Raw genomic sequence first — 57671 nt, forward strand, 5'->3', positions numbered from 1 at the left:
GCACCACTAACAGTTGGCTGGTTAGGTCAAAAAGTCAACTTCCATTTAGGCTTCTCTTTAGCAGCGATCGGGATGTTCTTTGGATTAGTTCAATACTGGATCGATGGCCGCAAATATCTTTCTAAAGAAAGCTTATATCCAACTGATCCGCTTGAACCAGAAGAAATGAAGAGTTTAGGCAAGAAAACTGCGATCTGGAGCATTTTGATCATTTTGATCTTGATCTTGATGAGTCTGTTCAATATGTTTACGATCATGAATGTGATCAACTTATTGACGATCTTGGCGGTCTGTATTCCGGTCTATTACTTCATCAAGATCTTATCAAGTGATAAACTTGATAAGATCGAACGTTCACGTGTTTGGGCTTATATCCCATTATTCATCGCTTCTGTCTTATTTTGGTCGATCGAAGAGCAAGGTTCAGTTGTCTTAGCTTTATTTGCTAACGAACAAACACGTTTAACGCTCTTTGGCTTTAATTTCCCATCTAGTTGGTTCCAAAGTATGAATCCATTGTTCATCATGCTATATGTTCCATTCTTTGCTAGATTGTGGACGAAGTTAGGTAAGAAACAACCTTCTTCACCAATGAAATTCTCCTTTGGGCTCTTCTTTGCAGGTGCCTCCTTCTTATGGATGATGTTACCAGGTCTCTTATTTGGGACAGGTGCCAAAGTTAGCCCATTATGGTTGATCATGAGTTGGGCGTTAGTTATCATCGGTGAAATGTTGATCTCGCCGATCGGACTTTCAGTCACGACTAAATTAGCGCCACGTGCCTTCCAAGCTCAAATGATGAGTATTTGGTTCTTAGGCGATGCTGTAGCGCAAGCCTTTAATGCTCAGATCGTACGCTTATATAGTGCAGATACTGAAGTTATGTACTTTGGTCTGATTGGGGTCGTAACAGTTGTCTTTGGTGTATTACTTTTAGTTTTAACACCACGGATCAAAAAACTAATGGAAAATGTTAATTAAAGTAAAAGCAATGACTAGTTCAATGAGTTAGTCATTGCTTTTTTTCTTAAGCCTAAAAGCTTGTTCAAAAAAATATTTAAAAAACTTTTGAAAAAGTGTTGCATTTTGATACTAAACAGGGTATTATAATTAAGTCGGATGCGTTAAGACGTCTGATAAGAGTTTAAAAAATGGAAGGGTAGCGAAGTCTGGCTAAACGCGGCGGACTGTAAATCCGCTCCTTCGGGTTCGGTGGTTCGAATCCACTCCCTTCCACCATATTGGGCTATAGCCAAGCGGTAAGGCAACGGTTTTTGGTACCGTCATGCGCTGGTTCGAATCCAGCTAGCCCAATGACTGATAAGTCACGACTTTTAGTCGTGGCTTTTTTTTATAAAAATATTCGCCTGTCTATAAGTAAAGCGCGTAGATCTATTCTTTGCTATAATCAAATAGAAGTAGTTCAATCAAAAAAAGTAGGTGAAGTTTATGGAGATCGGCTTTATCGGTGTTGGTAATATGGCAAAAGCGATCATCAATGGTTGGCAAAAAAATGGAGTACAAGCAAAGATCAATGTTCATAGTGCGCATAAAGAGAATTATGTCCCTTATGCGACTGAACATGGCTTATATGCTTGTTCTGATAATGTGAGTGTCGTGCAAAATTCTGACATCGTCTTTTTAGCAGTCAAGCCTTTAGTTTTAGGAAAAGTTTTAGCTGAGATCAAAGCAAGTGTCAAGCAAAAAAAACCACTTATCGTGTCGATGGTCACAGGGGTTTCTTTAGATGAATTAACAAAAGCTTTGGATCCTCAAGTTAAGCTCATTCGGATCATGCCAAACGTCAATGTTGAGATCGGTGAAGGTATGACAGCATTAGTCGCAAATAAAAATGTAGCTTCTGAGGAGTTAAAGAACGTGACTGAACTTTTTGAGTTGGTCGGCAAGACTCAACTCTTACCCGAAAAAGATTTCAGCACTTTTGTTGCTTTAGCTGGGAGTTCGCCGGCTTATGTTTATTTCTTTATCGATGCAATGGCTAGAACTGGAGTCAAATATGGACTTTCTAAAGCACAAGCAACTCAGATCGCTGCGCAAGCAGTTTTAGGAAGTGCCAAAAAAGTGCTTCATGAAACAAAGTCGCCGATGGATCTGATCGATGATGTTTGTTCACCAGGGGGCACGACGATCGCTGGTTTGTTGGCATTAGAAGAAGCTGGATTTATGACAGCAGTTGTTAAAGGTTTAGATGCCACGATCAAAAAAGATCAAGGACAATAAGTATTCTAACTTGTAATTTTGGTCTATACCTATTACTATTAAGGGGTAATCAATCTAAGAAAGCGGGTCCAAAAATTATGAGTAAAGTGCTCAAACATGCTGTTATCTATACTGGTGAAGAAACTTTAAAAGATGCTTATTTACGTTTCGATGAAACGATCATCGATCTCGGAAAGATGAGCGATTATCAAGCTTTACCAACCGATACTGAAGTGATCGATGTAGCAGGTAAGACGATCATCCCAGGTTTTATCGATGTTCATAGTCATGGTGGTTATGACTTTGATGCAATGGATGGTGATGCTGAAGCGTTAGATAAAATGGTCAACGAGATGATCTATGAAGGGGTCACGACGTATTTTCCGACAACGATGACGCAATCGCATGAAAATATTGCTAAAGCGATGCAGGCGATCAGAGAAGCGGCAGCTAAAAATCCAGTTATCCAAGGGATCCATTTAGAAGGTCCTTTTGTATCTCCGGTCTTTAAAGGCGCTCAACCAGAAGAGTATATCGAAGCACCAGATCTTGAAGTTTTTGATCAATGGAACAAGCTTTCTGGCAATTTGATCAAGTTAGTGACTTATGCACCAGAGCATAGTACCTCGCCAGCTTTTGAAAAATATCTCTTAGAACATGGGATCGTGCCTTCAGTCGGACATAGTAATGCTACGCGTGAACAGATGAAACATTCTAAAGCCAGCCATGTGACTCATTTATATAATGCACAGCGGGAATTTAAACACCGTGAGCCAGGTGTTACAGGTCATGCGCTTTTAGAAGACAATATTTATTGCGAGTTGATCGCCGATGGCTTCCATGTTTGCCCAGATATGATAAAATTAGCATACGAACTAAAAGGACCAGATAAGATCGAATTAGTGACTGATTCGATGCGGGCTAAAGGGATGCCAGAAGGAGTCTCAGAATTGGGTGGTCAAAAAGTTATCGTCAAAGATAAGCAAGCGCGCCTAGAGACGGGAAACTTAGCCGGCAGTGTCTTGCGCTATGAAGATGCTTTTAAAAATATCATACGTTTTACAGGTTGTTCGATCGCAGATGCAGTCAAGATGACTTCTGGTAATCAAGCCAAAGAATTTGGGCTCGTCAAGAAAGGTAAATTGGCCCCAGGAATGGACGCTGATCTGAATATTTTAGACCAAGACTTGAAGCTTGTTTCGACGTATAGTTTAGGGCGTAAATTTAAAAAATAATATTACTAGGGGGTTTTGGCGGTGAGTTCACCAGTTTATATCCAGATCCACAATAAGATAAAAAAAGAGATCGAAGCTAATCGTTGGGCGATCGGTGAGAGGATTCCAGCTGAACGCGCTTTAGCAGTCCAATTTGGGGTTAGTCGGATGACTTTGCGACAAGCGATCCAGACTTTAGTCGAAGAAGGGATCTTAGAGCGTAAAGTTGGCTCTGGAACGTATGTTGCACGTAAAAAAGTCCAAGAAAAGATGTCTGGTGTAACGAGCTTTACCGCTTTGACTAAGGCTCAAGGGAAAAAGCCCTCTAGTAAAACTGTTTCTTACCTTGTAACGACGCCTTCTTTGAGTGAAAGTGAACATTTAGAGTTGGCAGAGGGACAAAAAGTTTTACGGATGGAACGGATCCGTTATGCTGATGAAGTGCCGATCTGTTTTGAAGTTGCGACTGTTCCTTATGATCTGATCAAAGATTACGAGCGTAAGCAAGTGACGCGTTCGCTCTACCAAACGTTAGAACAAAACGGGCTTGCGATCGGGCATGCAGAGCAAACAGTCAGTGCGATGTTGGCCTCAGAACGGATCGCAGATTATCTACATTTAAAGCGCGGAGCTGCCATCTTAAGGTTACATCAGTTAACAAAATTAGGTGATGGCCGTCCCTTTGAATATGTGCGTACACAGTATGCCGGTGAACGCTTTGAATTTTATCTTGAAAAATAAAGAGATCACTTGTTTAGACAAACGTTCTAAACAAGTGATCTCTTATTTTTTAGCTAAAAGCTTTTCACGGTAAACGAGTAAGAGATATTTAGGCAAAGCTAACATTCGTTTGGCACGTGTCGGCTCTTTCAAAAGACGGTACGCCCATTCAAGGTGATGCTCGATCCACCATTTGGGCGCGCGCTTAGTCAGACCTGACAAGACATCAAAGCTTCCCCCAACGCCCATCCACAAGGCATCTGCACATGTCCGATTATTGACGATAAAAAATTCTTGTTTGGGAAAGCCTAAAGCGACAAAAACGAGTTCCGGTCGTGCTTTTTTGAGGGCTTGTGCGACTTTAGTCTCATCTTTGAAATAGCCGTCACAACTCCCAGCGATCACAAGATCGGGGTAGTCTTTTTTGACTTTTGCCAAGACTTTTGTGAGTGCCTCTGGTTTAGCGCCTAAAAAAAAGACGCGTTTTTTTGTTTCATTGGCAAATTCGAGTAAACTAAGCATCGTGTCGTAACCAGTGACTCGTTCTGGTAATGGATCACCTAAGATCTTAGCACCTTTGATGATCCCGATCCCGTCTGCTGTGATATGATCGGCAGTCTTTAAAGCCTTTTTATAAGCGGGATCGTTTTTAGCTGCTAAAACGATCTCAGGATTAGCCGTCACGATAAAGCGATCTTGGTGGGCTAAGCTGGCTTGTTTTAATTCAGTTAAGAGTTCATCAGCTGTGACTTTGCTAAAGTCGATCCCTAAAACATTGACAGTCGCAAATTTTTTCTCCATTTTATCCACCTTTCGAAAACTGATACTTTTATTATAACAGTAAGTATGTCGATCGATTGGTGTTTTTGACTAAACGTGATAAAATTAAACGCATATGATCAATTTCGCCCAACTACGGCGGAAAAACATTTGATTATCAAAGAGGAATTAAAAATGGTCAAAACTTATCCCGATGACAGTTATACGCTCCATACTGATGCGTATCAGATCAATATGATGCAAACATATTGGCGTGAAGGTCTAGCCGATCGAAAAGCGATCTTTGAAGTCTATTTTCGGAAACTGCCATTCAAAAATGGATATGCGATTTTTGCGGGGCTTGAACGGATCGTCAATTACATCCAAAACCTACATTTTACAGAATCAGATCTCACTTATTTAAGTGAAGTAGCCGATTATCCGGCTGACTTTATCGATTATCTCAGAAATTTTGAATTTAAAGCTACGATCCGCTCAGCCGTTGAAGGTGAAGTCGTGTTCAACAATGAACCGATTTTGCAAGTCGAAGGACCGTTAGTCGATTGTCAATTGATCGAAACAGCGCTTTTGAATATCGTCAATTATCAAACGTTGATCGCCACTAAAGCTGCACGAGTCCGTTCCGCTTGTGGTTCAGATAGTTTATTAGAATTTGGGACGCGGCGTGCGCAAGAATTTGATGCAGCTTTGTGGGGGACACGGGCAGCTTATATCGGTGGCTTTGATGCGACAAGTAACGTTCGCGCCGCTAAGATCTTTGGGATCCCAGCTAGTGGAACGCATGCCCATGCCCTTGTGCAAGCTTATCGCAATGACTATGATGCATTTATGGCATATGCTAAAACACATAAAGATTGTGTCTTTTTAGTCGATACGTACGATACTTTGCGCTCAGGGGTCCCCAATGCGATCAAAGTCGCAAAAGAATTAGGAGATCAGATCAACTTCTTAGGCGTTCGGATCGATTCAGGGGATATGGCATATATCTCAAAACGGGTGCGTGAACAGCTCGATGAAGCTGGCTTTCCTGATGCTAAGATCTATGCTTCAAATGATCTTGATGAAAAGACCATCACTAACTTAAAGATGCAAGGCGCGAAGATCGATGTTTGGGGTGTGGGTACGAAATTGATCACGGCCTATGATCAACCAGCCTTAGGTGCAGTTTACAAGATGGTCGCGATCGAAGATGATCAAGGTGTTTTAGAGGATACGATCAAGATCTCAAGTAATGCTGAAAAAGTCTCGACTCCAGGAAGAAAACAAGTTTGGCGGATCACCAAAAAGGCTGATGGAAAGTCAGAAGGTGATTACATCACTGTGTGGGATGAAGATCCAAGAAAAGAAAAAGCGCTCTATATGTTCCATCCGCAATATACGTATATCAATAAGAATGTGACTGATTTTGAGGCACGTCCATTGTTAGTCGATATTTTTGTTGAAGGAAAATTAGTGTACGATCTACCGAGTTTAGCGCAGATCAAGGCTTACGCTAAGACGCATTTAGATAGTTTATGGGAAGAATACAAACGTGATCTAAATCCACAAGACTATCCAGTCGATCTTTCACAAAAATGCTATGACAATAAGATGAAGATCATCAAAGAAGTACGTGAAAGTATCAGTCAAAAATATGAAAAGTAAGAAGGTAGTAGCATGCGAACATTGCAAGCCCAGATCATTGAAGAATTGAAAGTCAGACCAACGATCGATCCAAAAGAAGAAATCAGATGTTCGCTCGACTTTTTAAAAGCCTATTTAGTGAAGCATCCATTTTTAAAAACGCTAGTCCTAGGGATCTCTGGCGGGCAGGATTCGACGCTTTGTGGGAAACTTTGCCAAATGGCGATCGAAGAATTGCGCGCTGAGACTGGCGATCAAAGTTATCGGTTTATCGCAGTCCGTTTACCTTATGGCACACAAGCTGATGAACAAGATGCGTTAGCTGCGATCGATTTTATGCAAGCCGACCAAACGATGCGCGTCAATATCAAAGAAGCAAGTGATGCGATGGTCCAAGCAGTTGAAGCAAATGGGATCACGATCAGCGATTTCAATAAAGGCAACATCAAAGCGCGGCAACGCATGATTGCTCAATATGCGATCGCTGGAGCAACATCAGGCGCTGTTGTCGGAACTGATCATGCGGCTGAAGCGATCACCGGCTTTTACACGAAATACGGTGATGGTGGGGCTGATATTATGCCACTTTGGCGTTTAGATAAGCGCCAAGGTCGGGCCATGTTAGAAGCATTAGGGGCCCCTGCTCATCTTTACCAAAAGACTCCGACCGCAGATCTTGAAGAAGATCGACCAGCGTTACCAGATGAAGTTGCATTAGGTGTGACCTATACTGATATCGATGACTATTTAGAAGGCAAAGAAGTTGCAGCAGAAACTGCGCAAAAGATCGAAAATTGGTTTGAAAAGACTAAACATAAACGGCATTTGCCGATCACTGTCTACGATGATTTCTGGAAGTAAACAAAAAGAAGCTCACTAATGGGCTTCTTTTTTAGTAGTTTGATAGTTTGTCAAGGCATCTAAAAAGATCTTGCCGTATTTTTCAAGTTTACTGTGTCCGACGCCTTTGAGTTCGAGAAAAGCACGTTCATCAGTCGGAAGCTTTTCACACATCTCATGTAAAGTTTGATCAGAAAAGATGACAAAGGGGGGCACGTGTTGAGCTTCAGCTAGTTCACGGCGTAAATGGCGCAGTTTTTCAAAGAGTTCATTATCGATCATGACGACTTTTTTGGCGACAACTTCTTGGCGCATAAAGACTTGTTCTGCGCCACGTAAAACCTCTCCTCCGCGTTTTGCGACCCTTAGAGTTGGGTATTGACCGTTGGTTGTTTCCAAGTAACCACTTGCAGTTAAAAAGTCGATCAAACTTTCGATCTCGGTCGCTTTTTTGTGCATGATCCCATAAGTTGAGAGTTGATCAAAACCAAGTTCTAAGATCCGTTTAGCTTTTGAACCGGCTAAAACTTGGGCGACGATCTTTTTGCCAAAATGCGCTCGCATCCGAATGATACATGACATGATCATTTGTGCTTCTTTTGTAATATCTTGTTTAGCCCGAGTATCTGTACAATTTGTACATTTTTGACAGGGGGGACAGTCTTGACCAAAATATTGGACTAAAAAGCGTTGGAGACACTCTTCTGTATTCGCATAACGGCTCAAAGATTGCAGTTTCAAATAGTCGCGTTCACGATGAGCCTCATCTGCTTCTGAATTATCAATAAAAAAGCGTTGAACACGAAGATCAGCTTCTTTATAAAATAAGATGGCTTCACTTGCGACTCCATCACGCCCAGCCCGACCAGCTTCTTGATAATAAGCTTCTAAGCTTCCTGGAACTTGGGCGTGGATCACAAAACGGACATTGCTTTTATCGATCCCCATCCCAAAAGCATTAGTCGCGACCATGATCGGGGTACGATCGTAAAGAAAGTCTTCTTGATTTTGTTTGCGTACAGTTTCAGAGAGACCAGCATGATAGATCCCAGCATTTAAGCCACATTTTTGTAAAAGGTTCCCGAGCTGTTCGACTTTTTTGCGTGTCGCAGCGTAAATGATCCCTGATTCATGCGGATTTTCTTTGAGATAAGCAAGTAAATATTTTTCAAAATTCGTTCCTTTAATGAGCTTAAACGTCAGATTAGGGCGTGCAAAGCTCGTTTTAACTTCATTTGTGGTGGGGATCTGTAAGAGCGTTTTGATATCGTGCGCGACTTGCGGAGTCGCAGTCGCAGTCAGAGCGATCACAGTCGGGGCCTGTTTGAGTTGTGCTAATAAAAGCGGTAATTTTAAGTAACTGGGACGAAAATCATGTCCCCATTGAGAGATACAATGAGCTTCATCGACTGCGACTAAGGAGACTGGCAGATCTTCTAGAAGTTCTAAGAAAAATTGATTTTCGAGCCTTTCTGGTGCGATATAGAGCAATTTTAATTCGTGGCGGCGTGCCTTTTGCAAAACTGCTTTTGTTTCAGCAAAACTTTGCGAGCTATTGAGCAACCCGGCACTGATCCCATTTTGCAAAAGGCTATCGACTTGGTCTTTCATCAAAGAGATCAAAGGTGAGATCACTAATGTTAGATCAGGACTCAAGAGAGCGGGGATCTGGTAACAAAGAGATTTACCACCACCAGTCGGCAATAATGCCAGGGTGTTTTGGTGCGCTAAGACGAGTTCGATAACTTGTTTTTGGCCATCTTTAAAGTCATCATAACCGAAATAATGTTTGAGAGCAGTCGTGGGCGTCACGATTTAGGCCACCTTTCTAGCAAGAATGTCATCTTTGATTTTAGTCGTTTAAGTCTGATCATGCAAACTTGTTTTACGTAGCTAAAATCTCTAAAATAAAACTAACTAGATCACAAGCGAGGAAAATAACATGGAACAAGCTTATGTAAAATTGGTCACTGAAAAACTCACATATCGCCCAGAGCAGATCGAAGCGGCGTTGAAATTATTAGATGAAGGAAATACGATCCCCTTTATCGCGCGTTATCGTAAAGAAGCAACTAAAAGTTTAGATGAAGTCGAACTGCGTGAGATCAAAACGGTCTATGAGCAAACAGAAAAGCTCGAGAAAAAGCGGACCGATATTGTGGCAAAGATCACAGAACAAGAGAAGTTGACCCCTAAATTAAAAAAAGCACTGTTAGAAGCTAAAACGCTCCAACAGTTAGAAGATCTATATTTGCCTTTTAAACAAAAACGGCGGACTAAGGCTCAGATCGCTAAAGAACAAGGTTTAGCTGGCTTAGCTAAAGAACTTTTAAAATTTGATACTGAAGACGTGTTCAGTAAAGCCCAAAAATATGTTGCGAAAGCTAAAGGCGTCGCTGACGAAGAAAAAGCGTTAGCAGGAGCGCATGAGATCTTAGCAGAAGCGTTTGGTGAAAGTGCCCCTTTACGTGCTTTTGTGCGCCGGCATGCTCAGAAAAAAGGGTATCTCGAAAGTAAATTAAAAGATCAAGTAAAAGATGAAACTCGTGTTTATCAAGACTATTACGCTTTTGAAGAAGCTATCAGTTCGATCTTAGATCACCGGATCTTAGCGCTTGATCGTGGTGAAAAGGCAGGTGTTTTAAAAGTTAGCTTAGTGGTTGATGATGGCTATGTTTTACGGTATTTCCATTCACAGCTGATCGGTCAAAAACAAGGACCAAGTGTTGCTTATGTTGAAAAAGCTTATACGGATGCCTATAAACGCTTTATTTTCCCTGCGATCGAACGTGAGCTTCGGCGTGATCTGACTGCTAAAGCAGTCAAACAAGCGATCGCAGTTTTTGGGGATAACTTATACCATCTTTTGATGCAAGCTCCTCTTAAAGGAAAAACGATCTTAGGTCTAGATCCGGCTTTTCGCACTGGGTGCAAATTAGCAGTCGTTGATCCGACTGGTAAATTTTTAGCTAAAGCAGTCATTTATCCCCATGAAAAAGCTAAGGGCCAAAAGCCAGATCCAAAAAAGCAAGCCCAAGCTAAGCAAACTTTAAAAGCCTTGATCGAAAAATATGGGGTTGAGATGGTCGCGATCGGAAATGGGACTGCCAGCCGTGAATCAGAGCGCTTCGTTGCCCAAGTTTTAGAAGAAATTCCAGCAAAAGTCTACTATGTGATCGTTAATGAAGCCGGGGCGTCTGTCTATTCTGCGAGTGAAGCAGCCCGGACAGAGTTTCCAGATTTTAACGTGGAAGAGCGCTCAGCTGTGAGCATTGCGCGTCGTTTGCAAGATCCTTTAGCAGAACTGATCAAGATCGATCCTAAAGCAATCGGGGTAGGGCAGTATCAACACGATCTTCCAGAAAAACAATTAGATGAAAAATTGGCAACTGTGATCGAAACAGGAGTCAATCAAGCTGGTGTCAATTTAAATACAGCTAGTGCAGCCTTGCTTCAGCATATCTCAGGCTTAAATAAAACGACTGCGCAAAATATCGTAGCTTATCGGGATGAAAATGGTCGTTTTGAAGCTCGGACTGAGCTAAAGAAAGTCCCCCGTCTAGGTAAGAAAGCTTATGAACAGGCCGCTGGTTTTTTACGGATCAGTGAAGGAAAAAATATTTTTGATAACACTGACATCCATCCAGAAAGTTATCCTTTAGCCCAAAAACTTTTAGTGGCAGCAAAGCTCTCTATCGACCAGTTAGGGACGACTACCGCTAAAGAACAACTTGAAGCGTTAGATCTCAAAGCTTTTGCTCAAAAACAAGCGGCTGGGGTAGAGACTGTAACGGATATCGTTCAAAGTTTAAGTAAACCTGGGCGAACATTTCGCGATACGATGCCAGCCCCACTTTTACGATCAGATATTTTGCATTTAGAAGATCTCAAACCTAAAATGCAACTACAAGGAACGGTCAGAAATGTCGTTGACTTTGGAGTTTTTGTCGATATCGGCGTCAAACAAGATGGTTTAGTCCATATCTCGAAGTTGAGTAAAAACTTTGTCAAACATCCAAGTCAAGTTGTAGCAGTTGGAGATATCGTAACTGTTTATGTTGAAGAAGTCGATCTAAAGCGTAACCGGATCCAATTGAGTATGTTAGGACCAGAAAATGACTGAAGCAGAACTGCAAGCACTTGTTGAGATGCTTTCACTTAAATATTTCAAACGTCCATTCAAGCATCGAGCCCGTTTCAATCCCCGGTTACAAACGACAGGTGGGCGTTATCTTTTGAGCAGTCATGATCTAGAGTTGAATCAAAAGATGTTGACTGAACATAGTCGAGAAGTTTTGATCGGGACGATCAAACATGAGCTATGTCATTATCACTTACATTTAGAAAAAAGAGGGTATCGTCACCGTGATCAAGACTTTAAACAGCTCTTAAAAAAAGTCGGTGGTCTTCGGTTTGCACCAGCTACTGTCAAAAAAGCACGCTATCATTATCAATGCTGCGAGTGTCAGCAAGATTATTTACGGCAGCGAAGAGTTGATGTGCAAAAATATCGGTGTGGTAAGTGTCGAGGCCAGCTCAAATTGCTCAAAAAAAATTTTTAAAAAAGGTTGCAGCGTCTGAAAATGTCTGCTATAATTAATTCTGTTGTCGCGGGTATGGCGGAATTGGCAGACGCGTCAGACTAAGGATCTGGTGAGCAATTGAGCTCGTGATGGTTCGAATCCATTTACCCGCATCATTGAAAGAAGAGCTGTGAATTATTCGCAGCTCTTTTTTAATTTCACGCAAGAAATGAGGCTAAAGAAGATGAATGCTGTAAAAATCAGTGCAAGTGCTGGCTATTTGCCTGAAAGAGTCGTGACAAATGATGAATTGAGTCAGATCATGGCGACCTCAGATGAGTGGATCGTAGCACATACTGGGATCAAAGAAAGGCGTTATGCACTGGGAGAAAATACCTCTGATCTAGCAACAAAAGTCGCCCAAAAGTTGTTGAAAGAAGCTCGCTTGGCGCCAGAAGAACTTGATCTGATCATCGTTTCAACGATCACCCCAGATGCTTTGACACCGTCAACGGCTGCTTTAGTCCAACGTAATATTCAAGCTAAAAATGCTTTTGCTTATGATCTTTCGGCAGCGTGTGCAGGTTTTATCTTCGCGTTATCCACAGGTGAAAAGTTTATTCGCTCAGGAGCATATCAAAAAGTAATGATCATTAGCGCAGAAACAAATTCGAAAATGATGGACTTTACTGACCGGACCTCGGCTGTCTTCTTTGGGGATGGGGCAGCAGGCGTGATCATTGAAGCTAGTCAAGCTCAAGATGAGATCTTAGCTGAAAAATTGTGTACTGCAGGCAATAGTGAAGTTATCCACAGTGGACGGGTGGCGCCACTGACTCAAGTTGCGGCATCGAATTATCCACAGGTGGATGCTTTTTACCAAGATGGGCGGGCTGTGTTTGAATTTGTGACGACGACTGTTTTAGCTCATATCGATGAATTTTTACAAGCCCAAGGTCTGAGACCACAAGATCTTGACCTAGTCGTGACGCATCAAGCTAATTTACGTTTGATCGAGAAGATCGCGAATCATTTAGAATTACCTCTAGATAGATTTGCGATCAATGTTGATCAAGTTGGCAATACTTCTTCGGTTGGGATCCCGTTAGCGTTAGCTCAAGCACTTAAAGCAGGACAAAGACCAAAGACAGCTTTACTGACAGGCTTTGGGGCTGGTTTAGCCTATGGTAGTTTGTTGCTTGATCTGAGTCATTACCAAGAAAATTAAATTTTTTTACTCGCTCAAACGTGGTTAATTGCGTTTGAGCGTTTTTTATTTATACAATAAATAAAAATAACACTAAATTAATTTATTTCTAAAATAAATATTGACACTTATGTTGTATGAGAATATACTTAGCCTAACTTAAATAAAGCGAGGTGATATATATGTCGTCAAGGCTACCTGCACCAAAACATAGTAGTCTACCACCGGTTGGCTTCCGCGTTGGTAGCAGATAATTTATAGAGGGTCTTTGATCATTTTGATTAAAGACCTTTATTAAGATTGTGTTACAAGGGGAGAGGATTTATGAAAATGAAAAGGACTTTGCAACCATATGTTGCGGAAGATAAAATTGTCTTTGGATATGGTAATGAATCTTTAGTTAGATCATTACCATACACTAAAAAGAATGAAGAGCTAGTAAAAAAACTAGATAGGTACGATACTAATGATATTGATAAGTATACTTTGGATGAGTTAAATACTGTTAAAAAGTGGGCTAAGAAGGGTTTACTCACAAATAATCAGTATAACGATGATAAGTATTCTAGAAATATTAATTTCTTTGAGTGGATCGATATTTCTGAGAATACTGACCCAGTTAAGTATCAACAGCAATTATCTCAAAAAGAAGTATTGATTGTAGGTATGGGGGGAATCGGTGGAAATATTGCAGAAATATTGACTAGGTTAGGAGTCAAAAGATTTATATTATTGGATTTCGATAAGGTAGATGCATCCAATTTAACCCGACAGAGTGTTTTTCAAGAAAAAGATATAGGATATTCAAAAGTCCTAACAGTTAAGCGTTATTTAAAGGAAATTGATAGCAGTGTAAGTGTAATTACTATAGAAAAAAAGATCACGACCAAGCAAGATTTGGATGAAGTCTATAAACAATATGACTTTGATTTAGCACTTTGTTGTGCAGATAAACCAGAAATTGTAATAGATTATTGGTTTGACGATCTTTCGGAAAAATATGGTAAGCCTTTTATAGCTGGTTCGTATGCTTCGACCGTAATAAATTATACATGTATTAGGCCAGGAAAAACTGAATCATTACGAAAATTCTATAGTGAGAACATGATAACTGATGAAAATCTTTTGGGAAATAAAGCTCCTACGAGTATAATAGCGCCTATTTCATATATGGCTGCGGGCTTGATTGCTTATCGCGCATTTTATGAACTTGTAGATTTGCGTAATGAAATACCAGATGCTATCCAAATTGATCTACTAAATTGGCAGGTGATGTGCTATGACCTTAATGAGTAAATATCCTAAAGATTTTCGCAAGTTGATCTATAGCGGAAGTATGGATAATATTGCAGACAGTCTTTATGGAGTGGCTTTTTTACTTGGATTAGTCAAGATCTATCATATCAAAGCCGATTCGTTATCACTATTTGTTTTAGTCGGGATGATTCCATCACTGTTAGCCTTCTTGTATAGTCCTTTTTTGGCGAAGATCAAACGCACAAAAGAATGGCTCTTATTTTTTCGAGGACTTTACTTTGCAGTAGCCTTTTTAGTAATGCTTAGCTTTTATTGGCATGTATCAGTGGGCTATTTATATTTGTATAATCTACTCTTCAGTCTGCTTGCGAGTTTACAAGCCGCATTGCAAACTCGACTCGTACCTGAGATCTTACAAAATAAAAATGAGTTGATCGAACGTTCCGTTGATATTCAATATTTTACAGGAAATACACTCGATATTTTAAGTAATTTTGTCGCTTCACTTTTACTGGGGATCATGTCTTATCTAGCCGTTATCCAACTTAGTTTTCCGTTTTTCGTTTTGGCTTTTCTTTTTATTCTTAAATTAAAAGGCGTAGGTCAAAAGCAAAACGACCAATTTGAAAAGCTTCCGCCACTAAAAAGCCTTTTAGTGAGTAGTAAGCTCTTTTTTCAACGAAAGAGTGCGAGCCAGATCATTATGATCGAAGCTTTTTTAAGTGGCGCATTGGATCTACTTTCAACTTTAGCGCCATTGTATTTAGTGAGTTTAAAAGTTGATCTTAAGTGGTTAGGGGTGATCTTAGCACTACAACGTGCAGCTGATTTTACTGGAGCACTTTTAGCTCCGTATGTTTCGATCGAGCATAAGCGTTTCTTTTGCATTGATTATATTTTTTCAGGAACGGCTTTCTTACTGATCTTTATCATTCCACAATTTTACATAAAATTGATCTTACTATATTTGGGGTTTGTTTTAGTCGGAATTTCAGGGAATATTTTTGAGAAGATGATCTATCAAGAATATACACAGTTAGATTTTTCGGTCGTTTCAACATTGGTCACAAGTCTATATTCGTTTTTTGGAGTCCTTTTTTTACTTGTTCCACAATTTTACAGCAACATCGTCGGCTTAGGTCTGGTCTTGAATAGTTTGACGATCCTTTTTGGGATAATTATCTCTTTTCAAGGTAAAAAAAGCTTGAAATAAAAAATGCTAGGAAGCACCCTTTTAAAGGGAATGTTTCCTAGCATTTTTTAGTGTCATAAATTTATCAATAAGTTGAATTGCCATAGTTATTACTGTAGTCAGGGCCACTATGATCATAATCGTTTTGATCATAGTCACTCGAACCATAGTCACTACCATAGCTGTCTGCTTGATCGCTAAAATCTTTGTCAGTCTTTTCTAGCCCAAGTTGTTCACGGATCTCATTTGAGATCTTTTTCTTTTCTTCGGCCGTTGCGACTTGATAAGATAAGCCATCAAGCATCGTGTCTTGCCCTTGAAGAACTTTTGAGTTGATATTTTCACTTGCAGCTGTATATTTAGTTGCGATCGTGACCATGTCGCCATAAGTCAAATCAGTTTGCATATTTGAACCGATCGATTTTAAGATCTTATCGTAATTAGAGATCGCAGAAACGGACATTGCTTTGCTGACGATCGCTTGGATAACTTGTTTTTGGCGTTTTTGCCGACCATAGTCACCTTCGGGATCGTCATAACGCATCCGAGAATAAGCTAAAGCCTGTTTTCCGTTCATTTTGACAGTCTTGCCTTTTGTAACATCAGCCTCTTCGTATTTAAAAGTCAAAAGCGGTTTGATCGTGATCCCGCCCACAGCATCAACTAATTGTGTTAGTCCTCGCATGTTGACTAAAATATAGTAATCGATCGGAATATCAAGCGTATCTTGAACTGTTTTGACGGCCGTTGAAGTACCTCCGATCGTGTACGCTGCGTTGATCTTGTCATAAGAGTTTTCTGAATCGGGCACACTGACTTTAGTATCACGGGGAATACTTGTCAAAGTTGTTGTTTTAGTTGAGGGGTTGACAGTCGCAACGATGATCGTATCGGTCCGCCCTTTATCCGTTCGTCCGAGATCGCCTGTGTCAGTTCCCAAAAGTAAGATCGAGATCGGTCTTTTATCTTTTAAAACAGAGGAAACATCACGACTTTTTTTCAAATTTGTTTTTGAATAAGTTTGATCGATCGTATTTTTAGCTGAATTTAAGATATTGTATGCATATGCGCCAATAGCGTAGAAAATAGCTAAGGTTGCGAGCAAAAGTCCAAGATAGATCCGCTTACGTAACTTTGTATCCATCTTTTTAGCATGACTGTGACTATTACGTCGGGGCTGTTTGTTTTCGTTGTCCATATCAATATGTAATGCTATATGAGAGATATAGCCTGTCCTTTCTTTAGTGTTTCGACTAGCCTTCATTTTAGCATAGTTCAATAAGTAAAAACTACCTCATTTAGTATACACGCTCATTTCAAAAGTTTAAGCTTTAGGCATAAAACTTAAATGAATTTAAAAGATTACGTTTTTTTTAAGCTTTAAAAGCCTGTGTTATAATAAAAAGTTGTTTATACATACCAAGCATAACAAATTTTACATAAGAGGTCGGGTGAAGAATGGAAGAAAAAAGAAAAAAGAAGATAAAACGTGCGCCTCTCTCGAAACATCACCATATGTCGATCAGATGGGATGAATTTGTCGGTGAATCTGGGGATGTTTTAGCGATCGATGCAAGTTTAAAAGAAAAAACCGCGATCGTTGGTCGGATCGGGATCTTGATGTTGGCATGTGGGACAGGGGCTTGGCGCGTGCGTGATTCGATGAATAGTATCGCGCGAGTCTTAGGACTGACATGTACGGCTGATGTGGGACTGGTCTCGATCGAATATACATGTTTTGAACTTGATCAAAGTTACACACAAACGCTAGCTTTAGCAACCTCGGGTGTCAATACGAGCAAGCTGACAGAATTAGAAAATTTTGTTCGTGAATTTGAAGTGCACGGGCGACAAATGTCTTTGGCAGATATTCATTATTTATTAGACGATATCAAACAACGTGCTGGGCTTTATCGCCCCCCGATCTTAGGCTTGGCAGCTGGTCTAGCTTGCAGTGCCTTTGTCTTTTTGCTTGGCGGTGGGATCGTTGAGATGTTTTGTGCTTTTATTGGTGCAGGTGTTGGCAATTATCTTCGAGCTGAGATGAATCGGCGTCATATCACACTTTTTGCAGGGATCTTTGTCAGTGTTTTAGTGGCTTGTTTGATGTATATGTGCTCATTTCGCCTTTTATCGCTACTTTTGCCCCTCTCTTCCCGGCACGAAGCAGGATATATCGGAGCGATGCTCTTTGTGATCCCAGGTTTTCCTTTCATCACAAGTGGGCTCGATATTGCTAAATTAGATATGCGCTCGGGCTTAGAACGGATGGCGCATGCTTTAACGATCATCGTAGTCGCGACTTTAGTCGGGTGGTTAACAGCGATGAGTATTGATTTTCGACCGGAAAATTTTATTCCCTTAACGCTAGCGCCATGGCAATTATTTTTATTGCGGTTACCAGCAAGTTTTTGTGGAGTCTTTGGCTTTTCGTTGATGTTCAATAGTTCACCTAAGTTAGCGGCGACAGCTGGAGCTTTAGGGATGATCGCTAATACACTACGCTTAGAATTAGTCGAATTCACCCACGTTCCGCCGGCAGCGGGAGCTTTTATCGGCGCGCTCGTTGCAGGTCTATTAGCTTCAAGTATTGGTAAAAAAGCAGGTTATCCCCGGATCTCACTGACTGTCCCTGCGATCGTGATCATGGTCCCAGGACTTTATATGTATCGTGCTGTTTATAATATTGGTCTAACTTCGATCAGTGTCGGTGCTTATTGGTTGACTCAAGCGACTTTGATCGTGATCGCTTTACCGTTAGGCTTGATCGCTGCGCGGATCTTGACTGATCCTAAATGGCGTTATAGTGGCTAGAAAAGCCTTTAAGTAGCGGACGGCTTTGCTGCACGCTGCTTTTTTAGTTATCATAGTAATGATGAGTAGCAGAAGAAAGGTGTAACTTGATGGTAAAATTAGTGTTGATCAGGCATGGACAAAGTTTAGCTAACCAAGAAAACGTATATACTGGTTGGTCAGATTCTCCTTTAACGAAAGCTGGGATCAAAGAAGCAAAATATGCAGGACAATTATTAAAAAAAGAACCGTTAGCTTTGACCAAAGTCCATACTTCATGTTTGACGCGAGCGATCAAAACCGCTGATATCGTTTTAGAGGAACTAGGGCAAGCTTATTTACCACTGACTAAAACATGGCGCTTGAATGAACGGCATTATGGCGCTTTACGTGGCTTGAACAAAGATTATACGCGTAAGCTTTATGGGCAAAAGCAAGTAGCTTTGTGGCGTCGCTCATTTGAAGCTGTTCCTCCTAAACTGGACCATTTCGAATCAGAACGGCGTTATCAGAGATATCCAGCTTCGATCGTGCCTAGAGCTGAAAGTCTAGCACAAGCTTCGCGGCGGATCATTCCTTATTGGGTCGATCAGATCGCTCCTGAATTATTACGAAATAAAGATCAGTTAGTTGTCGCTCATGGTAGTACTTTAAGAGCTTTGATCAAATATTTAGAACAGATCTCAGATACAGGGATCGATGGAGTCGAAGTTGGAAATGCGACTCCGATCATCTATGAATTGGACGAACAGTTACAGATCATCACCAAAAAAATTTTAGAATAAAAAATAAGAGGCTGTGACATAAGTCCTTTTTCACATAAAGCATTATTATTCGTTGTTACTTTCCACTACAAAGTCTTAAAAACTAGTATTTTCAGGAAAAAGAAAGACATCTTCAAATTCCGAATGCCGGAATTTGAAGATGTCTTTTTACTTATGTCACAGCCTCTTATAGAGTAGACTCGCTTGTCTAGAAAAGCGAGTTTTTTAAGCTAAAGAGCCCATTGGATCCCAAGGTGCTAAGACTTTAGGTTCTTCTTTCAAAACAGCTTGTAAGTGTTCTGGCAAGAATTTCTTATTGACAACGATCTGGTAGCAGTATTCATCCATCCAGGCGTCAGACATTACAAAGAAACCTTTTGTCCCAACTTTTTCTCCCCAAGAGTTTTCAACTTTCCATTTTTTAGTCTCGCCAGCGACGATATCAACGCCAGTTAAGACCATTGCATGTGTCATCAAACTTTGGCTGTAATCTAAGCGTTCAGCTTTTGACATTGAAAGATCGACATCGAAGAGTTGATCACGGTGGTAAACTTCAAGATCCATGATCCCTTTTTTTCGATCAGAAGATTTCCCGACATCACAACCAAACCAGACGCTTTCACCAGCTTCAAGCTGTTTGACAGCAAGGCGCTTGAAAGTGTCCATATCAACGTTTAGATGGCGTACTTCACGACCACCGACAACATTACCTAACATATCTACCGTATAGAGATGGTCGTATGGTTTGTCAGCTGTTGGACCATTGATGACAGAAACGTAATCACTTGTGTGCCACCCAAGATATTTATCAAAGAAAGACTTTGGAGTCAGACCTTGGTCGAGATGGTAGTTGTTATCTTTATCACGGTATTCAAAGTCAAATGTTGTTGGGGGTTCACCGAAGCTATAGGCCGCCATGCGGTAAACTTCAGCTAACATCTTTTCTTTTTTAGCTGCGATCTCTTCTTCAGAAGCCTTATTTTGGACTAATTCACGGAGCGTAACAGCATCTTTTCTAAGTTTCAAATTCAAAGTTGCGTTGAATTCACTTGAAGCTGAGGAATTATAAGTTTCAGGCATGGCTGTTTTAGGTACGACACCGTATTTTTCGATCAAGCCCATGATCATATCCCATTGGCCTCCGTCTTGTTGAGGAGTTGCTAAAAGCCAGGCAACTTTTCGATCAGAAGTTGGGAAAAGGGCTGTTTTTAAGATATTTTCGTAAAAATAGTTAGCTTTTTCAAGTTTATCCCAGAAGAAAGTATAATTTTGAGATAACTCAAAATCATCAGCTAGATCGTAGCGGGCTCGTAGATCGTGACGCATCGTATTCAATGCAGCAAACATCCAGCAACGGCCAGATTGTTTTTGATTGGTAACTTTACCAGTATCAAGATCGATCGAGAATACCGGAACTGAGTTGATATCTGCTCGTTGATCACGACTAGAAGCAAAGATCCCGTTTTGTGAAACAGTCCGTGTGAGGACGCGATGGTCTTTGCGACTTTCAAGTTGTTCTTTAAAATTTTTAAGCTGAGTAGTACTGATCTCTTTTGTCAAAAACGCTCACTCCTTTTTTTGAGTTAACAACAGTGTAATCCTTTTTTAACGTCAAGTAAATATTTTAATTAGTTTTTGTTAATGTTTTGCAAAAAAAAAGATCAGGCAAGCTACCCAATGTCATTAAGTTAAGCCTACAGTACTAAAGATTAGATATTGAAAAAGAGATCAGAAACATATTTTGTAGTTATCTGATCTCTTTTTATCACGACAAATAAGCTGATAGTTAATCAAATTTTTTTATCAGCACGTTCTTTTATGTTATTCTGTAGTTGAATCCTGATGCTTTTCTTCTGCTGGATGATCTTTTATAATGCCGACCATTCCTGATTGGAAGAATATTTTTAGAAATATAGGATTCTAACCGTTTTGGTGGGGATTTTCCTCTAATAAAAGATCTACACAGTCTCACAGCGACTGTAAAATTAACTTTATATTGATATGATCGAGCCTTTTCTTGGAGTGATACATGATCTATGATCATTTGGGTGAAATTGTACACTATAAGTTTAGCGTAGATCTCTTGAAGGATCCCCACTATTTTTTTAGCGTGAAAGTTCAATAATCCCAAGGTATGTTTCAATGTCCTGAATGCTGTTTCTATCCCCCAACGTAAATGGTAAAGCTTTTTTAGTTTCCAAGCTGGATATGAACTTTGATTTAGATTAGTTACTACAGTCACATCCTTGTCTTCGGATACAGAAAAACGTACTATTCTAAATTCAAGTGAATAAAATTCAGTTGGGTCAGCTTTCTTGGTTTTTTGTGATAAAAAATCGAAGGTCACATTGGCCGGTATAAATCTATAAGAATTACGTTCTCTAAATAATTCCTTAGTTTCTCTAGTTTGTTTACGTGTTAATTTTAGTGTGAAATGTTTATCGAATTGGCGTTCATCTGGAAGTGCTATTCCACTGATCACGCCATTGTTGTTTCGTACTCTGATCAAGAAAGACCAACCTTTTTCTTGGATGTGCGCTAAGGTATTATAAGATTCATATCCTCTATCGCCAATAATGAGCGCCTTAGGGATTTTAGAACGAGCGATCATTTTATTCAAGGCATTGCGCTCATTATCCATACCTTTTTGGACGATCACATCTGTATAAATTTGTTTGTCTAAGTCAAAGAGTGCGTTAAGGTGAAGTAAATTATAAGCTTTGCGACCATTTGGAGATGGAAAATAAGAGCTTTTATCAGTTGGATCAGTTGGGATATGAATACTAGAGCCATCGATAGCTAGGATCCTGATTTGACTTTGAGTGTTTTGTGATAATCGATCGGAAAACAGATGGAAGAATTTTTTAAACGCCTCAGCTTTTACTTTATATCTTTGTTGTGTAAAAGCTGAAACAGTGAGTTCCGGTATACCTCCTGTTAGTTGTGATAATTCACTTAGAATAGTCCCGCCACCCATTGATAGAATATAAAGTAGCGTGTCTTTAAAAACAAGTTTTCTCTGACGTATAAAATCACGTTTGGGATCGACAACATATTTTTCTTTTTCTTGGTCGATCGAGTCAAGGGTAGTTAAAAATAACTTTTTCAGTTGTGCTATATTCATAATGCTCACCTCCGTACATTAATAATCTCTATTAACGTCATAGATGTCAAAAAAGAGAGCTTGTATCAAATTTCTAAATTGAAATTTGATACAAGCTCTCTTAACTTAATGACATTGGGCAAGCTACCTGATCTTTGATCTTTAATCTCGTGCGTGTAAAATAACAGGACCTTCTTGTTTGCCGACGATCACAGTGTTGACCATGTCAAGGAAGAGACCATGTTCAACGACTCCGACTTCTTTGATCAAATAATCTGCTAAAGCGTGTGGATCTTTGATCTCGTTTAAATGCAAGTCAATGATATAGTTATCTGAATCTGTTAGTAGTAAACTCCCGTTGGCTTGTTTTCTAAAGGTCGGATTTAGACCTTTGGCTTCAAAACGGTCAAAGATCTTTTGACTACCGTAAGGGATAACTTCGACTGGGAGCGGAAAAGCGCCTAGGTGTTTTTTCATTTTGCTTTCGTCAACGATCCAAAGAACTTTAGCAGAGTTGATCGCAACGATCTTTTCAAATAGCAGAGCTGCTCCGCCACCTTTGATCCCTTGGAAATCACTTGAGATCTCATCTGCACCATCGATGACTAGATCGATATGGTCAACTTCATCGACTGAAGCAAGCGGGATCGAAAGCTTGCGAGCTTGATCGGCTGTAACATTTGAAGTCGTGACCCCAGTGATCTTTAAACCTTCTTCTTTGATCCGGCGCCCTAAAGCTTCGACCATGTAATAGACAGTCGAACCAGTCCCAAGACCTACGACCATCCCATCTTTGATCCATTCGACTGATTTTTCTCCGACAAGACGTTTTAATTCATTTTGATCCATTGTAAGTAGTTGATCCTTCCCATAATTTACTTTGCTTGTTTGAACAAGAGCGTTTCTAACTCTGGATGTTTCTTGAAATAGTTTTGTGTGTACGAGCAGAGGGGCAAGATCGTTTTCTTTTCAGAACGTGCATGTTCTAAGAAGAAAACAGTCATCTTTTCAGCCAGACCTTGCCCCCGCGCTTTATCAGCGACCCAAGTATGTTCGATAACATAAGTTTGCTCGTTATTGATCATCTTAAATCCGATATTGCCAAGCATCTCTTCATGTTCATCTTGGCAGATCAGTTGGTTTTCTAGCCATTTGAAATCCATAAAAGTGCCTCCGTTCGATTGATTGCACAGCATCAATAAATGAGAGCGAAATGCTGTTTGCCTTCAAAATTAATGGTATCATAATTGTAATGGCAATAACTACTAAAATGAATAAGTTCGATACACGAAATACTCAACCACTGATCTTTAAGTCTTTCAAACCAATAGTGTTTAATGTAGTCTTGGTTTATGACTTAAAACTATGGGAAGTAGTTGTGTTCGACAATGCAAACAAGGGAGGAAAGCTATATTTTTGACTACATTAGATATAGCACGTTTTAAACATGAAAAGAGGATTTGAAGTCGTTTCAAAGTATGCTACTGAAGAGATCGAATTACCAGTGCGCGCCACAAAAAACGCAGCGGGGTATGATTTTTGTGCGGCTAAAGATTTTGTTTTACCAAGTATTTGGCGCCGGGATCTTTTAAAGATCTTGTGGGCTTTACGCAAACAAAAAGAATTTACCCAAAGTGAATTAACAGAGGCACAAGCTGTTTTGCGTCCTTATTTAGTTCCTACTGGGATCAAAGCTTATATGCAACCCGATGAATTCTTGATGTTAGCCAATCGTTCGAGCAATCCGTTAAAATACGGCTTGATCTTGCCAAATGGTGTCGGGATCGTAGATGCTGACTACTATAATAACGCTAACAATGAAGGTGAGATCTTCTTTCAATTAGTCAATTTTGGACTAACGAATAAAGTGATCAAAAAAGGTGAACGTTTAGGGCAAGGGATCTTTTTACCATATTTGTTGGCAGATGCTGAAAAAGCCCCATTACAAGAGCGAACAGGTGGGTTTGGTTCATCTGGGCGCTAATGATTTAAGATTATCTTATAAATTTTTTTAGTAAAATTCGGGTATACTGTGTACTCAAAAGAATATGTAGTGCGCAGGCAACTGGATCGAACTGCTGATATCCACGAGAAAGATAAAATGTGATGGATATCGCTTTGCATGAAATAAGCTCAAGAAAGGAAAACTATATTGCTTTCTCAAATAACTTCATCAAGAAGTATTTGCTCACATTTGATATAGAAAAAAATAAGTGGCAAAACCAAAAAGTAAATATGTTTGTCAAAATTGTGGCTATGTCTCACCGCGCTACTTAGGCCGCTGTCCAAATTGCGGTGAGTGGAATACTTTAGTCGAAGAAGTCGAACAAAAGACAGCAACTTTAAAAGCGACACCACGGGTCACCTTAGCAGGCACAAAGACTGCGCCCCAAAAGATCGAAGAAGTTACGGTCGCCAAGACGCCACGGATCGATGCTAAAAATGCAGAATTGAATCGCGTTTTAGGCGGAGGGATCGTTCCAGGTTCAATGGTCTTGATCGGGGGCGATCCAGGGATCGGTAAGTCAACGTTGCTTTTACAAGTTTCAGGAAGCTTAGCTGATCAAGGTGGAAAATTACTATATGTTTCAGGAGAAGAAAGTGCTAGTCAGATCAAACTCCGTGCTGACCGGCTCGGTGTTTCTGGGAGCGATTTTTATTTATATCCTGAGACAGATATGGGCAGTATTTTACAAAATATCGAAGAATTAAAGCCAGACTACGTTGTGATCGATTCGGTCCAAACGATGCAGATGCCAGAGATCACTTCAGCAGTCGGGAGTGTGGCGCAGATCCGTGAAGTTACCGCAGCTTTGATGCAGATCGCTAAAACAAATGGGATCACGATCTTTATCGTCGGTCATGTGACGAAAGGGGGAGCGATCGCAGGACCAAAGATCTTAGAGCATATGGTCGATACGGTCTTGTACTTTGAAGGTGATATGCACCGGTCATTTCGGATCTTACGGGCTGTCAAAAATCGTTTTGGTTCAACAAATGAGATCGGTGTTTTTGAGATGCGTGATGGGGGATTAGTCGAAGTACCGAATCCATCAGAGATCTTTTTAGAAGAACGCTTGAGTGGAGCAACTGGTTCAGCCGTTGTTGTTTCACTTGAAGGAACGCGGCCGATCTTAGCTGAGATCCAAGCACTTGTGACGCCAACCGCCTTTGGCAATGCTAAGCGCACAACGACAGGACTTGATCATAATCGGATCTCACTGATCATGGCCGTTTTAGAAAAACGTGCGGGGCTGTTGTTGCAAAATCAAGATGCTTATCTTAAAGCCGCTGGAGGCGTTAAGTTAGATGAACCTGCGATCGACCTAGCTGTAGCAATGAGTATCGTGTCTAGTTATCGCGATGCCCAAACTGCGCCTGACGACTGCTTTATCGGAGAACTGGGTCTGACTGGTGAAGTCAGACGCGTCAATCGGATCGATGCGCGGATCGCAGAAGCTGCTAAATTGGGGTTCAAGCGCGTCTTTGTCCCACAAAACAATCTAACTGATCTAGAGTTACCCTCAAATATTCAAGTTGTCGGTGTCAAAACACTTAGTGAAGCATTACGACATGTTTTTTGATTCAAAAATAAAAAAGAAAGGAATTAAGTTATGCGCAAAAGAATAATTCGATTGATCTTTGCATTTTTAGGGATCGGGGCTGGATATTCATTTTTACCAAGTTTATGGCGCATTTTGAATATCGACCAACCTGTTCTTTATAACGGGATCATCAATATGTTGATCGGTTTTAGCTTACTGATGATCTGTTCATTTTTCTTGACTGAACCAGTCGAGGGGATCTTAAAAAAAGTTGAGGAGACGTTAGCTCGGCAAAAGACGGAGGTCATTATCTCAGAAAGTATCGCAATTATCGTCTCACTTGTGATCGCCGTTTTGATCTCAACGCTCTTTTGGCAATCATCGCTCTTTTTTGTCAATACGATCTTACCGGTGATCTTGATGATCGTTTTTGCTTATTTAGGGTGGTTTGTTGGACGGACGCGTTTGAGCGATCTACCTAAAATTTTTTCCACTAGAACCCGGAAAAAAGACAGTGAAAACAATAACGTTTTAGAACGAAAAGCCGGTGATAATTTTTATAAATACAAGTTGTTAGACACGAATATTTTGATCGATGGTCGGATCTATGATCTAGCTAAGACTGGCTTTTTAGAAGGAACTTTGATCGTCCCTAACTTTGTGTTGTATGAATTACAATATATTGCCGATTCGGGCGATAGCATCAAACGTGTTCGGGGGCGACGTGGTTTAGATATTTTAAATAAACTGCGCGACGAAAAGATCGTGCCAGTCGAGATGTATGAAGGTGATTTTGACGATATTCAAGAAGTCGATTCAAAATTGATCAAGTTAGCTAAAATGCTTGATGCGGTGATCGTTACAAATGACTACAATTTAAATAAAGTCAGTGAATTTCAAAATGTCAAAGTTTTAAACGTCAATGCTTTAGCTAAAGCATTGAAACCGCGTGTCATTCCAGGCGAACGCTTGAATGTCATGGTCATCAAAAACGGAACTGAAAGACAACAAGGGGTCGCTTACTTAGACGATGGGACGATGATCGTTGTTGAAGATGGACGTTACTATATGAATAAAACGATCGAAGTTGAAGTGACCTCGGCCTTGCAAACTGACGCTGGGCGAATGATCTTTGCCAAACCATACCATTCAAAGAAGAAACTCAAGGAAAAAAACTAAGGAATTTCTAGCGTAGAGTTTATTTTTTAGCGTATCCAGTGTAAAATTGTAGAGTATCTATAAGAAGGGAACTAAAAGTTCTTTTAATTATCAAAATAATCAGAAAGAGGCGCTTAATTTGGCAAAAGATAAGATTCGCGTGCGTTATGCTCCAAGTCCAACTGGACATTTGCATATCGGTAATGCTCGAACAGCTTTATTCAATTACTTGTTTGCACGGCATAACAAGGGAACATTTGTATTACGGATCGAGGATACAGATACAAAGAGAAATATCGCTGACGGCGAAAAGAGTCAGATGGATAACTTAGCTTGGCTAGGGATCGATTGGGATGAAGGTCCAGACAAGCCAGGTAATTACGGTCCTTACCGTCAATCAGAACGTAAAGATATTTACCGTCCTTTGATCAATGAATTATTGGAAAAAGGTCTCGCGTATGAATCTTACATGACAGAAGAAGAACTCGAAGCGCAACGTGAAGAACAAAAAGCTCGTGGCGAAGCTCCACGCTATGTCTACGAATATGAAGGCATGAGCGAAGAAGAGATCAAAGAAGTTCAAGCTAAAGCTCAAGCTAAAGGCTTAAAGCCAGTCGTGCGGATCCGTTTACCACATGACAAAGTTTATGAATGGGACGATATCGTTAAAGGTAAAGTCAGCTTTAACTCTGATACGATCGGGGGCGACTTTGTCATCCAAAAACGCGACGGGATGCCGACATATAACTTTGCGGTCGTTGTTGATGATCACTTGATGGAGATCACACACGTTTTACGGGGCGATGATCATGTTGCTAATACGCCTAAACAATTAGCCGTCTATGAAGCTTTTGGCTGGCAAGCACCAGTTTTTGGACATATGTCCTTGATCATCAACTCTGAAACAGGTAAGAAACTTTCTAAGCGTGATGAAACAGTCTTACAATTTATCGAACAATATCGTTCCCTTGGTTATTTACCAGAAGCGATGTTCAACTTTATCACTTTATTAGGTTGGTCTCCAGTAGGTGAGTCTGAGATCTTTTCTAAGAAAGACTTTATCAAGATGTTTGATCCAAAACGTTTGAGCAAATCACCAGCTGCTTTTGATAGCAAGAAACTCGAATGGATCAACAATCAATACGTCAAAGCAGCAGATAGTGATGAGATCACTGATTCTTCTTTGAAACAATTGATCAAAGCTGAAAAGATCGCAAGTGATCCAGATGTCATGACGATCCAATGGGTCCGTCAATTAGTCAACTTGTATAAGCGTCAAATGTCTTATACAGGGCAATTAGCTGAGATGGCTGAGATCTTTTTCAATGAACCACCAGTTTTAGATGAAGCAGCCAAAGCGGAATTAGCTGATCCATCGGCGAAGGTCGTGTTAGATGAATTTGCTAAGCGAATGCAGACTTTACCGATCTTTGATGCAGTTTCGATCCAAGAAACGATCCGTAAGATCCAAAAAGAGACAGGCGTTCGTGGCCGAAAACTTTATATGCCGATCCGGATCGCAACGACCCGCGAGATGCATGGTCCAGAACTTGCACCTTCGATCGAACTTTTAGGACGCAAAAAAGTTTTACGTCATTTAGAACAAACATTAACTGAAATGGAAGCTTAATGTCATAAAGTAAAAGCTGCGATCAAAGACGTCAGTCTCCGCAAGGCAGCTAAAAAAAGAGCCGTACCCAAGGGAACAGCTCTTTTTTACTAAACAATGATTAAGAAGGGGGAATTATCATGATCCAGATCTATAATACTCTGACGAATAAAAAAGAAGAATTTCATCCGCAAGTTCCAGGTAAAGTCAGTATGTATGTTTGTGGACCGACTGTTTATAACTATATCCATATTGGCAATGCCCGCTCGGCGATCGCTTTTGATACAGTTAGGCGCTATTTAGAATATCGTGGCTATGTTGTTGATTATGTATCTAATTTTACCGATGTTGACGATAAGATCATCAAAGCTAGCCAAGAAACAGGTCTAAGTGTCAAAGAACTTACCGATAAGTATATTGCAGCTTTTTACGCTGATATTTCAGCTTTGAATATCAAAAAAGCAACTAAAAATCCACGGGTGATGGAAACGATGGATGATATCATCGCCTTTGTCAAAGCTTTAGTTGCAAAAGGTTATGCTTATGAAGTGGCAGGCGATGTCTATTTTAGAGCACGAAAATTCAAAGATTACGGTAAGCTTTCAGGGCAAGCACTAGATGAACTTGAATTAGGTGCTAGTCAACGTGTAACTGCTTTAGATCAAGGGAAAAAAGAAGATCCTTTAGATTTTGCCTTATGGAAAAAAGCTAAACCAGGTGAGATCGCTTGGGAGTCTCCTTGGGGTCTAGGGCGTCCAGGGTGGCATATCGAATGTTCAGTGATGGCTACGAAATACTTAGGTGAAACGATCGATATCCATGCCGGTGGTCAAGATCTGGAATTTCCGCATCATGAAAATGAGATCGCCCAAAGTGAAGCTAAAACAGGGCAAAAATTCGCTAACTATTGGATGCATAACGGATTTGTCACGATCGGACAAGATGATGAAAAGATGAGTAAATCGCTTGGAAATTTTGTGACGGTCCATGAACTTGTCAAAACGCTTGATCCGCAGATCATTCGTTTTTTGATGGCTACGACGCAATATCGACGTCCGATCCGTTATAGTCAAGCTAATCTTGCAGACGCGACTGCTAATTTGAATAAATTGAAGACCGCTTTTCAAAATGCAAGTTATCGTCTTAAAGATGCCACTGAAACGCCACTTGAAAAAGATGTCGAAGCCGAATTTTTAGCACATCAAGCTGCTTTTGTAGAAGCAATGGACGACGATTTCAATACCCAAAATGGGATCACGGTTTTATATGAGATCGCTAAGCAATTAAACGTCTATGCGACTAAAACTGAAGTCAGTGCAGAAACGTTGCGCTATCTTTTAGCGAATTTTGCGCAGTTAGCTACGATCTTTGGGATCAAATTAGAAGAAGCTGATTTAGATGATGAAAAAATCGCTATCTTGATCGCTAAAAGAGATCAAGCACGAGCTAAACGTGATTTTGCTACAAGCGATGCGATCAGAGATCAGTTGAAAGAACAAGGGATCATTTTAGAAGATACACCTCAAGGAACAAGGTGGAAGAGAGAATAATTATGACAGCAGATTACCGACAAATGAATGGGATCGCACTAGCCTATATCGGCGATGCGATCTATGAAGTTTATATCCGAGATCACCTTTTAGCTCAAGGAATGACCAAACCAACGCGCTTGCATCATCGGGCTACCCATTATGTTTCGGCGAAAGCGCAAGCGATGTTGATCAAAAAAATGGAAGAACAAGCTTTGTTGACACCAGAAGAACAAGAATATTTCAAACGTGGGCGCAATGCTAAAAGCTATACTTCAGCTAAAAATACTTCGGTCGTGACTTATCGGATCTCGACTGGCTTTGAAGCATTATTTGGTTATTTGTATTTGAGTGGACAAAAAGAGCGGTTAGATGAGTTAGCCACTTGGTGTATCAAAACTGTCGAGGAAGGAGAAAAATAATGGCACAAAATGAAGATTTCGTGATCGGACGTCATCCGGCTTTAGCTGCTTTAAAAAGCAAGCAAGCTGTCAATAAAGTCTTTATCCAAAGTGGACTCAAAGCAGATGCTCTAAAAGAGATCAGTGCTTTAGCAAAGAAAAAAGATGTGATCGTCAATCAAGTTCCTAAAGCTAAGTTAGATCTATTAGCCGATGGTCAAAATCATCAAGGAGTCGTTTTAGCTGTAGCAGCGTATGAATATGCTAGCTTAGACCAATTATTTGAACAGGCTGAAAAGAAGGGTGAAGATCCGTTCTTTATCATTTTAGATGGGATCGAGGATCCACATAATCTCGGCTCGATCATGCGAACTGCTGATGCTGCTGGGATCCATGGGATCATCATTCCTAAACGTCGTGCAGTACAGTTGACTGCGACAGTAGCTAAAACATCGACGGGAGCGATCGAATATGTGCCTGTCTGTCGTGTAACTAATTTAGTTCAGACGGTAGAAGAGTTGAAAAAACGTGGCTTATGGGTCTTTGGAACAGATATGCACGGAACTGATTTTAGAAAATGGAGTGCCAAAGGACCGACAGCGTTAGTGATTGGAAATGAAGGTAAGGGGATCGCGCCTTTATTAAAGAAAAAATGTGATGAGATGCTCACGATCCCGATGGTCGGGCATGTGCAAAGTTTAAATGCTAGCGTTGCTGCTAGTTTGTTGATCTATCAAGGTTTTACTTCAAGAGGCAATTAAAATGAAACAGCAGATCTTATTAGTCGATGCCTATAATATGATCGGGCATTGGCCAGAATTAGAACGGTTAAAAAAAGCTGATCAACTCGAAGCAGCCCGTGATAAGCTGTTACACATTTTATCTGCTTACCATAAGCAAGTAAATGCGCGGATCATCGTTGCTTTTGATGCAATGTATGTGCCAGGACTTGGCCAAAGCTATGAACGTTATGGTTTAGAGATCGTTTGGACTGATGAAGGTCAGACGGCTGATAGCTATATCGAACGCTTGGCAGGACAGTTGCAAACGCGCCTGACACAAGTTACAGTTGCGACAAGTGACGGAGCCGAACAATGGGCTGTCTTTTCCCAAGGAGCTTTACGTAAACCTGCGTGGGAGCTTTATCAAGATATCAAGCGAGCTAAACAAGAGGTCCACGAAGCAACGCGGACATATCAAGATCAGGCCTTAGTGCGACGATCACCTTTTGATGAGGAACAACTCAAAGAGTTAGCTAAATTAAGAGATGAACTTTCAAATAACTAACTAAAAAGCCTTGGCGTTTTGCCAAGGCTTTTTTAATCAAGTAAAGTTGCAGTTTGCTGATATTGTTTTGGGGTCTGACCAACTAATTTTTTAAAGACACGTGAGAAGTGAGAGGCGTCTGCAAAACCTAAAGTATAGGCAACTTCATTTGTCGTAACGTTTGATTTGAGCATTAGTTTTGCTTCTGAGATCTTCCGGTCAGTAATAAAATCTTGGACAGTTGAACCAAGTTCTGCTTTAAAGAGAGAACGCAGTTTAGATTCACTGATATTGAATTGATGTGCTAGTTCTTTGACTTTAAGCGGACGATACATATTGGTATTAATGTATTGAACGATCGAAGTTATCAACGGTGATAGATGTTTAGATGAAACTTCGTTAACTTCGTTTGTGTAATAAACGATCGCGGCATCGCGAACTTGTAAGATCTCATCTAAAGTCGTACTCAATTCTGTTTTTTTGATAAAAAGATCACGGCTACTATAAGCTGTGATGATATCCATTCCAAGTTCGATCCCCGTTTGGGATAATTTTTCAAAAACAACGATCGAATAATTTTTTTCAGAGCGTAAAGAATCACCAGTAACTGCAGGTACAACGCCATTACTTAATTTAAAGACCATATCACGTAATTTATTAACATCGCCGTTGCGGACATAGTCTAAGATCTTATGTTCATATAAATATAGGTACATATTAGAATCGAAATTTTGAGAAATAAGGTATTCGATCCGTTGGTCAGTGATCTCAGTCGAATATTTTTTAGCATCAAAATGCACTTTATCAGTCATTAGGTCTTTGATCTCACCAGAAAAGAAATAATGGACCATGATCAAAATATCTCGGAGCTCACTGGTTGAAAAAAGTGGTAACTCTTCTAAGTAGGTATAGAGTAGCTCTTGGTCGCGGGGACTGACTTTTAATTTTTTCATATCTTTATTAAAGAACGTTTTGTTAATATGATTACACTTGAATGGTCCAAAAAGAATATGAAAATTCTCAAAGTTATAGAGTAAAAACATATCGTTCAATTCGCCACTGATAAAATTGAATAGTTCGTGAGATTCAAGGGCATCATGTAAAATATTCTCGTAGTCACTAAAGAGTACGGTCGTTCGATTTGAACGATACTCTTCGATTATTTCTAAATTTTCATCAAAAACGATGATCGGTAATCTAAGGCAAATATGCAAAGATTTGATCATTTTTAGCCTCTTCATAATAGATTAGGACCCCTTTGATAATAAACTAATTAAAATAAAATATTACAAAATCTCCTCGTAATTATTATAACTTTTTTAAAACTATCAATACTAACTATTTGTTTAAAAAGTCAAAAAGTATTGAAATATTCAATTTTTAAAATTTATTATAAATCGTTTTATACAATTTATGCGGAAATATACATTTTGGCATAAATTTATTTATAATATACTTTATTTGAGTTCGATATCAATTTAGAAAAAGGAGAGTAATACATGGTTTCAAAAAATAATAAAGATCTGTATATTCAGAAATCTGCTAACCGGGCTTCTAAATATACGATCAAAAAGTTAAGTATCGGTGTAACTTCCGTTCTGGTAGGGACGACCTTTTTCCTCGGTTCCGCTACAGGCGCAAGTGCTTCCGAACAGATAACTGAACAACAAACAGCGATCGTTAAGTCAGCTGATCAAACTTCCACAGACGCTGATCAACAGTCACTAAAAAATGAAGCTGAAGCATCAACTTCCACAGAATCTTCCACTACTGATGCAACAAAGGCTTCCGATGTGACTGAAACTTCCACAGACGCTCAAACAGAAACAGCTGCTGAAACGTCATCAACTTCCACAAAATCTTCCACAGATGACACTAGCTCAGCAGAAGGATCCTCCGCAAGCAAAGAAAATGAAAATACGCAAGTAGACAACAACACACAAGATAATACTGATGTTGAAAAAGAATCAACAACTGAGTCTACATTATCCACTAATGATGAAGCAAAATCAGCTGTAAGTCAAGTAAATACTGCGAATACAGTTGAGTCAAATGCTCAAACAGAAGAAAATAAAGAAGCCACACCAGTTGCAACCTTTAGAGCGGCAACAGTAACCGAAAATGATAGTACTTCCACAACTGTCAATAACTGGACTGGACTTATCAATGCTTTGAATAATAGTCGCTACCAAACGATCAACGTTGACGGGACGATCAGCGCAAGGGGAACAGGTACTGTTTATGGTAATAACCGTAGTGTTGTCATCAAAGGTGCTAATCAAAATTCAGGGATCAATTTTGGTTCGACACCGTTAGTAGCTAACGGAAATTGGAACTTAACGTTTGAAAACTTGAATTTAACAACAACAAGTGCTGACGGTACGGTAACTTTTGGTAACACTTATGGTACAAGTACTGTAACTTATAAAGATGTAAGGCATTCTGGTGCTTCACTTTATGGTGGTAGCGGAAATGCTAATGTTGTGATCGATGGAACAACGACTTCAACGGTTTCTTCTGCAAGTAAACCAACAGTTAACACATATAAGAAAAACGGAAATGATGCAAACATCTGGGGTGCTAAGTCAGTAACAGTTGCAAATGGAGCTAACTTTACGCTCAACCGTTCTGCGATCGGTGATGGTATCAACTTACCAGATGGTTCTACAGTTCGTGTTGGTGATAACGCAACGATGACCGTTAACATGAACACAAATAACGCTACAGATAGTGCGCGTTATCATGATGCTGGGATCTTCATGTTGAATGGTGGTAACTTCTTGACTGGACGTAACTCAACTGTCAATATGAACACAAGCATCGGTCAAGCTGTTTCGATCGGGGCTGATCGTCCAGCAATCGGAATTACAGATAGCGATCGTTTTGGCGGTTATGGTGCTCGCTCAAGAAATGACGGCCCAACAGCGGTAACGTTTGGCGAATATTCGACCTTTAACTTTGCTGGACGCGATGGCCTCATTTTAGGTAACAATGCTAACTTTACATCTGGTGAATACTCTAACGTTCATTTCCAAAATAATGGACGTGGGGTCGCTTTAGATCTAGCTAACAACTCAAACATCGTGATCTCTAAGCACTCAAATACTTTATTTGAATCAAAAGGTAAGACAGGTACGTCCGGTAGTTATGACGGTTATAACTATATTGGTGTCAATGAAGGTGGTAATATCACGATCGATGAATATGCTACTTTCCGTGTGATCCTGACGGGCCGTGGTGATAATCCATGGGATGATGTTATTTCTTTAGATTCACAAAATGCTAATACAGCAGCAGCGTTTACTTCTAAAAAAGGTGCTGTTGTTGATATTCGTGATGATAACACAAACTTTTATGCCGAATTGATCTCGTTCCCATTAGGGGCAGCCAAATCTGTTATCGATATTCAAGACCCGCTCTACCTTAACTTAGAGCGCTTTTCCAATGGCGGGGCTGTAACTGGTTGGATGCCAGTCGGTGGTTTGAATATTAAAGATACAGGTCCTAAATTTAATGCAAACTTGGTTTATATGGCGGGAACAAAAGGTACCTTCAGAGTTTCAGGGACTGATTATGTTGTTTATCAGAAAGTTAAGCGGGGTGATAATAAGCAACCCGCGGATTTGATCTGGTTAAATATTAATTCGGCAAACTTTGATAAAGATGGATTTAGATCTAGAAACAAGTATGATAATGGGGTAAATCCAGACTTATCGATCAGTGGTATTGGATTGACTGCTGGTGTAGCTGCTAATAATATTTACGAACAAGGAGATGTGAGTCCAGATGTCCAACGGGGAAACAATGGTGTAGCACCATATTATGGTCTTTCTACCATGCGTGCTTCTCATCAGATCTGGTTCCCTCATACGACGGAGACTCAAGCGGCTGGTCAACATCAAAACGTGATCAAATATGTTTACGAAGATGGTACAGAGGCAGCACCAACAGTCACGCAAACAGTTGATTTGACACGCGATATCACTCTTGATCTGACTCCAGAACAAATCAAGAGTGTTAAGGAGTACGGAGCTACCCATACTGCAGATCAGATCTTAGATTATATCAAGAATTTATATATTGTTTCTAAAGATAGCGGTTGGCAAGTTGCAAATGGTGTCAACACGAAGACGGCGTATGATGCTGTAGCTACACCAGAATTAGCTGGTTACACAGCAAGCATCCAATCAACGAACGCAAATGGTGTAAAGGTCGGTGGTGATGCTTCTTCGATCCATGCAACATTGGATATGCCAAACGATTCAGTTGTTGAAAATGGTCAATTGAGTGAAGCTTACAAGAACAATGGTGGCGTTGCGGTAATGCCAGCTAACTACGAAACAGTTGTTGTTTATAAGAAAGTAGTTCAAAACCAACCTGTGACGATCATTTACCAGGATAAGACTGAAAACAACAAAGTTTTGGATACTGATAAACTTGAAGGTAAGCCAGGAACTGATTTAAATTATTCAACAGCAACGAAGATCGAAAACTTTATTAATAAGGGTTATAAGTTAGTTAGTGATGGTGTTCCAACTAATGCTACGTTTGGGGATGAACCTATGACTTATTATGTTACTTTAGAACATGATATTGCTCCAGTTGGACCAAACGATCCGCACGAACCAGATACACCGATCAATCCTAACGACCCAGATGGACCAAAATGGCCAGCTAAAGATCAATACAGTAAAGACTACACATCAACGATCACTTATGTTGATGAACAAGGTAACAAAGTTGCTAGTGACAATGTGCAAACTTCTACATGGACAAGGACGCTTCAAATCGATAAGGTAACAGGAGAGATTCAAAATCCTAACGAAGCATGGACAGCTGACAAGTCACGATATGATGCAGTCAAATCTCCAGTTGTTGAGGGGTACTATGCTGATAAAGCAATGGTAAACGCTAAAGACACAGTGCAAGAAAACTTGACTGAACAAGTCGTTTATCGGCCATTAGGTAAGATCATTCCAGTTGATCCAAATGGAAACCCAATTCCAGATGCACCAACACCACAATATCCAAATGATCCAACTGACCCAAGCAAGACAGTTCCAGATCAACCAGTACCAGAGATCCCAGGTATGACACCAGAAGTACCAAGTGTGACGCCAGAAGATCCTGGTAAGGATACAAAAGTTGTTTACAACTACGATGATCAAAAAGCAACGATCAACTATATCGATGAAACAACAGGGCAACAACTTGCATCTGACAATGTTTCAGGTAAGAGCAACGCTAAGATCGAATACTCAACTGCTGCTAAGATCAAAGATTTGACTGACAAGGGTTATGTGCTTGTAAGTGATGGTTTCCCAGTTGATGCAATGTTTGATAACGATAAAAACAAAGATCAAGTTTTTGAAGTTATCTTGAAACACGGTGAAAAACCAGTTGGACCAAACGATCCACACGAACCAGATACACCGATCAATCCTAACGACCCAGATGGACCAAAATGGCCAGCTAAAGATCAATACAGTAAAGACTACACATCAACGATCACTTATGTTGATGAACAAGGTAACAAAGTTGCCGATGACAATGTGCAAACATCAACATGGACGCGGACATTGATCATTGACACAGTGACAGGAGAAGTCAAGAACCCTAATGAAGCTTGGACAGCTGACAAGTCACAATACGATGCAGTCAAATCTCCAGTCGTTGAAGGCTACTACGCTGATAAAGCAGTCGTAAACGCTAAAGATACAGTACAAGAAAACTTGACTGAACAAGTCGTTTACCGGCCGTTAGGTAAAATCGTTCCAGTGGATCCAGAAGGAAACCCAATTCCAAACGTACCAAACCCACAATATCCAAATGATCCAACTGACCCAAGCAAGACTGTGCCAGACCAACCAGTACCAGAGATCCCAGGTTACCAACCAGAAGTACCAAGTGTAACACCAGATAAACCAGGTGAAGACACACCGGTGATCTATGTGCCAGTTGTGGAAGACAAGTATAGCTTACTTGAACGCTTTGTTGACGAAGAAGGAAACGAAGTATCCGCAACAGTTGTCAAAGGAACAGATTACAAAGAAGGTACAGAGTACGACGTCACAGGCGATGCCAAAGTCATCAATGGTTACTATTTGAAGGCAACTTCAGACAACGCTAAAGGTACATTTGGTAAAGACAACGTCACAGTGACCTTTACGTATGCTAAGTTAGGTAAGATCATTCCAGTTGATCCAAATGGAAACCCAATTCCAGATGCACCAAACCCACAATATCCAAATGATCCAACTGACCCAAGCAAGACAGTGCCAGATCAACCAGTACCAGAGATCCCAGGTATGACACCAGAAGTACCAAGCGTGACGCCAGAAGATCCTGGTAAGGATACAGAAGTTGTTTACAACTACGATGATCAAAAAGCAACGATCAATTATATCGATGAAACAACAGGGCAACAACTTGCATCTGACAATGTTTCAGGTAAGAGCAACGCTAAGATCGAATACTCAACTGCAGCTAAGATCAAAGAGTTGACTGACAAGGGTTATGTACTTGTAAGTGATGGTTTCCCAGCTGATGCAATGTTTGATAATGATAAAAACAAAGATCAAGTTTTTGAAGTTATCTTGAAACACGGTGAAAAACCAGTTGGACCAAACGATCCACACGAACCAAACACACCGATCAATCCTAACGACCCAGATGGACCAAAATGGCCAGCTAAAGATCAATACAGTAAAGACTACACATCAACGATCACTTATGTTGATGAACAAGGTAACAAAGTTGCCGATGACAATGTGCAAACATCAACATGGACGCGGACATTGATCATTGACACAGTGACAGGAGAAGTCAAGAACCCTAATGAAGCATGGACAGCTGACAAGTCACAATATGATGCAGTCAAATCTCCAGTCGTTGAAGGCTACTACGCTGATAAAGCAGTCGTAAACGCTAAAGATACAGTACAAGAAAACTTGACTGAACAAGTCGTTTACCGGCCATTAGGTAAAGTTATTCCAGTGGATCCAGAAGGAAACCCAATTCCAAACGTACCAAATCCACAATACCCTAATGATCCAAACGATCCAACTAAGGGTGGAACAACGCCAGTACCAGAGATCCCAGGCTACCAACCAGAAGTACCAAGTGTAACACCAGATAAACCAGGTGAAGACACACCAGTGATCTATGTGCCAGTTGTGGAAGACAAGTATAGCTTACTTGAACGCTTTGTTGACGAAGAAGGAAACGAAGTATCCGCAACAGTTGTCAAAGGAACAGATTACAAAGAAGGTACAGAATACGACGTCACAGGTGACGCTAAAGTTATCAATGGTTACTACTTGAAAGCAACTTCAGACAACGCTAAAGGTATATTTGGTAAAGACAACGTTACAGTAACCTTTACGTACGCTAAGTTAGGTAAGATCGTTCCAGTTGATCCAAATGGAAATCCAATTCCAGATGCACCAACGCCACAATATCCAAACGATCCAACTGACCCAAGTAAGACAGTACCAAACCAACCAGTACCAGAGATCCCAGGTTATCGTCCAGAAGTGCCAACTGTAACACCAGATAAACCAGGTGAAGATACACCAGTGATCTATGTGCCAGTTGTAGAAGACAAGTACAGCTTGACAGAACGTTTTGTTGATGAAGAAGGAAACGAAGTATCTGCTTCTGTAACTAAAGGTACAGACTACAAAGAAGGTACAGAGTACGATGTTACAGGCGACGCCAAAGTTATCGATGGCTACTACTTGATCAAGACTTCAGACAACGCTAAAGGAACATTTGGTAAAGATAATGTCACAGTGACCTTTACGTATGCTAAGTTAGGTAAGATCATTCCAGTTGATCCAAATGGAAACCCAATTCCAGATGCACCAACACCACAATATCCAAATGATCCAACTGACCCAAGCAAGACAGTGCCAGATCAACCAGTACCAGAGATCCCAGGTATGACACCAGAAGTACCAAGTGTGACGCCAGAAGATCCTGGTAAGGATACAAAAGTTGTTTACAACTACGATGATCAAAAAGCAACGATCAACTATATCGATGAAACAACAGGGCAACAACTTGCATCTGACAATGTTTCAGGTAAGAGCAACGCTAAGATCGAATACTCAACTGCTGCTAAGATCAAAGATTTGACTGACAAGGGTTATGTGCTTGTAAGTGATGGTTTCCCAGTTGATGCAATGTTTGATAACGATAAAAACAAAGATCAAGTTTTTGAAGTTATCTTGAAACACGGTGAAAAACCAGTTGGACCAAACGATCCACACGAACCAGATACACCGATCAATCCTAACGACCCAGATGGACCAAAATGGCCAGCTAAAGATCAATACAGTAAAGACTACACATCAACGATCACTTATGTTGATGAACAAGGTAACAAAGTTGCCGATGACAATGTGCAAACATCAACATGGACGCGGACATTGATCATTGACACAGTGACAGGAGAAGTCAAGAACCCTAATGAAGCATGGACAGCTGACAAGTCACAATACGATGCAGTCAAATCTCCAGTCGTTGAAGGCTACTACGCTGATAAAGCAGTCGTAAACGCTAAAGATACAGTACAAGAAAACTTGACTGAACAAGTCGTTTACCGACCATTAGGTAAAGTTATTCCAGTGGATCCAGAAGGAAACCCAATTCCAAACGTACCAAATCCACAATACCCTAATGATCCAAACGATCCAACTAAGGGTGGAACAACGCCAGTACCAGAGATCCCAGGCTACCAACCAGAAGTACCAAGTGTAACACCAGATAAACCATGTGAAGACACACCAGTGATCTATGTGCCAGTTGTGGAAGACAAGTATAGCTTACTTGAACGCTTTGTTGACGAAGAAGGAAACGAAGTATCCGCAACAGTTGTCAAAGGAACAGATTACAAAGAAGGTACAGAATACGACGTCACAGGTGACGCTAAAGTTATCAATGGTTACTACTTGAAAGCAACTTCAGACAACGCTAAAGGCAAATTTGGTAAAGACAACGTCACAGTAACCTTTACGTACGCTAAGTTAGGTAAGATCGTTCCAGTTGATCCAAATGGACAACCAATTCCAGATGCACCAACGCCACAATATCCAAATGATCCAACTGACCCAAGTAAGACAGTGCCAGATCAACCAGTACCAGAGATCCCAGGCTATCGTCCAGAAGTGCCAACTGTGACACCAGATAAACCGGGTGAAGACACACCAGTGATCTATGTGCCAGTTGTGGAAGACAAGTACAGCTTGACAGAGCGCTTCGTAGACGAAGAAGGTAACGAAGTATCTGCTTCTGTAACTAAAGGAACAGACTACAAAGAAGGTACAGAGTACGACGTCACAGGCGATGCCAAAGTTATCGATGGCTACTACTTGAAGGCAACTTCAGACAACGCTAAAGGAACATTTGGTAAAGACAACGTCACAGTAACCTTTACGTACGCTAAGTTAGGTAAGATCGTTCCAGTTGATCCAAATGGACAACCAATTCCAGATGCACCAACACCACAATATCCAAACGATCCAACTGACCCAAGTAAGACAGTGCCAGATCAACCAGTACCAGAGATCCCAGGCTATCGTCCAGAAGTGCCAACTGTGACACCAGATAAACCAGGTGAAGACACACCAGTGATCTATGTGCCAGTTGTGGAAGATAAGTACAGCTTGACAGAGCGCTTCGTAGACGAAGAAGGTAACGAAGTATCTGCTTCTGTAACTAAAGGAACAGAGTACAAAGAAGGTACAGAATACGACGTCACAGGTGATGCCAAAGTTATCGATGGCTACTACTTGAAGGCAACTTCAGACAACGCTAAAGGTACATTTGGTAAAGACAACGTTACAGTGACCTTTACGTACGCTAAGTTAGGTAAGATCGTTCCAGTTGATCCAAATGGAAAACCAATTCCAGATGCACCAACACCACAATATCCAAACGATCCAACTGACCCAAGTAAGACAGTGCCAGATCAACCAGTACCAGAGATCCCAGGCTATCGTCCAGAAGTGCCAACAGTTACGCCAGATAAACCAGGTGAAGATACACCAGTGATCTATGTGCCAGTTGTAGAAGACAAGTACAGCTTGACAGAACGCTTCGTTGATGAAGAAGGTAATGAATTATCTGCTTCTGTAACTAAAGGAACAGATTACAAAGAAGGTACAGAATACGACGTCACAGGCGATGCTAAAGTTATCGATGGCTACTACTTGAAGGTAACTTCAGACAACGCTAAAGGTACATTTGGTAAAGACAACGTTACAGTAACCTTTACGTATGCTAAGTTAGGTAAGATCATTCCAGTTGATCCAAATGGAAAACCAATTCCAGATGCACCAACGCCACAATATCCAAACGATCCAACTGATCCAAGTAAGACAGTGCCAGACCAACCAGTACCAGAGATCCCAGGTTATCGTCCAGAAGTACCGACTGTGACACCAGATAAACCAGGTGAAGATACACCAGTGATCTACGTACCAGTTACACCTGAAAAACATGTTCAAACAGCTAAGATCGTTTATGTTGATACAAAGACTGGTAAAACACTTGAAACTGATACGGTAACGGGTGGATCAGGCGATAAGATCGATTACTCTACAACACCACGGATCGATGAGTTGATCAACAAAGGCTACGTTTTAGTAGAAGATGGCTTTACGAATGCTGGAACTCCAGTTTATGATGATAACGATGATGAAGATCAAGTTTTCGTTGTTAAATTAGATCATGGTACAGCACCAGTTGGACCAAACGATCCACATGAACCAGGAACACCGATCAATCCAAATGATCCAAATGGACCAAAATGGCCAGCTAAAGATGGGTATACAAAACAATATACTTCAACGGTTCATTTTGTAGATGAAAATGGTAACCAGTTATACGATGATGATGTTCAAACATCCACATGGACCCGGACATTGATCATTGATAAGGTTACTGGTGAAGTCTTGAATCCAAATGAAAATTGGAATTCCGATATCGATAGCTATGCAGATGTCAAAGCTCCTGTCATCGAAGGATACTATGCAGATCGTGCAAATGTTCCAGGGCAAGAAGCACAACAACAAGATATCGAAAATACAGTGACCTACAGACCGATCGGCAAGATCATTCCAGTGGATCCAAATGGAAATCCAATTCCAAATGTACCAACACCTCAATATCGAAATGATCCAAACGATCCAACTAAGGTCATTGTTACAAACACACCAGATGTCCCAGGTATGGTACCAGAAACAACAAGTGTGACACCAAGTGAGCCCGGTGTTGATACGCCAGTTGTTTACCATGTAGTTGAACAACCAGCTCAACCAACACCAAAAGCTCCTGAAACACCAAAAGCACCAAATGCAACACCAGTTAATAACATTCAAACACCGATCGAAGAAACTCCAGCAACTTCTGAAGTGACTGAAACTAAGGCGAATGAATTGCCACAAACAGGTGATAAGCAAAATAACACGCTAGCTGCTGTAGGTGCTTCTATCGTAGCTGGTCTCTTAGGACTTATCGGCTTCGCCAAGAAGAAAGATGACGAAAAAGAGATCTGATAATATAGTCTAGAAAAGAAGAGGCAAAGTACTCTTCTTTTTTTATTAAAAAAATTCGACTTGAGATAAGGTCTAGTAGATGATAAATTTAGTTGGTATAATGTAAGAACTAAACATAGATAGATAGTCTTATTAGTGCTTATCCAAAGATAAATTTTTTTATATATAAAATAGGTAAGAATAAATAAAAATGAGGGTGAAAAAATGTCTGCAGAAAAGATCGTTATTGTGGGGGCGAATAATGCTGGTTTGGCAGTTGCACAAAATTTACTTCAAACCGGTAAGAACTTTGCGATCACGATGATCGATAAAAGTAAAAATATAGGTTATCTTGGCTGTGGAACACCGATGATTTTAGGAAACAGGGCTGATTCATACAAGAATTTTTTCTATAAAGGTCTTGATCAGATCATTAGTCAATTGGAAGAACTGTACACAAATACGACAGTTGAGAAGATCGATTTTAAGGCAAAACGGGTCATTTTCCGCAATAAGCAAGGTGTCAAACACTTAAATTACGATAAGCTCGTTTTAGCGACTGGAGCAGATCAAGTTAGTTTAGGGATCAAGGGGAATAAACTAAAAGGGATCTACCGGATCAAAAATTTGCAAGAAGGTCTGAAAGTGAATCAACGACTAGATCTTGATTGCGTAAAAGAGGTCGCGATCATTGGTGGTGGCTATATCGGAGTTGAGTTGGCAGAAGCGATCAAAGCTCGTGGAAAACATGTGCGGATCTTTGAAGCTAAATCACATTTGATGATGTCACATTATGATGAACCATTTGGAAAGATCGTTGAAAAACGATTGCGTGATGCTGGTGTCAGTCTTCATTTGGACGAAGAAGTGCTAGCATATGATGGCGAAGAGGGACGTTTGACGCAGATCACAACGACTCAAGGAACGTATGAAGCCGAGATGGTGATTTTAACGATGGGCTTTTTACCTAATACGACATTAGGCCGTTTCAATTTGGAACTATATACTAATGGAGCTTATATCGTCAACGAGTATCAGCAAACATCTGAACCAGACGTCTACGCTGTGGGGGATTGTTCAACTTCGTATTCAAATGTATTACATGAATTAGTTGTAAATTTTGCTATTTCAGATGCAATGCGTGGTGCTTATGTAGCAGCTAAAAATATTGCTGGTGAACGAGTATCATCAAGTGGGACCCAAAAAACGAATGCTGTCAGTATTTTAGGCTTGAACCTTTTTGCGACTGGAGTTACAGTTACCGAGGCCCAAATGCATGATCTGGATTATCAATACGTTGATTATGAAGATTGGCAAAAACCGCTGTTTATGCCACAAAATAATAAGATCCGCTTGCGTTTGATCTATTTAGCTAAAAGTCGTCGGCTGATCGGAGCGCAACTTTGTTCTGAAACTGACCAAGCAGGCGTTTTATATATGCTATCTCTTGCGATCCAAAAAGAAGTTACGATCGATGAATTGAAAGTTTCGGATCTATTCTTTTATCCGAATTTTAATCAGCCGATCAACTTTTTAACTGAAGCTGCACGTTTAGCTAAATGATCAGTCAAAGCGCAGAATAGTTGTTTCAAAAACTTTTGAAAGCTATTATAATAAGTAATTATAGATTCTTTAAAAGAAAGTGTTATAAAGATGGATACTGCAAAAAAAACAACTTATTTCAAAGAATGCTGCCTGGCTTATAAACAAACTCCGACCGATGAAGGTGTAGTTGCTAAATTTTATACTTTGTTAGGGCAAGTTAAACTTTATGTTGTATTAGAATATGGTGTTTGTCAGTTAAGACAAACAGAAGCTGGAAGTGTTCTTTGTGCTTATACAGAAGAACCAAAACTTGATCCCAATGTTTCAGGGCTAGCGGTAGTTCGTTTAGGGATCGAGCGTTTGATCCAAGAAGTTTTGGAAATGCATGCGCAAAGCTTGGTGATCGATCCAGGTGAAGTTGACCTTGAGATATCTAAAGAACAATTGGAACAACTCAAACAACTTTTAGTACAAGCACGTAATTTTAAGCTGAAGAAACTGCCACCAGAAAAGACACTTACGTTAGAAAATAGTCTTCGAAGGGTAATAAAGCAAGATGATCGGATCAGGGCAGCTTGGGTCGTTGGGATCTTGTTAGCCACCGAAACGGAGTACAAATATGTAACGATCATTGAATATGCTTCATCTGGAGTCAGTGGTGACGAACAGATCGAGTTTGCCAAAAGCTTAGCCGAAGCTACGATGACAGTAGTCGGAGATGAAGAAGTGCTCTTTGGATCGACCGATGAAGTAGTTGGTGCAAAAGTCAAAGAAAAGTTTGTCCCATTTTATATCAAGCGTTGAAAATTTTTAGGAAAGGATCCCATTTGAAAGTCATTCGGCTGGGATGATGTGATAGACCAATGAAAAAAATTTTAAGATATACTTTGATCGTGATCTTGTTAGTCGTTGGCCTTGCTTTGATCTTTAACCAACAGATCAAAAATGCTTTAGTCCAACATATGACAACTAGAGCGGTTGATACAACGATCGTGGCTAAAAAGAGTAAAGATGCAAAAGCTAATTTTGATTTTAAAAAGATCAAGGCTGTTGATAACCAGATGGTCGTAAGTGCTGCGACTGGTGAACAAAATGATACGATCGGAAAGATCGCGCTCCCAAGTGTCGGTTTGCGTTTGCCGATCTTTGAAGGCTTGAATAATGCTGATCTCGTGCGCGGAGCAGGGACGATGAAACAAGATCAAAAAATGGGTGAAGAAGGGAATTATGCCCTAGCAGGACACCATATGCAAGATGCAAGTTTATTATTTGGACCACTTGCTAAGGCTAAGGTGGGGGCTAAAATCTATTTGACAGACGGAAAAAAAGTTTATGTTTATAAGACGACGGTTAAAACAACAGTCAATAAAAGTGAAGTCCAATATATCTATGATGTCCCAGGAAAAAAGATGCTTACTTTAGTGACCTGTGCTTCAGGTGAGGATAATGAAGTCGATCGTACGATCATTCAAGCCGAATTAGTCGGAGTTGAAGAGGCAAATAAAACTAATTTGAAATATTTTGAATAGTAGCTAGTTTATTGACAGCTGTTACGATTATTGATAAAGTTGTAATGATAAAGACTAAGAGGTGGACTGAATGTCTAAGAAAAAAGTAGCCTTAGCTTGCTCAGAATGTGGCTCGCGTAATTACTCGATCGCTGAAAATGTTAATCGAGTAGAACGTTTAGAAGTTAAAAAATTCTGTAAATATTGTGGAAAGCATACGATCCATCGCGAAACGAAGTAGTTTAGAACGGATCAGTGTGATCGTCTAGGTGTTATCTTTAGCGAAAGAGATAAATGTGAGTTGAAGATAATGCGTTATAAAATAGATAAGAGTTAAGCATTAAGAAAGGAAAAACTATAGTTCTTTCTCAGATATAGCGGATAGCTACATCTGTTCACATTTGGTATAGGGGTGATCGAGCGTGAAATTCATTAAAAGTGTGATCCAAACGATGAAAGATACTACTTGGTTGAACGCGAAAGAAACAAGACGAGATACAACAACGGTTGTCGTCTTATCGTTAGCCTTTGCAGTATTTTTTGGAGTAGTTGATTATGCTGCCCAAGCATTGATCAACTTACTTGTTTAAAGGAAAAGACTGGAATTGCCAGTCTTTTTTTGTTACAATGTACTGTGGTCGAAACCTCTGAGAATACTCGGGGTTTTTTATTTTAGCTCGATTTTGATCGTCAGAGAAAGGAATTTAGGTAGAGATACGATGGCAGAATCATTTGAAAAGAAATGGTATGTGTTACACACATATGCTGGTTATGAAAATAAAGTCAAAACTAACTTAGAATCACGGGCTCAATCAATGGGAATGGAAGATCATATCTTCCGTGTCGTTGTACCTGAAGAAGAAAAGATCGAAACAACTAAGACAGGAAAGGAAAAAGTTGAGACTCTCAAAACTTTCCCTGGATATGTGTTAGTAGAAATGGTCATGACTGATCGTTCTTGGTATGTAGTCCGTAATACCCCAGGCGTTACGGGATTTGTAGGTTCACATGGTGCTGGAAGCAAGCCAGCGCCACTGTTAGATGAAGAGATCGAAGCGATCTTAAGCCAACTTGAAGGTAAAGAGCATCAAGCTGAACTTGATCTCGAAGTGGGCGATGCAGTAACGATCATCGATGGTGCCTTTGCGGAAATGGTTGGCAAGATCACTGAGATCGATAGTGAAAAGATGAAATTAAAAGTAACGATCGATATGTTTGGTCGAGAAACAACTGCTGAATTGAACTACGATCAAGTTGAACCGTTAGTCTAAGTGAAGAAAAAAGGATCGTGGGTACACGGTCTTTTTTCTTAGAGGTGATAAAATGGCGCAAAAACTCAAGCAACCGTTCAAAACGGTAAGTGTTGCATTAGGCGGACTTTTATTAGGAGCAGCGGTCGAATGGTATAAGTTAGGGCAACCAAGCAAGGCGCATAGTGTGACTTTAAAGAATCAGCTTCCAACGCTTTTTATCCACGGCTATGCAGGTAATCGGTTTTCATCTGGTTCAATGATCAAACGGTTTGAACGTTATGGTTGGGGGCAAAAAAGCACGGTGATCGTCATCAAAGCTGATGGCACGTTAAAGATCACAGGTGATCCTAACGTCCCGGGGGGCTTTATCCAAGTGTTATTTGATAATAATCGCATGTCAGTCATGCATCAGACAGACTGGCTCTGGCGTTTGATGAGTACACTCAAAAATGAATATAGTATCGAGCGCGTCAATATTCTTGCCCATTCCATGGGAGGCGTTACCGTTTTAAACTATTTAAGCAAATTTGGGATCTCAGATCGTGTCCCTCACGTAGAAAAAGTCGTGACGTTAGGGGTGCCTTTTAATGATCTTGAAGTCGGTAAAGATGGAAAAGAGATCGAATATCGTCCGTTGACGCCTAACGGACCAAGTGTGATGACTCCGCTTTTTAAAAGTATGCAAAAACATCGTTATATCATTTCACCGACGACTAAATTTTTGAATATTGCTGGTGATCTCAATAATGGAACGCGCTCAGATGGTTCAGTCTCGCTAGATTCTGTTTTGAGTTTGCGTTATTTACTCGTGAAGCAGGCTTACCGTGAGATCATCGTAACCGATGAAAAAGCAGGGCATTTCAAATTACATGAAAATCGGCTGATCGATGAAAAGATCGGATGCTTTTTATTTGGGAGCCAAGCTAAAAAAGCTTTTGAAAAAAGTTAGACAAAATATTGTTTTTAAGTAAAAAGCGTGTTATATTTTATAAGTATGCTTTTGCATATTGACGTGGGAGGTCAAATATGCTGACCATCCGTACCACACACGGAATAAGGAGGAATGACCCGTGGCAAAAAACGTAATCAACGTTGTTAAATTACAAATTCCTGCTGGTAAAGCAACTCCAGCTCCACCAGTAGGTCCTGCTTTAGGTCAAGCAGGTATCAACATCATGGGATTCACAAAAGAATTCAACGCTCGTACAGCTGACCAAGCTGGTATGATCATCCCTGTTGTTATCAGTGTTTACGAAGATCGTTCATTTGACTTCGTAACAAAGACACCACCTGCTGCAGTTTTACTTAAGAAAGCTGCTGGTGTAGAAAAAGGCTCCGGCGAACCTAACACAAACAAAGTTGCTACAGTTACAAAAGCACAAGTTAAGGAAATCGCTGAATCAAAAATGCAAGATCTAAACGCTGCAGACGTTGAAGCTGCTATGCGCATGATTGAAGGTACTGCACGAAGCATGGGCTTTGTTGTAGAAGACTAATTTCTACGGCCATGCTTCTCAGACGGACGCTTCTGTGAAAACAGATCCGTCAAGTGGGAGGTATATCCGATAGACCACATTTTGCAAGGAGGAACTCACTAATGGCTAAAAAGAAAAGCAAGAAATATTTAGAAGCTGCTAAAAAAGTCGAAGCAGACAAAGCTTACACAGCTAATGAAGCTGTTGCTTTAGTTAAAGAAATCGACTTTGCTAACTTTGATGCAACGATCGAAGTAGCATTCAACTTAAACTTAGATACAAAACAAGCAGACCAACAATTACGTGGTGCTTTAGTTTTACCAAACGGTACAGGTAAAGAACAAACAGTTGTTGTTTTTGCTAAAGGTCCTAAAGCTCAAGAAGCTAAGGATGCAGGTGCAGACGTTGTCGGTGACGATGACTTAGTTGCACGTATCCAAGATGGCTGGTTAGACTTTGACGTTGCGATCGCAACACCAGACATGATGGCTCAAGTTGGTCGTTTAGGTCGTGTTCTTGGACCTAAAGGCTTAATGCCAAACCCTAAGACAGGTACAGTTACAATGGACGTTAAGAAAGCTGTTTCTGACGCTAAGAGCGGTCAAGTAACATACCGTACAGACCGTGATGGTAACGTACACGTACCAGTTGGTAAAGTATCATTTGACGAAGCTGCTTTAGTTGGCAACTTCCAAGCTATCTATGATACGATCGCTAAATTACGTCCAGCTGCTGTTAAAGGAACATACATCAAACATGTTTCCTTAGCATCAACATTTGGCCCAAGTGTCACACTTGACGTAAACTCATTATAAGAATAAGTTTAGCGGATAAAAGTCATGGTCATCTGACCATGGCTTTTTTTGAAATTATTTTGGATTTTTTTCGTTGAGATACTTGACGTTTGTTTTATCTCGTGATAATATACTAAAGGTCAATATATGATTCTACCTAAGACTCAGGTGGCGCAAGCCTTAATATCCTGCCGAGGAGTAATTGTTACGGTTATTCTCTCTGTGTCTTGGTGGACATGGAGCTTTTTTATTTTAAAAGAGCTTCGACACAATGACTAGGAGGTGAATCAATTGAGTAAAGAAATTATCGCTAAGAAAGCTGCGATCGTAGAAGAAGTTGTCGAAAAATTCGAAAAAGCTAGTTCTGTTGTCGTAGTTGACTACCGTGGTTTAACAGTTGAAGAAGTTACTAACTTACGTAAAGAATTACGTGAAGCAGGTGTTGAAATGCGCGTTATCAAGAACACATACTTGAAGCGTGCTGCCGACAAAGCAGGTTACGAAGGTCTTGATGATACATTCTCAGGTCCTACAGCTGTTGCTTTTGCCGATGAAGATGTTACAGCTCCAGCTCGTATCTTATCTAAATTCGCAGAAGACCATGAAGCTTTGGAAATCAAGGGTGGTATGATCGAAGGCAAGGTCGTTTCCTTGGAAGAGATCCACGCTCTTGCAAAATTACCAAACCGCGAAGGCATGCTTTCAATGTTGCTTTCCGTATTGCAAGCACCAGTTCGCAACTTCGCATACGCTGTCAAGGCAGTTGCCGACAGCAAGGAAGACGACGCAGCTTAAGATGCGCGTCTTGATCGCATAAATATATAATTAATTATCTATATAAATTGGAGGATTTTAAAATGGCCTTAGATACAGAAAAGATCATTGCTGACTTAAAAGAAGCTAGCATTCTTGAATTAAACGACTTAGTAAAAGCTATCGAAGAAGAATTCGGTGTTTCTGCTGCTGCTCCAGTTGCAGCTGCAGGTGCTGCTGCAGGCGCTGCAGAAGAAAAGAGCGAATTTGATGTTGAATTAACAGATCCAGGTGCTGGTAAAGTTAAAGTTATCAAAGCTGTTAAGGATATCACAGGTCTTGGCTTGAAAGATGCTAAAGGCTTAGTTGATGGTGCTCCTTCCGTTATCAAAGAAGGCGTTGCTAAAGAAGAAGCAGAAGAAATCCAAGCTAAACTTGAAGAAGTTGGCGCTAAAGTTACTCTTAAATAAGAGTTTTTTAGACAGATCATCTGATCTTTTTACAAAAGGACTTGTCCATGCGACAAGTTCTTTTTTTTTGCTTAAAAATATGTTATGATTTTGAAAACGCTTTAAAGAAAGTGGGAGAAATGATGTCACAACAACTTGAAAATGCTAGAAATCTATATTTACGTGGGATCCGCGATGGGGAGATCAAGGAAGTCCAAGATAACTACATGGGAAAAAGTTATACCCAACATAGCACTGGCGTTAAAGATGAAAAAGAAGGTTTTGCAGAGTTCTTTACTGATTTTTTCAAGCGCAATCCGAAGCGTGAGATCGAGATCGTCAGGGAGTTTGAAGATGGAAATTTTGTTTTTCTACATGTTCATCAAAATTTAAATGATGGGCAGGCTCAGTGGGTCACAACAGATATTTTCCGCGCAGATGAAGCAGGTAAGATCGTTGAACACTGGGATGTTATCAAAGCTTATCCAGCTAAGATCACAGGACTTGATCCGATCTTTGGTGAATTTGAATTAAAAGATCTAGAGCAGACAGAAGCTAATAAAAAGCAAGTACGTCGCTTTTTAGTTGAGGTTTTACAAAATAAAGAGTTTGCTAAATTTGATGAATATGTCGCTAAAGATCTGATCCAACATACCCCAGCGATCGGTCAAGGGTCACAAGCTTACCAAGAGTATTTACAAAAAACAAATGCAGACTATGACTTTGTCTTTAAAGTTTTGGGCTGTGGCAATTATGTTGTTGCTTATTCTAAAGTTTGGCTCTCAGGGCGAGATTATGCTTATTTTGATATCTATCGCTTAGAAAATGGTAAGATCGTTGAACACTGGGATAATAAAGAAGTTATACCTGATAAACAAGAACTCACTAATCTAGGTAAATTTTAAGTAAGTTAAAAGACGTGCGATTTAAGGTGACGTCTTTTTTTGTGCTAAGATAGAGGATAAATAATAAGAATCGAGGCAAAAAAATGAATGCAGAAGAGATCTTAGCGCTCCAACACCGCCGCTTTGCGACAAAACGTTATGATAAAACAAAAAAGATCGTAAAAAAGGATTGGCAAGTGATCCTTGAAGCAGCCCGTTTAACACCTTCTTCTCTAGGTCTAGAGCCCTGGAAGATCTTGTTATTAGAAAATGAGACCCATAAAAAGGCGTTGTTTCCGATGGCATGGGGAGCGCAAGCAAGTTTAGAAGGTGCAAGCCACTTTGTCATTATTTTAGCTAAGAAAAACGTAACGTACGATAGTGATTATGTTAAACATATCAGTGAAACTGTTAAAGGGCATCCTTACGATAAAAATTCTAAATATGCACAAAAACTCAAGGATTATCTCGAAAACGATGCTGATTTGAATACGCCTCGCGCTTTATTTGATTGGGCAAGTAAGCAAACCTATCTTTTACTTGAAAATATGATGATGACAGCAGCGGCTTTAGATATCGATTCATGTCCGATCGAAGGTTTCAATTATGCCCAAGTTGAAAAATATTTAGCCACTCAAGGTCTTATCGATCTAGATGAATACGGTGTTTCAGTCATGGCAAGTTTTGGTTACCGTGACCAAGAGATCACGCCTAAGAAGCGACGCCCGTTAAGCGAGATCTACCAAGTTATCAAATAAAGAATTTTAGCTAAAGACATACGTCCCGATAAAATATCTATGCTACAATAGATTTGAGATCACAATATATAAGAGGGAAATTGATCGTGTCAAAAGAACGTTTAGTAGCTTTTACTGACGCTGTTATCGCGATCATTATGACGATCTTAGTTTTAGATCTAGAAAAACCATCACCGGTCACGTTAGAAAGTTTGTGGGAACTACGGACGAGTTTCTTTGCGTACGCTTTATCTTTCTTTTGGATCGGGATCATGTGGGTCAATATGCATACGGGATGGCATGACGTTAAAAAGATCGATAATAAAGTCGTTTGGAACACGATGTTTTTACTCTTCTTTTCATCTTTTTTCCCATATGTTACAAGTTTAGTTTCGCAAAATTTTTATAATGAAGTAGCCCAAGTCTTTTACGGTGTGATCATTTTAGCGGTGACGACTTTTAACACGTTGATGTATCGGTCATTAGCTGCGATCCCAGAAAACAAAGATGTTATGGCTGATTTTATGGCCGAACGCAAATGGGTCCCATACGATATTGCGATCAAGATCTTAGGTCTGATCGTAAGTATCACGATCTATCCACCAGCGGTAACTTATAGTATTTTATTTATCATGATCGGTTTTGGGATCTTATTTGGTCGTGGAAGACTAGCTTAGGTCAAAAAAGAGCACATCATTTGATGGGCTCTTTTTTTGGATCGGTGGTAAGGAACGCTAAGGTTTTGCTAGATATGTTATAATAAATTTTATGAATATTAAGGATCAGTCAGTAATTGAGCTCTTATTAAGAAATGCTTTTGACCAGAGAAAGATCCTAAAAATGTGTGATGGTCAAATGTTGTTTTAATATAATATAGTTCAGACTGTTATCCAACGTGTGGAAATTTGAGCTTACACGTTATAATCAAGCGAAGAAGTAAAATCAAGAAAGGAAAAACTATATTTCTTTCTCGAGTATACTTATTTGAGTATATTTACCCACATTTTATATAGCTGGTATCTGCTAATGAAGCAAATATTCCAACGGAGTAAAGACTTCGTTGAACGCCGCTTTACTTTTCTCAAATTGATCTTTGTCCTGTCGGTCTTGATCTTTGTTACTTTTGAAGTAGGGCGGATCTTTAAAGAAGTCGATTGGACGAAAGTCAAATACGGTTTAGAAGCCCAGTCGACATTAAGTATCGTTTCCATGCTCTTTTTAGGGATCGTTGCTGTTAGTCCGATGTTGATCTATGATTTTTCGATCGTCAAATTTCTACCAGACAAATATAGTAAGTGGTATATCATCCGAAGTGGGTGGATCACAAATACTGCCACCAATATTGCCGGGTTTGGTGGTTTTTTAGGCGCCGCTTTGCGAGCTGATTTTTATCATAAAAATGCGACTAAAAAACAAGTCGTTTATGCTCTCTCAAAGATCGCCCTCTTTTTATTAGCTGGGCTTTCGATCTATTGTTTAGTCTCGTTAGGCTTGATCTATTGGTTAGACTTAGGCGATCATCTCAAGCGTTATTGGATCTGGTTAGTAGCTGGGGGAGCGTATTTTCCGATCCTTTTTCTGACGACTAAGATCAAAAGTGGTGATTTTTTCAAAGATCTGACCTTGAAACGCGAGCTTGAACTAGTTTTAGGTTCGCTTTTAGAGTGGGGCTTTGCCGGGACATTTTTTGTTTTTATCGGACATGAACTAGGCATACATACAAATATTGCAGCTGTTTATGCTCTTTACTTTACAGGGTCGGTCTTAGGGATCGTTTCAATGGTCCCAGGTGGTCTAGGATCATTTGATGTTTTTATGATGCTTGGGCTCTTACCATTTGGGGTCACGACTGAACAAGCTGTGATCTGGTTATTGTTTTTCCGGCTATTTTATTACATCGTCCCATTTGCATTAGGGTTAACGGCTTTTATCCATTATGAAGGGGGGCAGGTCAACCAAAAACTCGACGGGATCCCTAAAGTTTTATTGCAAAAGATCTCGCATACTTTGATCACGCTGTTTATGTATGCTTCGGGGATCTTGCTTTTACTTGAAGCAGCGGTTCCAAATTGGGCTTATTCTAATTCAGTTTTAGCGCGACTATACCCATACACATTCTTATTTATCAATCAGATGACTGATATCATCTTTGCTTTTACTTTGATCGGGATGGCGCGGGGGATCCAAGCTAAAGTCGCCAAAGCCTACTATCCGACGCTTGTGATCTTATCGATCGGGATCATCAATACGCTCTGGCGGGTCTATACGCCAAGTTTAGCGCTCTTTTTGTGCTTGATTTTGATCATGGTCATTTTATCGCGAAAAGAGTTATATCGAAAACAGTTGCACTATTCGATCGGCAAATTGCTCGTCGATAGTTCGATCTTTGTTGTAACTTTCTTTCTTTATGCGATCGTTGGGATCATCAATTCTCCAAGCTATGTGCACCACCATCGGATCCCATCGGTCTTGTTATTTCCAGCCCAAGGTATTTGGTTGTCTGGCTTTATCGGACTTTTACTAGCTGCGATCGTCCTACTAGTCATTGTGACTTATCTTTGCAGTGGGAAAGATCCCTTTGAAACAAAGACTTTTGACAAACAAAAAGTTCAGCAAGTCATCGCTGAATTTGGTGGGAATGAAGTTAGTCACCTAGCCTTTTTACGAGATAAAGAGCTTTATTTCTATGAAGTCGATGCTAAGCCAGTCGTCTTTTTCATGTATCGCATCAAAACTGATAAGTTGATCATTATGGGAGAACCAGTCGGGGATCCGACTTATTTCCAAGCAGCTGTCAAAGATTTTATCCAAAAAGCTGACTTATATGACTATCAACTTGTCTTTTATGAGATCAATGAGCGCTTTACCATGATGCTCCATGAATTTGGATTTGATTTTATCAAGACTGGTGAAGAAGGGCTCGTTAAATTGAGTGACTTTACGTTACAAGGTAAAAAGCGTCGAGCTCAACGAGCTTTGATGAATAAATTTGACCGTGAAGGCTATGAGTTTTCTTTTATTGAACCGCCATTTACAACTGAGCAGATGCAAGAATTAAAAGCTGTTTCAGATAGTTGGTTAGGTAAGCAAGTTGAAAAAGGCTTTTCTCTAGGCTTTTTTGACGAAGAATATCTTAACGAAGCCCCGATCTGTATCGTTACAGATCAAGAACAAAAGATCGTAGCCTTTGCTTCGATGATGCCAATGCGAGAAAACGTCTTGTCGATCGACTTGATGCGCCATAGTAAAGATGCACCCTCTGGGATCATGGATAAGATCTTTATCAGCTTATTTGAATACGGTAAAGAACATGGCTATGAATATTTTGATATGGGGATGGCGCCGTTATCGAACGTGGGTGAATCGCGCTTTAGCTTTATCGGCGAACGCGTAGCACGCTATATTTATGAATATGGTGATCGCTTCTATGCTTTCCAAGGCTTGCGTTCGTATAAAAATAAATATGTCACAAAGTGGAATTCTAAATATACCGCTTATCGGAAGCGCAGTTCGCTAGTCGATGCAATGATCTTAGTTACCCTGACAGTCAACCAAAAGCATATCGAAAATAAGCCTAAGAAATTTACGCTCCTACCTTCATTTTTACAATAAACAAAAGCACTCTCGAATAATGCGGGAGTGCTTTTGTTTATATGCGCTATGTGGTATATTGAAAAAAATAAAAGGCACTTAAATGTGAAGGGGGAAAAGTATGCAACAGCTACAGAAAAACATCAAATTATTTTATTTAGCCAACGTTTTAACAACGATCGCTACTTCCTTGCCACATGCTGTTTTGACGGTATTATTATTTGCTAAAGGCCTATCTTTGACGCAGATCATGTTAGTGCAGGCCACTTATAATCTAGTTATTTTGCTCAGTGAATATCCTAGTGGCTTATTAGGTGATCTTTATTCTCGAAAAAAGCTTTTTTTAGGGGCCAAAGTTTTTTTTAGTGCGCTTTTTTTGTTAGTGTGGTTAGGAAATTCATTTGAAATGATGCTTTTAGCTTGGGCCTGCTATGGCTTAGCGATGGCTTTAGAGAGCGGGACAATAGATGCAGAATTGATAAATCAGCTTAAGCAACAGCAAATGCCAGTAACAAAATTTATCAGTAATACTAATAGGTTAGACTTTATCGGGCTACTTTTAGGTGGTGCTGTGGGTTCGTGGTTGTACTATTCGATCGGGATAAAGTTTTATCTAGTGAGTCTAGGCTTGACGATCGTTGCTTTTTTAGCGATCAAATATGGCTATCGCGAAGTACCAACTAGCGCTTCAGAAGAGCAAAGTTTAGGTCAAAGCTTATTTGAGCAAATGAAAACGGGAATAAATGAACTTAAAAGTTCAGAACAATTACGCTTGATGGTCGGTTTGACGATCGCCGGGCAATTTTTCTTTCAAGCTCATTATCAACTTTGGCAAGCTTTATTTTTAGTTCAAGGATTTAATAAAAAAGAATTTTATCTTTACTATGTTGTTTTTCAACTGATCAGTCTAGGTGCATATAGCGTACCACTAAAATTTGAAACTATCAGTTCTAAAAAATGGTATCTAGTCTTTACTTTTATCTTGCTCAGTAGCTGTATTCTTTTAGCTTTGACGACTAAATTGAACTTTTTATTATGTTACTTAGTCCTTGTTTTTATCTTTACCTTTTTTGAATATTTTAGCAATGTTATCTTTTCGCAAACAGTCTCACAAGACCACATCTCTTCATTGACCTCATTTCGTTCGAGTTGTGGGCGTTTGGCCGCCTTAGTTTCGCTTTTATTTTCTAGTTTATTACTTCACTTTTTGGCTGTTAAAATAGTCGTCATGTTAAACTTTGTTTTAGCGATAAGCACAAGTTTAGTTATCATCTTTATGACGCTAAAATCAAGGCATGAGGCACAGTAGATACTAAAAAGCACTCTCGAATTTCGGGAGTGCTTTTGTTTATTCAAGTCTTTTTTCCCAATCGATCACGCCTGTAGTATAGGCTTCTT

At 40.1% G+C, this 57671-nt stretch carries 47 protein-coding genes, 3 tRNA genes and 1 other annotated feature (2 of these 51 cut by a window edge); of the genes, 41 read left to right on the forward strand and 9 right to left on the reverse strand.

The genetic code is table 11. From position 1 onward, the window contains the following. The 6 genes from QFX10_RS05480 to QFX10_RS05505 all read left to right on the forward strand — a co-directional run. Window positions 1-981 carry the 3' portion of a peptide MFS transporter gene (locus QFX10_RS05480; protein WP_280607185.1) on the forward strand. The gene continues 489 nt to the left of window position 1, outside the view, so the window shows 981 of its 1470 coding nt (coding positions 490-1470); its start codon lies off the left edge, out of view; its stop codon occupies window positions 979-981. 172 nt (window positions 982-1153) lie between these two features. Further along, window positions 1154-1239, forward strand: a tRNA-Tyr gene (locus QFX10_RS05485). A gap of 3 nt (window positions 1240-1242) precedes the next feature. Then, window positions 1243-1314: transfer RNA gene (locus QFX10_RS05490), tRNA-Gln, on the forward strand. Window positions 1315-1449: 135 nt separating this feature from the next. Beyond that, complete coding sequence (gene proC / locus QFX10_RS05495) at window positions 1450-2241, forward strand: pyrroline-5-carboxylate reductase (RefSeq protein WP_280607186.1); 792 nt, start codon at window positions 1450-1452, stop codon at window positions 2239-2241. 77 nt (window positions 2242-2318) lie between these two features. Beyond that, window positions 2319-3455 (forward strand): N-acetylglucosamine-6-phosphate deacetylase, encoded by a 1137-nt coding sequence (nagA, locus tag QFX10_RS05500; protein WP_280607187.1) that lies wholly within the window; start codon window positions 2319-2321, stop codon window positions 3453-3455. A gap of 21 nt (window positions 3456-3476) precedes the next feature. Further along, window positions 3477-4175: a GntR family transcriptional regulator gene (locus QFX10_RS05505; RefSeq protein WP_280607188.1), complete on the forward strand. Its 699-nt coding sequence runs from the start codon at window positions 3477-3479 to the stop codon at window positions 4173-4175. A 42-nt stretch (window positions 4176-4217) separates the two neighbouring features. Here QFX10_RS05505 and QFX10_RS05510 read toward each other — a convergent pair whose 3' ends face one another. After that, entirely contained in the window at window positions 4218-4955 is a 738-nt protein-coding gene (locus QFX10_RS05510) for a WecB/TagA/CpsF family glycosyltransferase (RefSeq protein WP_280607189.1), read from the reverse strand. Window positions 4956-5108: 153 nt separating this feature from the next. Between QFX10_RS05510 and QFX10_RS05515 the strand changes: the two genes are divergently transcribed. Then, window positions 5109-6578, forward strand: coding sequence for a nicotinate phosphoribosyltransferase (locus tag QFX10_RS05515; RefSeq protein ID WP_280607190.1), 1470 nt, complete (start codon window positions 5109-5111; stop codon window positions 6576-6578). A gap of 12 nt (window positions 6579-6590) precedes the next feature. Next, on the forward strand, window positions 6591-7418 hold the full coding sequence (nadE, locus tag QFX10_RS05520; RefSeq protein WP_280607191.1) for an NAD(+) synthase: 828 nt from the start codon (window positions 6591-6593) through the stop codon (window positions 7416-7418). 15 nt (window positions 7419-7433) lie between these two features. Here the strand turns inward: nadE and recQ are convergent, their stop codons facing one another. Then, complete coding sequence (recQ, locus tag QFX10_RS05525) at window positions 7434-9209, reverse strand: DNA helicase RecQ (protein ID WP_280607192.1); 1776 nt, start codon at window positions 9207-9209, stop codon at window positions 7434-7436. A 130-nt stretch (window positions 9210-9339) separates the two neighbouring features. Between recQ and QFX10_RS05530 the strand changes: the two genes are divergently transcribed. From QFX10_RS05530 to QFX10_RS05555, 6 genes are all read left to right on the forward strand, one after another. After that, a complete protein-coding gene (locus QFX10_RS05530; RefSeq protein ID WP_280607193.1) occupies window positions 9340-11520 on the forward strand; it encodes a Tex family protein in 2181 nt (726 codons plus the stop codon). Then, window positions 11513-11959, forward strand: coding sequence for a SprT family protein (locus QFX10_RS05535; protein WP_280607194.1), 447 nt, complete (start codon window positions 11513-11515; stop codon window positions 11957-11959). Before QFX10_RS05530 ends, QFX10_RS05535 begins: the two co-directional genes overlap by 8 nt. A gap of 48 nt (window positions 11960-12007) precedes the next feature. After that, window positions 12008-12093, forward strand: a tRNA-Leu gene (locus QFX10_RS05540). Window positions 12094-12164: 71 nt separating this feature from the next. After that, entirely contained in the window at window positions 12165-13148 is a 984-nt protein-coding gene (locus tag QFX10_RS05545) for a beta-ketoacyl-ACP synthase III (protein WP_280607195.1), read from the forward strand. A gap of 303 nt (window positions 13149-13451) precedes the next feature. Beyond that, a complete protein-coding gene (locus QFX10_RS05550; RefSeq protein ID WP_280607196.1) occupies window positions 13452-14423 on the forward strand; it encodes a HesA/MoeB/ThiF family protein in 972 nt (323 codons plus the stop codon). Further along, entirely contained in the window at window positions 14407-15597 is a 1191-nt protein-coding gene (locus QFX10_RS05555; RefSeq protein ID WP_280607197.1) for an MFS transporter, read from the forward strand. Before QFX10_RS05550 ends, QFX10_RS05555 begins: the two co-directional genes overlap by 17 nt. 64 nt (window positions 15598-15661) lie before the next feature. On the opposite strand, the gene QFX10_RS05560 is transcribed toward QFX10_RS05555, so the two are convergent. After that, window positions 15662-16774: an LCP family glycopolymer transferase gene (locus QFX10_RS05560; RefSeq protein ID WP_280607235.1), complete on the reverse strand. Its 1113-nt coding sequence runs from the start codon at window positions 16772-16774 to the stop codon at window positions 15662-15664. A 260-nt stretch (window positions 16775-17034) separates the two neighbouring features. Here QFX10_RS05560 and QFX10_RS05565 point away from each other — a divergent pair, with 260 nt between their 5' ends. Both QFX10_RS05565 and QFX10_RS05570 read left to right on the forward strand, forming a co-directional pair. Next, on the forward strand, window positions 17035-18390 hold the full coding sequence (locus QFX10_RS05565) for a threonine/serine exporter family protein (protein ID WP_280607198.1): 1356 nt from the start codon (window positions 17035-17037) through the stop codon (window positions 18388-18390). Between the two features lie 89 nt (window positions 18391-18479). Further along, window positions 18480-19154: a 2,3-bisphosphoglycerate-dependent phosphoglycerate mutase gene (locus tag QFX10_RS05570; protein WP_280607199.1), complete on the forward strand. Its 675-nt coding sequence runs from the start codon at window positions 18480-18482 to the stop codon at window positions 19152-19154. Window positions 19155-19358: 204 nt separating this feature from the next. Here the strand turns inward: QFX10_RS05570 and QFX10_RS05575 are convergent, their stop codons facing one another. The 4 genes from QFX10_RS05575 to QFX10_RS05590 form a co-directional block, all read right to left on the reverse strand. Further along, window positions 19359-20693 carry a C1 family peptidase gene (locus QFX10_RS05575; RefSeq protein WP_280607200.1) on the reverse strand — a complete coding sequence of 445 codons (1335 nt, stop codon included), beginning with the start codon at window positions 20691-20693 and terminating at the stop codon, window positions 19359-19361. A 256-nt stretch (window positions 20694-20949) separates the two neighbouring features. Then, window positions 20950-22257, reverse strand: coding sequence for an IS4 family transposase (locus QFX10_RS05580; protein ID WP_280605492.1), 1308 nt, complete (start codon window positions 22255-22257; stop codon window positions 20950-20952). 141 nt (window positions 22258-22398) lie between these two features. Next, complete coding sequence (gene rpiA / locus QFX10_RS05585; RefSeq protein ID WP_280607201.1) at window positions 22399-23085, reverse strand: ribose-5-phosphate isomerase RpiA; 687 nt, start codon at window positions 23083-23085, stop codon at window positions 22399-22401. A gap of 26 nt (window positions 23086-23111) precedes the next feature. Beyond that, entirely contained in the window at window positions 23112-23399 is a 288-nt protein-coding gene (locus QFX10_RS05590; RefSeq protein ID WP_280607202.1) for a GNAT family N-acetyltransferase, read from the reverse strand. A 284-nt stretch (window positions 23400-23683) separates the two neighbouring features. Here QFX10_RS05590 and QFX10_RS05595 point away from each other — a divergent pair, with 284 nt between their 5' ends. The 8 genes from QFX10_RS05595 to QFX10_RS05630 all read left to right on the forward strand — a co-directional run bounded on the left by QFX10_RS05595 (window position 23684) and on the right by QFX10_RS05630 (window position 31765). Continuing rightward, window positions 23684-24220: a dCTP deaminase/dUTPase family protein gene (locus QFX10_RS05595; RefSeq protein ID WP_280607203.1), complete on the forward strand. Its 537-nt coding sequence runs from the start codon at window positions 23684-23686 to the stop codon at window positions 24218-24220. Window positions 24221-24449: 229 nt separating this feature from the next. Then, window positions 24450-25820 carry a DNA repair protein RadA gene (radA, locus tag QFX10_RS05600; RefSeq protein WP_280607204.1) on the forward strand — a complete coding sequence of 457 codons (1371 nt, stop codon included), beginning with the start codon at window positions 24450-24452 and terminating at the stop codon, window positions 25818-25820. Window positions 25821-25850: 30 nt separating this feature from the next. Continuing rightward, entirely contained in the window at window positions 25851-26960 is a 1110-nt protein-coding gene (locus tag QFX10_RS05605; protein ID WP_280607205.1) for a PIN/TRAM domain-containing protein, read from the forward strand. A gap of 118 nt (window positions 26961-27078) precedes the next feature. Continuing rightward, entirely contained in the window at window positions 27079-28569 is a 1491-nt protein-coding gene (gene gltX / locus QFX10_RS05610) for a glutamate--tRNA ligase (RefSeq protein ID WP_280607206.1), read from the forward strand. A 119-nt stretch (window positions 28570-28688) separates the two neighbouring features. After that, entirely contained in the window at window positions 28689-30098 is a 1410-nt protein-coding gene (gene cysS / locus QFX10_RS05615; RefSeq protein ID WP_280607207.1) for a cysteine--tRNA ligase, read from the forward strand. A gap of 2 nt (window positions 30099-30100) precedes the next feature. Next, entirely contained in the window at window positions 30101-30499 is a 399-nt protein-coding gene (locus QFX10_RS05620; protein ID WP_280607208.1) for a Mini-ribonuclease 3, read from the forward strand. Beyond that, a complete protein-coding gene (rlmB, locus tag QFX10_RS05625; protein WP_437178596.1) occupies window positions 30499-31239 on the forward strand; it encodes a 23S rRNA (guanosine(2251)-2'-O)-methyltransferase RlmB in 741 nt (246 codons plus the stop codon). Before QFX10_RS05620 ends, rlmB begins: the two co-directional genes overlap by 1 nt. Before the next feature lies 1 nt (window position 31240). Beyond that, window positions 31241-31765: an NYN domain-containing protein gene (locus QFX10_RS05630; RefSeq protein ID WP_280607209.1), complete on the forward strand. Its 525-nt coding sequence runs from the start codon at window positions 31241-31243 to the stop codon at window positions 31763-31765. Between the two features lie 32 nt (window positions 31766-31797). Here QFX10_RS05630 and QFX10_RS05635 read toward each other — a convergent pair whose 3' ends face one another. Beyond that, a complete protein-coding gene (locus QFX10_RS05635; protein ID WP_280607210.1) occupies window positions 31798-32985 on the reverse strand; it encodes a YSIRK-targeted surface antigen transcriptional regulator in 1188 nt (395 codons plus the stop codon). A 258-nt stretch (window positions 32986-33243) separates the two neighbouring features. Here QFX10_RS05635 and QFX10_RS05640 point away from each other — a divergent pair, with 258 nt between their 5' ends. The 17 genes from QFX10_RS05640 to QFX10_RS05720 all read left to right on the forward strand — a co-directional run bounded on the left by QFX10_RS05640 (window position 33244) and on the right by QFX10_RS05720 (window position 57582). After that, the gene (locus QFX10_RS05640; RefSeq protein WP_280607211.1) at window positions 33244-43305 is read left to right on the forward strand and encodes a mucin-binding protein; all 10062 of its coding nucleotides are present in this window, start codon (window positions 33244-33246) and stop codon (window positions 43303-43305) included. A gap of 204 nt (window positions 43306-43509) precedes the next feature. After that, window positions 43510-44847 carry an FAD-dependent oxidoreductase gene (locus tag QFX10_RS05645; RefSeq protein WP_280605305.1) on the forward strand — a complete coding sequence of 446 codons (1338 nt, stop codon included), beginning with the start codon at window positions 43510-43512 and terminating at the stop codon, window positions 44845-44847. Between the two features lie 90 nt (window positions 44848-44937). After that, the gene (locus QFX10_RS05650) at window positions 44938-45633 is read left to right on the forward strand and encodes a hypothetical protein (RefSeq protein WP_280605306.1); all 696 of its coding nucleotides are present in this window, start codon (window positions 44938-44940) and stop codon (window positions 45631-45633) included. Between the two features lie 59 nt (window positions 45634-45692). Then, window positions 45693-46358 (forward strand): class A sortase, encoded by a 666-nt coding sequence (locus QFX10_RS05655; RefSeq protein ID WP_280605307.1) that lies wholly within the window; start codon window positions 45693-45695, stop codon window positions 46356-46358. A 70-nt stretch (window positions 46359-46428) separates the two neighbouring features. Beyond that, window positions 46429-46578, forward strand: coding sequence for a 50S ribosomal protein L33 (gene rpmG / locus QFX10_RS05660; protein WP_280605308.1), 150 nt, complete (start codon window positions 46429-46431; stop codon window positions 46576-46578). A 181-nt stretch (window positions 46579-46759) separates the two neighbouring features. Beyond that, entirely contained in the window at window positions 46760-46927 is a 168-nt protein-coding gene (gene secE / locus QFX10_RS05665) for a preprotein translocase subunit SecE (RefSeq protein WP_280605309.1), read from the forward strand. A 129-nt stretch (window positions 46928-47056) separates the two neighbouring features. Beyond that, entirely contained in the window at window positions 47057-47608 is a 552-nt protein-coding gene (nusG, locus tag QFX10_RS05670) for a transcription termination/antitermination protein NusG (protein WP_280605310.1), read from the forward strand. 52 nt (window positions 47609-47660) lie between these two features. Continuing rightward, the gene (locus tag QFX10_RS05675; RefSeq protein ID WP_280605311.1) at window positions 47661-48539 is read left to right on the forward strand and encodes an alpha/beta fold hydrolase; all 879 of its coding nucleotides are present in this window, start codon (window positions 47661-47663) and stop codon (window positions 48537-48539) included. A 121-nt stretch (window positions 48540-48660) separates the two neighbouring features. Beyond that, on the forward strand, window positions 48661-49086 hold the full coding sequence (rplK, locus tag QFX10_RS05680; protein ID WP_025088034.1) for a 50S ribosomal protein L11: 426 nt from the start codon (window positions 48661-48663) through the stop codon (window positions 49084-49086). 101 nt (window positions 49087-49187) lie between these two features. Beyond that, a complete protein-coding gene (rplA, locus tag QFX10_RS05685; protein ID WP_280605312.1) occupies window positions 49188-49880 on the forward strand; it encodes a 50S ribosomal protein L1 in 693 nt (230 codons plus the stop codon). A 117-nt stretch (window positions 49881-49997) separates the two neighbouring features. After that, window positions 49998-50117: a sequence feature (ribosomal protein L10 leader region), on the forward strand. Window positions 50118-50150: 33 nt separating this feature from the next. After that, window positions 50151-50654: a 50S ribosomal protein L10 gene (rplJ, locus tag QFX10_RS05690; RefSeq protein ID WP_280605313.1), complete on the forward strand. Its 504-nt coding sequence runs from the start codon at window positions 50151-50153 to the stop codon at window positions 50652-50654. Window positions 50655-50716: 62 nt separating this feature from the next. After that, window positions 50717-51082 (forward strand): 50S ribosomal protein L7/L12, encoded by a 366-nt coding sequence (rplL, locus tag QFX10_RS05695; RefSeq protein WP_004051402.1) that lies wholly within the window; start codon window positions 50717-50719, stop codon window positions 51080-51082. A 122-nt stretch (window positions 51083-51204) separates the two neighbouring features. Continuing rightward, entirely contained in the window at window positions 51205-51966 is a 762-nt protein-coding gene (locus QFX10_RS05700) for a nuclear transport factor 2 family protein (RefSeq protein WP_280607237.1), read from the forward strand. Between the two features lie 83 nt (window positions 51967-52049). After that, on the forward strand, window positions 52050-52703 hold the full coding sequence (locus tag QFX10_RS05705) for an NAD(P)H-dependent oxidoreductase (protein ID WP_280605314.1): 654 nt from the start codon (window positions 52050-52052) through the stop codon (window positions 52701-52703). Window positions 52704-52789: 86 nt separating this feature from the next. Beyond that, complete coding sequence (locus QFX10_RS05710; protein ID WP_280605315.1) at window positions 52790-53359, forward strand: TMEM175 family protein; 570 nt, start codon at window positions 52790-52792, stop codon at window positions 53357-53359. 349 nt (window positions 53360-53708) lie between these two features. Next, window positions 53709-56294 (forward strand): bifunctional lysylphosphatidylglycerol flippase/synthetase MprF, encoded by a 2586-nt coding sequence (gene mprF, locus QFX10_RS05715; protein WP_280605316.1) that lies wholly within the window; start codon window positions 53709-53711, stop codon window positions 56292-56294. 100 nt (window positions 56295-56394) lie between these two features. Next, complete coding sequence (locus QFX10_RS05720) at window positions 56395-57582, forward strand: MFS transporter (RefSeq protein WP_280605317.1); 1188 nt, start codon at window positions 56395-56397, stop codon at window positions 57580-57582. A gap of 39 nt (window positions 57583-57621) precedes the next feature. Here the strand turns inward: QFX10_RS05720 and QFX10_RS05725 are convergent, their stop codons facing one another. Further along, a protein-coding gene (locus tag QFX10_RS05725) for an RrF2 family transcriptional regulator (protein WP_280605318.1) crosses the window boundary here: on the reverse strand, window positions 57622-57671 show its final stretch. Its footprint extends 415 nt past the window's final position; the window shows 50 of its 465 coding nt (coding positions 416-465); its start codon lies off the right edge, out of view — the gene reads right to left on this strand; the stop codon is at window positions 57622-57624.

Source organism: Ligilactobacillus faecis (assembly GCF_029889745.1).
GTDB classification, from domain to species: domain Bacteria; phylum Bacillota; class Bacilli; order Lactobacillales; family Lactobacillaceae; genus Ligilactobacillus; species Ligilactobacillus faecis.

Coding starts and splice junctions, on each gene's coding strand:
- proC (WP_280607186.1), top strand. CDS start 1,450: ATGGAGATCGGCTTTATCGGTGTTGGTAATATGGCAAAAGCGATCATC.
- nagA (WP_280607187.1), top strand. CDS start 2,319: ATGAGTAAAGTGCTCAAACATGCTGTTATCTATACTGGTGAAGAAACT.
- QFX10_RS05510 (WP_280607189.1), bottom strand. CDS start 4,955: ATGGAGAAAAAATTTGCGACTGTCAATGTTTTAGGGATCGACTTTAGC.
- QFX10_RS05515 (WP_280607190.1), top strand. CDS start 5,109: ATGGTCAAAACTTATCCCGATGACAGTTATACGCTCCATACTGATGCG.
- nadE (WP_280607191.1), top strand. CDS start 6,591: ATGCGAACATTGCAAGCCCAGATCATTGAAGAATTGAAAGTCAGACCA.
- QFX10_RS05530 (WP_280607193.1), top strand. CDS start 9,340: ATGGAACAAGCTTATGTAAAATTGGTCACTGAAAAACTCACATATCGC.
- QFX10_RS05535 (WP_280607194.1), top strand. CDS start 11,513: ATGACTGAAGCAGAACTGCAAGCACTTGTTGAGATGCTTTCACTTAAA.
- QFX10_RS05545 (WP_280607195.1), top strand. CDS start 12,165: ATGAATGCTGTAAAAATCAGTGCAAGTGCTGGCTATTTGCCTGAAAGA.
- QFX10_RS05550 (WP_280607196.1), top strand. CDS start 13,452: ATGAAAATGAAAAGGACTTTGCAACCATATGTTGCGGAAGATAAAATT.
- QFX10_RS05555 (WP_280607197.1), top strand. CDS start 14,407: ATGACCTTAATGAGTAAATATCCTAAAGATTTTCGCAAGTTGATCTAT.
- QFX10_RS05560 (WP_280607235.1), bottom strand. CDS start 16,774: ATGGACAACGAAAACAAACAGCCCCGACGTAATAGTCACAGTCATGCT.
- QFX10_RS05565 (WP_280607198.1), top strand. CDS start 17,035: ATGGAAGAAAAAAGAAAAAAGAAGATAAAACGTGCGCCTCTCTCGAAA.
- QFX10_RS05570 (WP_280607199.1), top strand. CDS start 18,480: ATGGTAAAATTAGTGTTGATCAGGCATGGACAAAGTTTAGCTAACCAA.
- QFX10_RS05580 (WP_280605492.1), bottom strand. CDS start 22,257: ATGAATATAGCACAACTGAAAAAGTTATTTTTAACTACCCTTGACTCG.
- rpiA (WP_280607201.1), bottom strand. CDS start 23,085: ATGGATCAAAATGAATTAAAACGTCTTGTCGGAGAAAAATCAGTCGAA.
- QFX10_RS05590 (WP_280607202.1), bottom strand. CDS start 23,399: ATGGATTTCAAATGGCTAGAAAACCAACTGATCTGCCAAGATGAACAT.
- QFX10_RS05595 (WP_280607203.1), top strand. CDS start 23,684: ATGAAAAGAGGATTTGAAGTCGTTTCAAAGTATGCTACTGAAGAGATC.
- QFX10_RS05605 (WP_280607205.1), top strand. CDS start 25,851: ATGCGCAAAAGAATAATTCGATTGATCTTTGCATTTTTAGGGATCGGG.
- cysS (WP_280607207.1), top strand. CDS start 28,689: ATGATCCAGATCTATAATACTCTGACGAATAAAAAAGAAGAATTTCAT.
- QFX10_RS05620 (WP_280607208.1), top strand. CDS start 30,101: ATGACAGCAGATTACCGACAAATGAATGGGATCGCACTAGCCTATATC.
- rlmB (WP_437178596.1), top strand. CDS start 30,499: ATGGCACAAAATGAAGATTTCGTGATCGGACGTCATCCGGCTTTAGCT.
- QFX10_RS05630 (WP_280607209.1), top strand. CDS start 31,241: ATGAAACAGCAGATCTTATTAGTCGATGCCTATAATATGATCGGGCAT.
- QFX10_RS05635 (WP_280607210.1), bottom strand. CDS start 32,985: ATGAAGAGGCTAAAAATGATCAAATCTTTGCATATTTGCCTTAGATTA.
- QFX10_RS05640 (WP_280607211.1), top strand. CDS start 33,244: ATGGTTTCAAAAAATAATAAAGATCTGTATATTCAGAAATCTGCTAAC.
- QFX10_RS05645 (WP_280605305.1), top strand. CDS start 43,510: ATGTCTGCAGAAAAGATCGTTATTGTGGGGGCGAATAATGCTGGTTTG.
- QFX10_RS05650 (WP_280605306.1), top strand. CDS start 44,938: ATGGATACTGCAAAAAAAACAACTTATTTCAAAGAATGCTGCCTGGCT.
- QFX10_RS05655 (WP_280605307.1), top strand. CDS start 45,693: ATGAAAAAAATTTTAAGATATACTTTGATCGTGATCTTGTTAGTCGTT.
- rpmG (WP_280605308.1), top strand. CDS start 46,429: ATGTCTAAGAAAAAAGTAGCCTTAGCTTGCTCAGAATGTGGCTCGCGT.
- nusG (WP_280605310.1), top strand. CDS start 47,057: ATGGCAGAATCATTTGAAAAGAAATGGTATGTGTTACACACATATGCT.
- QFX10_RS05675 (WP_280605311.1), top strand. CDS start 47,661: ATGGCGCAAAAACTCAAGCAACCGTTCAAAACGGTAAGTGTTGCATTA.
- rplA (WP_280605312.1), top strand. CDS start 49,188: ATGGCTAAAAAGAAAAGCAAGAAATATTTAGAAGCTGCTAAAAAAGTC.
- rplL (WP_004051402.1), top strand. CDS start 50,717: ATGGCCTTAGATACAGAAAAGATCATTGCTGACTTAAAAGAAGCTAGC.
- QFX10_RS05700 (WP_280607237.1), top strand. CDS start 51,205: ATGTCACAACAACTTGAAAATGCTAGAAATCTATATTTACGTGGGATC.
- QFX10_RS05705 (WP_280605314.1), top strand. CDS start 52,050: ATGAATGCAGAAGAGATCTTAGCGCTCCAACACCGCCGCTTTGCGACA.
- mprF (WP_280605316.1), top strand. CDS start 53,709: ATGAAGCAAATATTCCAACGGAGTAAAGACTTCGTTGAACGCCGCTTT.
- QFX10_RS05720 (WP_280605317.1), top strand. CDS start 56,395: ATGCAACAGCTACAGAAAAACATCAAATTATTTTATTTAGCCAACGTT.